At 73.3% G+C, this 57,422-nt stretch carries 48 protein-coding genes (1 of these 48 running past the window's edge); 29 read left to right on the top strand and 19 right to left on the bottom strand.

The window, feature by feature from the left end:
- Nucleotides 1-564 carry the start of an AAA family ATPase gene (locus AB0950_RS22485; RefSeq protein WP_360157612.1) on the bottom strand. Its footprint begins 1,302 nt before the window's first position, so 564 of the gene's 1,866 nt are visible here — the first part of the coding sequence; its start codon is at nt 562-564; its stop codon lies beyond the left edge, outside the window.
- A 428-nt stretch (nt 565-992) separates the two neighbouring features.
- Complete coding sequence (locus AB0950_RS22480) at nt 993-1,613, bottom strand: hypothetical protein (protein WP_366779350.1); 621 nt, start codon at nt 1,611-1,613, stop codon at nt 993-995.
- A 275-nt stretch (nt 1,614-1,888) separates the two neighbouring features.
- Between AB0950_RS22480 and AB0950_RS22475 the strand changes: the two genes are divergently transcribed.
- The 6 genes from AB0950_RS22475 to AB0950_RS22450 all read left to right on the top strand — a co-directional run bounded on the left by AB0950_RS22475 (nt 1,889) and on the right by AB0950_RS22450 (nt 8,399).
- A complete protein-coding gene (locus tag AB0950_RS22475; RefSeq protein WP_366779292.1) occupies nt 1,889-2,845 on the top strand; it encodes a hypothetical protein in 957 nt (318 codons plus the stop codon).
- A gap of 52 nt (nt 2,846-2,897) precedes the next feature.
- Nucleotides 2,898-4,439 carry an amino acid permease gene (locus tag AB0950_RS22470; protein ID WP_366779291.1) on the top strand — a complete coding sequence of 514 codons (1,542 nt, stop codon included), beginning with the start codon at nt 2,898-2,900 and terminating at the stop codon, nt 4,437-4,439.
- A 227-nt stretch (nt 4,440-4,666) separates the two neighbouring features.
- The gene (locus AB0950_RS22465; RefSeq protein ID WP_360157618.1) at nt 4,667-6,028 is read left to right on the top strand and encodes a peptidase C39 family protein; all 1,362 of its coding nucleotides are present in this window, start codon (nt 4,667-4,669) and stop codon (nt 6,026-6,028) included.
- Between the two features lie 54 nt (nt 6,029-6,082).
- Nucleotides 6,083-6,229, top strand: a complete 147-nt coding sequence (locus tag AB0950_RS22460) for an SCO1431 family membrane protein (protein WP_360573855.1) — start codon at nt 6,083-6,085, stop codon at nt 6,227-6,229.
- Between the two features lie 75 nt (nt 6,230-6,304).
- Nucleotides 6,305-6,964, top strand: coding sequence for a TetR/AcrR family transcriptional regulator (locus AB0950_RS22455; protein WP_366779290.1), 660 nt, complete (start codon nt 6,305-6,307; stop codon nt 6,962-6,964).
- Between the two features lie 262 nt (nt 6,965-7,226).
- Entirely contained in the window at nt 7,227-8,399 is a 1,173-nt protein-coding gene (locus AB0950_RS22450) for an acyl-CoA dehydrogenase family protein (RefSeq protein ID WP_366779289.1), read from the top strand.
- On the opposite strand, the gene AB0950_RS22445 is transcribed toward AB0950_RS22450, so the two are convergent.
- Complete coding sequence (locus AB0950_RS22445) at nt 8,362-8,604, bottom strand: hypothetical protein (protein ID WP_360157630.1); 243 nt, start codon at nt 8,602-8,604, stop codon at nt 8,362-8,364. The genes AB0950_RS22450 and AB0950_RS22445 overlap by 38 nt on opposite strands.
- A gap of 232 nt (nt 8,605-8,836) precedes the next feature.
- Complete coding sequence (locus AB0950_RS22440; protein WP_360157633.1) at nt 8,837-9,271, bottom strand: hypothetical protein; 435 nt, start codon at nt 9,269-9,271, stop codon at nt 8,837-8,839.
- Between the two features lie 245 nt (nt 9,272-9,516).
- On the opposite strand from AB0950_RS22440, the gene AB0950_RS22435 reads away from it, so the two are divergent.
- The 4 genes from AB0950_RS22435 to fxsA all read left to right on the top strand — a co-directional run bounded on the left by AB0950_RS22435 (nt 9,517) and on the right by fxsA (nt 13,587).
- Nucleotides 9,517-9,957: an Lrp/AsnC family transcriptional regulator gene (locus tag AB0950_RS22435; protein ID WP_018548954.1), complete on the top strand. Its 441-nt coding sequence runs from the start codon at nt 9,517-9,519 to the stop codon at nt 9,955-9,957.
- 69 nt (nt 9,958-10,026) lie between these two features.
- Nucleotides 10,027-11,631, top strand: a complete 1,605-nt coding sequence (locus AB0950_RS22430) for an amidohydrolase (protein WP_366779288.1) — start codon at nt 10,027-10,029, stop codon at nt 11,629-11,631.
- A gap of 537 nt (nt 11,632-12,168) precedes the next feature.
- Nucleotides 12,169-12,966 carry a polyprenol monophosphomannose synthase gene (locus AB0950_RS22425; RefSeq protein ID WP_361984773.1) on the top strand — a complete coding sequence of 266 codons (798 nt, stop codon included), beginning with the start codon at nt 12,169-12,171 and terminating at the stop codon, nt 12,964-12,966.
- 66 nt (nt 12,967-13,032) lie between these two features.
- Nucleotides 13,033-13,587, top strand: coding sequence for an FxsA family membrane protein (gene fxsA, locus AB0950_RS22420; protein WP_366779287.1), 555 nt, complete (start codon nt 13,033-13,035; stop codon nt 13,585-13,587).
- A 124-nt stretch (nt 13,588-13,711) separates the two neighbouring features.
- On the opposite strand, the gene AB0950_RS22415 is transcribed toward fxsA, so the two are convergent.
- The 4 genes from AB0950_RS22415 to AB0950_RS22400 form a co-directional block, all read right to left on the bottom strand.
- A complete protein-coding gene (locus AB0950_RS22415; RefSeq protein WP_003977404.1) occupies nt 13,712-14,086 on the bottom strand; it encodes an RNA polymerase-binding protein RbpA in 375 nt (124 codons plus the stop codon).
- A gap of 278 nt (nt 14,087-14,364) precedes the next feature.
- Nucleotides 14,365-15,711: an MFS transporter gene (locus AB0950_RS22410; protein WP_360157645.1), complete on the bottom strand. Its 1,347-nt coding sequence runs from the start codon at nt 15,709-15,711 to the stop codon at nt 14,365-14,367.
- Nucleotides 15,712-15,773: 62 nt separating this feature from the next.
- A complete protein-coding gene (locus AB0950_RS22405) occupies nt 15,774-16,550 on the bottom strand; it encodes a glycerophosphodiester phosphodiesterase (protein WP_360573849.1) in 777 nt (258 codons plus the stop codon).
- Nucleotides 16,547-17,200, bottom strand: coding sequence for a hypothetical protein (locus AB0950_RS22400; RefSeq protein ID WP_360573847.1), 654 nt, complete (start codon nt 17,198-17,200; stop codon nt 16,547-16,549). Before AB0950_RS22400 ends, AB0950_RS22405 begins: the two co-directional genes overlap by 4 nt.
- A 102-nt stretch (nt 17,201-17,302) precedes the next feature.
- On the opposite strand from AB0950_RS22400, the gene AB0950_RS22395 reads away from it, so the two are divergent.
- Nucleotides 17,303-18,811 (top strand): PLP-dependent aminotransferase family protein, encoded by a 1,509-nt coding sequence (locus AB0950_RS22395; RefSeq protein ID WP_360573845.1) that lies wholly within the window; start codon nt 17,303-17,305, stop codon nt 18,809-18,811.
- A gap of 551 nt (nt 18,812-19,362) precedes the next feature.
- Here the strand turns inward: AB0950_RS22395 and AB0950_RS22390 are convergent.
- Nucleotides 19,363-20,976, bottom strand: a complete 1,614-nt coding sequence (locus AB0950_RS22390; RefSeq protein WP_360157657.1) for a hypothetical protein — start codon at nt 20,974-20,976, stop codon at nt 19,363-19,365.
- 52 nt (nt 20,977-21,028) lie between these two features.
- Entirely contained in the window at nt 21,029-21,223 is a 195-nt protein-coding gene (locus tag AB0950_RS22385) for a hypothetical protein (protein WP_330341238.1), read from the bottom strand.
- A 306-nt stretch (nt 21,224-21,529) separates the two neighbouring features.
- On the opposite strand from AB0950_RS22385, the gene AB0950_RS22380 reads away from it, so the two are divergent.
- The 5 genes from AB0950_RS22380 to AB0950_RS22360 all read left to right on the top strand — a co-directional run bounded on the left by AB0950_RS22380 (nt 21,530) and on the right by AB0950_RS22360 (nt 27,019).
- Complete coding sequence (locus tag AB0950_RS22380) at nt 21,530-21,922, top strand: ankyrin repeat domain-containing protein (RefSeq protein WP_330341239.1); 393 nt, start codon at nt 21,530-21,532, stop codon at nt 21,920-21,922.
- A gap of 301 nt (nt 21,923-22,223) precedes the next feature.
- Nucleotides 22,224-23,642, top strand: coding sequence for a HEAT repeat domain-containing protein (locus tag AB0950_RS22375; RefSeq protein ID WP_360157661.1), 1,419 nt, complete (start codon nt 22,224-22,226; stop codon nt 23,640-23,642).
- Between the two features lie 181 nt (nt 23,643-23,823).
- Nucleotides 23,824-24,951, top strand: coding sequence for a glycosyltransferase family 1 protein (locus tag AB0950_RS22370; RefSeq protein WP_360157664.1), 1,128 nt, complete (start codon nt 23,824-23,826; stop codon nt 24,949-24,951).
- A complete protein-coding gene (locus AB0950_RS22365; RefSeq protein ID WP_360157667.1) occupies nt 24,948-26,123 on the top strand; it encodes a glycosyltransferase in 1,176 nt (391 codons plus the stop codon). The genes AB0950_RS22370 and AB0950_RS22365 overlap by 4 nt, the downstream gene beginning before the upstream one ends.
- On the top strand, nt 26,120-27,019 hold the full coding sequence (locus AB0950_RS22360) for an SGNH/GDSL hydrolase family protein (protein WP_366779286.1): 900 nt from the start codon (nt 26,120-26,122) through the stop codon (nt 27,017-27,019). The genes AB0950_RS22365 and AB0950_RS22360 overlap by 4 nt, the downstream gene beginning before the upstream one ends.
- 153 nt (nt 27,020-27,172) lie before the next feature.
- Here AB0950_RS22360 and AB0950_RS22355 read toward each other — a convergent pair whose 3' ends face one another.
- Entirely contained in the window at nt 27,173-28,012 is an 840-nt protein-coding gene (locus AB0950_RS22355; protein WP_360157673.1) for a putative hydro-lyase, read from the bottom strand.
- Between the two features lie 112 nt (nt 28,013-28,124).
- Here AB0950_RS22355 and AB0950_RS22350 point away from each other — a divergent pair, with 112 nt between their 5' ends.
- The 4 genes from AB0950_RS22350 (at nt 28,125) to AB0950_RS22335 (ending at nt 36,189) form a co-directional block, all read left to right on the top strand.
- The gene (locus AB0950_RS22350; protein ID WP_360573843.1) at nt 28,125-28,814 is read left to right on the top strand and encodes a GntR family transcriptional regulator; all 690 of its coding nucleotides are present in this window, start codon (nt 28,125-28,127) and stop codon (nt 28,812-28,814) included.
- Between the two features lie 139 nt (nt 28,815-28,953).
- On the top strand, nt 28,954-30,483 hold the full coding sequence (locus AB0950_RS22345) for a hypothetical protein (RefSeq protein ID WP_360157679.1): 1,530 nt from the start codon (nt 28,954-28,956) through the stop codon (nt 30,481-30,483).
- 31 nt (nt 30,484-30,514) lie between these two features.
- Nucleotides 30,515-31,393, top strand: a complete 879-nt coding sequence (locus AB0950_RS22340) for a hypothetical protein (protein ID WP_366779285.1) — start codon at nt 30,515-30,517, stop codon at nt 31,391-31,393.
- A 50-nt stretch (nt 31,394-31,443) separates the two neighbouring features.
- Nucleotides 31,444-36,189, top strand: coding sequence for a hypothetical protein (locus AB0950_RS22335; protein WP_366779284.1), 4,746 nt, complete (start codon nt 31,444-31,446; stop codon nt 36,187-36,189).
- An 18-nt stretch (nt 36,190-36,207) separates the two neighbouring features.
- Here AB0950_RS22335 and AB0950_RS22330 read toward each other — a convergent pair whose 3' ends face one another.
- A complete protein-coding gene (locus tag AB0950_RS22330) occupies nt 36,208-36,735 on the bottom strand; it encodes a hypothetical protein (protein WP_360573835.1) in 528 nt (175 codons plus the stop codon).
- A gap of 415 nt (nt 36,736-37,150) precedes the next feature.
- Between AB0950_RS22330 and AB0950_RS22325 the strand changes: the two genes are divergently transcribed.
- The 4 genes from AB0950_RS22325 (at nt 37,151) to AB0950_RS22310 (ending at nt 41,662) form a co-directional block, all read left to right on the top strand.
- On the top strand, nt 37,151-40,147 hold the full coding sequence (locus AB0950_RS22325; RefSeq protein ID WP_366779283.1) for a nitrate- and nitrite sensing domain-containing protein: 2,997 nt from the start codon (nt 37,151-37,153) through the stop codon (nt 40,145-40,147).
- Nucleotides 40,144-40,578: a roadblock/LC7 domain-containing protein gene (locus AB0950_RS22320; protein WP_330341251.1), complete on the top strand. Its 435-nt coding sequence runs from the start codon at nt 40,144-40,146 to the stop codon at nt 40,576-40,578. The genes AB0950_RS22325 and AB0950_RS22320 overlap by 4 nt, the downstream gene beginning before the upstream one ends.
- Nucleotides 40,579-40,587: 9 nt before the next feature.
- On the top strand, nt 40,588-40,983 hold the full coding sequence (locus tag AB0950_RS22315; RefSeq protein WP_361984828.1) for a DUF742 domain-containing protein: 396 nt from the start codon (nt 40,588-40,590) through the stop codon (nt 40,981-40,983).
- A gap of 73 nt (nt 40,984-41,056) precedes the next feature.
- Nucleotides 41,057-41,662, top strand: coding sequence for an ATP/GTP-binding protein (locus AB0950_RS22310; RefSeq protein WP_360157696.1), 606 nt, complete (start codon nt 41,057-41,059; stop codon nt 41,660-41,662).
- Between the two features lie 124 nt (nt 41,663-41,786).
- Here AB0950_RS22310 and glpK read toward each other — a convergent pair whose 3' ends face one another.
- The 3 genes from glpK to AB0950_RS22295 form a co-directional block, all read right to left on the bottom strand.
- The gene (gene glpK / locus AB0950_RS22305; protein WP_366779281.1) at nt 41,787-43,307 is read right to left on the bottom strand and encodes a glycerol kinase GlpK; all 1,521 of its coding nucleotides are present in this window, start codon (nt 43,305-43,307) and stop codon (nt 41,787-41,789) included.
- 103 nt (nt 43,308-43,410) lie between these two features.
- Nucleotides 43,411-44,160, bottom strand: coding sequence for an MIP/aquaporin family protein (locus AB0950_RS22300; protein ID WP_360573829.1), 750 nt, complete (start codon nt 44,158-44,160; stop codon nt 43,411-43,413).
- Nucleotides 44,161-44,553: 393 nt separating this feature from the next.
- Nucleotides 44,554-46,203: a GGDEF domain-containing protein gene (locus tag AB0950_RS22295; RefSeq protein ID WP_360573826.1), complete on the bottom strand. Its 1,650-nt coding sequence runs from the start codon at nt 46,201-46,203 to the stop codon at nt 44,554-44,556.
- 197 nt (nt 46,204-46,400) lie between these two features.
- Here AB0950_RS22295 and AB0950_RS22290 point away from each other — a divergent pair, with 197 nt between their 5' ends.
- Nucleotides 46,401-47,210 (top strand): M15 family metallopeptidase, encoded by an 810-nt coding sequence (locus AB0950_RS22290; protein WP_360157708.1) that lies wholly within the window; start codon nt 46,401-46,403, stop codon nt 47,208-47,210.
- A gap of 45 nt (nt 47,211-47,255) precedes the next feature.
- Nucleotides 47,256-47,792 (top strand): NUDIX domain-containing protein, encoded by a 537-nt coding sequence (locus AB0950_RS22285; RefSeq protein WP_360157711.1) that lies wholly within the window; start codon nt 47,256-47,258, stop codon nt 47,790-47,792.
- 10 nt (nt 47,793-47,802) lie between these two features.
- Here AB0950_RS22285 and AB0950_RS22280 read toward each other — a convergent pair whose 3' ends face one another.
- Nucleotides 47,803-50,163, bottom strand: a complete 2,361-nt coding sequence (locus tag AB0950_RS22280; protein ID WP_366779280.1) for a TIM-barrel domain-containing protein — start codon at nt 50,161-50,163, stop codon at nt 47,803-47,805.
- A 214-nt stretch (nt 50,164-50,377) separates the two neighbouring features.
- Between AB0950_RS22280 and AB0950_RS22275 the strand changes: the two genes are divergently transcribed.
- Entirely contained in the window at nt 50,378-52,345 is a 1,968-nt protein-coding gene (locus tag AB0950_RS22275; protein WP_366779279.1) for an acetoacetate--CoA ligase, read from the top strand.
- 11 nt (nt 52,346-52,356) lie between these two features.
- Here AB0950_RS22275 and AB0950_RS22270 read toward each other — a convergent pair whose 3' ends face one another.
- Nucleotides 52,357-53,157 carry an aminotransferase class I/II-fold pyridoxal phosphate-dependent enzyme gene (locus tag AB0950_RS22270; RefSeq protein WP_366779349.1) on the bottom strand — a complete coding sequence of 267 codons (801 nt, stop codon included), beginning with the start codon at nt 53,155-53,157 and terminating at the stop codon, nt 52,357-52,359.
- Between the two features lie 62 nt (nt 53,158-53,219).
- On the opposite strand from AB0950_RS22270, the gene AB0950_RS22265 reads away from it, so the two are divergent.
- Together AB0950_RS22265 and AB0950_RS22260 are read left to right on the top strand one after the other, a co-directional pair.
- Nucleotides 53,220-53,765 carry a hypothetical protein gene (locus AB0950_RS22265; protein ID WP_366779278.1) on the top strand — a complete coding sequence of 182 codons (546 nt, stop codon included), beginning with the start codon at nt 53,220-53,222 and terminating at the stop codon, nt 53,763-53,765.
- A gap of 24 nt (nt 53,766-53,789) precedes the next feature.
- A complete protein-coding gene (locus AB0950_RS22260) occupies nt 53,790-54,683 on the top strand; it encodes a hypothetical protein (protein WP_360573816.1) in 894 nt (297 codons plus the stop codon).
- A 126-nt stretch (nt 54,684-54,809) separates the two neighbouring features.
- On the opposite strand, the gene ptsP is transcribed toward AB0950_RS22260, so the two are convergent.
- Both ptsP and AB0950_RS22250 read right to left on the bottom strand, forming a co-directional pair.
- On the bottom strand, nt 54,810-56,480 hold the full coding sequence (gene ptsP / locus AB0950_RS22255; RefSeq protein ID WP_360157729.1) for a phosphoenolpyruvate--protein phosphotransferase: 1,671 nt from the start codon (nt 56,478-56,480) through the stop codon (nt 54,810-54,812).
- Between the two features lie 78 nt (nt 56,481-56,558).
- Complete coding sequence (locus AB0950_RS22250) at nt 56,559-57,008, bottom strand: PTS glucose transporter subunit IIA (protein WP_360157732.1); 450 nt, start codon at nt 57,006-57,008, stop codon at nt 56,559-56,561.
- Nucleotides 57,009-57,422 lie beyond the last annotated feature (414 nt).

Raw genomic sequence — 57,422 nt, 5'->3', positions numbered from 1 at the left:
GGCCTGGCCGTACATCTCCAGCCGGACCCGGGCCATGCCGCCGAACAGGCCCGCCTCGATGCCGAGCATGGGATCGTCCAGCAGCGGGTCGGTGTGCCGTACCAGCTGCTCCCAGTCCTTGACCAGGTAGGAGCGGCAGGCGTGCAGAAAGCGCACCTGCGGGTCGGTGTCGACCGGGGGCAGCCCGGCGAGGGCCCGGTCCAGTTCGGGCACGTGCCGGCCGTCCAGCCAGTGCGAGGCGTGCGCGAGCAGCAGATCGCGCGGGCTCTCCAGCACCGGCTGCACCCACCAGCCCAGCCAGTACCAGGAGTTGAGCGACCGGCGGTGCCGGGCGCGCTGTTCGCCGAAGCGGTCGCGGTGCCGGAACATCCTCAGCAGCGAGGTCGTCGTGTCGACCCGGAGCGCGTGCAGCCCGAGCCAGCCGTCGGCCATCCCGGGGTCCATCCGCACCGCGGCGCGGAACTCCTCCTCCGCCTGCGGATAGGCGCCCATCGTGTAGGCGTCCACCCCCCGCAGCCAGGCCAGGTCGGCCGGGGCCTCGGGGCCCTGCGTGCCGAAGTCCATCCCGTCCCCCCACAGACCGTGTCCCCGTGGATCACCACCGGGCAGTCGCCCGACGGCCGCCGCGGTCGAAGCGCTGTGCCGCGGACCGGAGTTACCAGTGCGCGAGGCAGCCTCGAAGGTCGCACCGAGGGCATCGTACCCGCGCGGAGACCGCGTGCCGAAGGGTGCCGCACAGGCCGTTCGACGAGGTGGGAGCAGACGGGGCGCACAGGGCTCGGTGACCGTCGGTGAGCGGATCGGAGCGCGCGGGGCCGGGGAAGGGGTGAAGCGGACAGAACGAAGCCCCCGATCACGGGGGAACAACCGGGGGCTTCGCGTCTGTGGCGGCTTCGCATCACCGCTCATTGAGAACGTAAGACCTGTACGGCCCCCGGGTCAAGCCGAGTTGGGACACTGGCGGAAGTTCCCCCGCAAGGGTCTTCACGGGTTCACCACAACGCGGACGGTCCATCACTGTGGGTCACATCTTGGTCCGGTCCAGTCGTTGACCCAGGCCCCGGAAGCACCTCATATCCCTTCTGTGTCTGCAGCACCAGAAGATCGGCATGGGGGCGTGAGGGGTCCCGGGCGAAGTGCGCGCGCTCCGCCGCGACCCAGCCCTTCCAGAACTCGCGCTGCTCCGGCCCGTCCCGCAGCCGGCCGCGCATCCAGGACTCCTCCCGGGGCACCTCCATCCACAGCAGCAGGGCCAGATACGGCCGCAGCGCCCGGCGGCCCGCGCCGACGCCCTCGACGAGGACCACGGGCGCGGCCGGCAGCGGGCGCGGCGCGCCGAAGCTGCGGGCCCGCCAGTCGTAGGGCGTGTAGGAGGCGCTCTCGCCGCGGGCGAGCGGCTCGATCACCTGGGTCATCAGCCGGCCGGTCCACTCGAAGAGCTGCTCGTGACTGGCGATGTCGTCGAGGTGCAGCACCGGAGCCCCGCCGAGCGCGGCGGCCACCTGCCCGGCGAAGGTGGACTTCCCCGAACCGGCGTGCCCGTCGACGCCGACCAGCCGGACCGGCCCGACGGAGGGAGGCAGCCCGCGCAGCCGGGCGGCGAGTTCGCGAATGACGGTTCCCCCGGTGCGGGTCGATGCGGGCGGTTGTCCGGAAACAGTGTAGTAGTGCCGTATAGAGGCCCGGTGTGACCCTTTGCCGCCGTACGGCCGCAACCGCGCGGAACCGAAAAAGTCACGTTTTGAATCATCGGCGGCCGGCCGGTCATTGGGCTCGGATAAACATTCACGAAACCCCTGACCGATATGTCGAATCACCCGTTCCGGGTGTGCCCGCCACTGAGTAAGGTGCCTCCAGCACGACCGACCACGGGGACTGGCAGGGGGAGATGGCCGCGGAGTTATTCGAAGGGCACTATGTGTGGCACCCGGCGGCCGACGACCGCGTCCTCGCGAGCGCGTGCGTCGATGTGCGCGCCGGGCGTTATCGCTGCGCCTACGAAGCGCTCGCCGAGACGCGTTCCGACTTCGCCCTGCGCGCCCACCGCTCGCTGGTCCTCGCCTCCGAGGCGGCCGGCACCGATCTCGTCGAGCGCTGGCTCGCCGAGGAGCCGACGCCCGAGTCCGCGCTGATGTGGGCCAGGGTCGCGGTGCAGCGCGCGCTGCGGGCCGCCGACGCGCACGACGAGCGCGCCGAGGCGCTGGAGCGGATCGCGCTGACCGCCTGCGACCGGGCCGCCGCCATGGCTCCCAAGGACCCCACACCCTGGGTCGCCAGGCTCGCCATGGCCCGGCTGCACCGGCCGCGCGATCCGGCCCCGCACGGCCTGCTCACCTCGCCGTCCGGCCCCTGGCGGCTGTTCGCGCACGTCCTGTCGCTGGACCCCTGGCACCGCGAGGGCCACCACCGCTTCCTGTCCTTCTTCTTCACGCGACACGGCGGCTCGGTCAACGCGGCCTGGGACGTGGCCGCCTTCCTCAGCCAGCGGGCGCCCGCCGACTCCGCCCTGCGGGTGCTGCCCCTGGTGGCCCTGGTGGAGAGCTACAACCCCACCCAGCTGCTCGCCGACCGCGTCTGGGAACAGCCGCAGTGGCGCTCCACCGCGCTGGCGATCTACCAGAACTGGCTGCCCGCGGTGGCCGGTTACCGCTTCACCCCGGTGCTCGACCTGGCCTACCTCGCACACGCCCTGGTCATGGCCCAGTGCGTGTTCGAGGCCCGGGCGGTGCTCACGGCGATGGGCCCGTACGCCTCCCGCATGCCCTGGAGCGCCTTCGGCGACCCCGCCGAGCAGCTCTCCCGGGCCCGGCGTGCCTGCGGCCTGCCCGTGCCGCGGCCCGACTGAGCCGCATCTGCTCCGCCCCTTCCCCCGGATTCACTCAGAGAAAGGCCTATCTGTGTCGGAACGGACATCGAAGCCGCGGGCGCAGGCTCGCGCGGGCGCGGACCCGGTCGTACTCGACGACGACGCGACCCTGCATGCGATGGGTTATCCGCGAAAACTCACCCGGCGTTTCCAGGCATTCGACAATTTCGCGATCTCCTTCACCATCATCAATATCCTCTCGGGTATTTTCTCGTCCTTCGGATTCGGTATGAACGCGGGCGGCCCCCGCATTCTCGTGTTCGGCTGGATCGGCGTCTGCGTCATGGTCCTGCTCATCGGCGCGTCCATGGCGGAAGTCGCCTCGGCCTATCCGACGAGCGGCGCCCTGTATTTCTCCGCCGGCAAACTCGCGAAGCGGCACAAGGGCGCCTGGTCCTGGTTCACCGGCTGGCTGAACTTCGTGGGCCAGATCGGCGGCACCGCCGCCACCGGCTATGCGGCCGCCACCTTCATCCAGGCGTTCCTGCACCTGCAGTGGCCCTCCTACCAGCCGACCGCGCACCAGACGGTGCTGATCACGGCCCTGATCATCGTCGTGCAGGGGCTCGCCAACACCTACACGGTGCAGCTCGTCGCCGTACTGAACCGTATTTCCGTGTGGTGGCTGCTGATCGGACTCGTGGTGATCGTGGGGGCACTGATAGTGATGCCCGATCATCATCAGCCGGTGTCCTTCGTGACGCATTTCGAGAACAACACCGGCTTCACGAGCGGCCTTTACGGCGGCATGCTCGGCCTGCTGGTCACCAGCTGGACGTTCACCGGGTTCGACGGCAGCTTCCACATGTCCGAGGAAACCGTGCACGCCACGGTGAACGCGCCGAAGGGGATCACCCGCGCCATCGGCTATTCCGCGATCACCGGCCTGATCCTGATGCTCGCACTGGTCTACAGCATTGGTGACTACGCCAAACAGTCGAGCGCCGACGCGCCTCCCGTCCAGATCCTCATCGACGGACTCGGGCTCGGCGCCGCCAAGGTCATGCTCCTCATCGTCATCGGCGCGATGCTCTTCTGCGGGCTCGCCAACCTCACCAGCAACACCCGGCAGATCTTCGCCTTCTCCCGCGACGGCGCCATGCCGGGCTCCCGCTGGTGGCACTCGGTCTCGCCGCGCACCCGCACCCCCGTGAAGGCGGTGTGGCTCGCGGTCGCCTGTTCGCTGGCGCTGGTCGTGCCCGGCTGGTGGTCCCACACCGCGTTCACCGCCATCGTCAGCGTCAACGTGGTCGGTCTCTTCCTCGCCTACGCGGTGCCGATCTTCCTGCGGCTGCGGCTCGGTGACGCGTTCCAGCCGGGGCCGTGGCACCTGGGGCGCTGGGGGCGGCCCGTCGGCTGGCTGGCGGTGGTCTGGATCGTGCTCAGCAGCGTCCTGTTCATGCTGCCGCAGGCGTCGCCGATCACCGTCGACTCCTTCAACTACGCGCCGATCGCGCTCGCCGTCGTCCTGCTCGTGGCGACGGTGTGGTGGTTCGCCACGGCCCGCCGCCGCTTCCAGGGGCCGATCAGCTACGGCCGCCCCGACGAGGTGGCGGCGATGGACCTCGTCTGACCGACCCGCTCGGGTCCGGGTGTGCGGGCGCGGGGGCTGACCGCCCGATCCGCCGCGCTCCACCCCGGCCCGCACCGGCACGGCTCGGCTGCGGAAGGCGCTTTCACCGGCCCAGACCAATATTGGTGGCGCGGCATGCGCCGAAGTGCTGGCAGGCCCCTGCCGCCTGCTCCATAGTTGGCGCACAACCGCACCGGATCACCGGACACCCGGGGGTAATCGCGCCCATGAGCAGAGCCCAACAGCCGTCCCGCAGAACCGTCCTCACCGCCGCCGTCGCCGCGGCGGTGGCCGGCGGCACGGCCCCCGCTGCCGCCGCAGCGCGGCGACCCGCCGCCGGTACGGGCGGCGCGCCGGCCCGCCCGATCGACTACCACGCCTGGACCACCTACCGCGAGTGGCGCCTCGGCGCCGCCCAGGGCGTCCGGGCCGTCGCCGGCGCCCGCCCCGGCGTCGTGATCGGGGCCCCCGCCGGCCGCACCGACTACACCGACCCGCACACCGGCACCACCGCCACCTGGGACTACGCCACCTGGACGTCTCCCGTGCACCGGCTCACCGCGCCCGCCACCGAGGTCGTCTCCTCCTGGAACGCGCAGACGCCCGACGGCACCTGGCTCCAGGTGGAGCTGCAGGGCACCTACTCCGACGGCGCCGAGACCCCCTGGTACGTGATGGGCCGCTGGGCGGCCGGCGACCAGGACATCAAGCGGACCTCGGTGGACGGCCAGAGCGACGGCAAGAGCAGCATCTGGACCGACACCTTCGCCATCGACGACGCGAGCACCGGTCTGCGCCTGACGTCGTACCGGCTGCGCCTGACCCTCTACCGCAGGCCCGGCACCCACCTGACCCCCACCGTGTGGCGGCTCGGGGCCATGGGCTCCGACATCCCCGACCGCTTCACCGTGCCCGCCTCCACCCCGGGCCTCGCCCAGGAACTGGCCGTCCCGCGCTACTCGCAGGAGATCCACAAGGGCCAGTACCCGCAGTACGACGGCGGCGGCGAGGCCTGGTGCAGCCCCACCTCCTCCTCGATGATCATCGAGTACTGGGGCGGCCGGCTCACTCCCGAGCAGCTGTCCTGGGTCGACCCGGCGTACGCCGACCCGCAGGTGGACAACGCCGCCCGCTTCACCTACGACTACCAGTACGAGGGCTGCGGCAACTGGCCGTTCAACGCCGCCTACGCGGCCACGTTCGAGGGCCTCCAGGGCGTGGTCACCCGGCTCGCCTCGCTCACCGACCTGGAGACGTTGATCGCCGCCGGCATCCCGGCCATAACGTCCCAGTCGTTCCTCAAGACCGAGCTGACCGGCGCGGGTTACGGCACCTCCGGCCATCTGATGACGGTGATCGGCTTCACCGCGGACGGCGACGTGATCGCCAACGACCCCGCCTCGCCGAGCGACGACGCGGTCCGACGGGTGTACCTGCGCCGGGAGTTCGAGAACATCTGGCTGCGCACCAAGCGGTACAACGCCTCCGGCAACGTCGCCTCGGGCACCGGGGGAGTCTGCTACCTCTACTTCCCGGCCCACCCGACCCCGCTCCAGCGCAAGGCGCTCGCCGCGGTGGGTGTGCGCTGACCGTGTGAGCAAGCTCATCGCCGCGAACGCCGTCGCGGGTGGCAAGGTGGCCACATGGACACGACCGCACTCCCGGCCACCGCCACCCGCGCCCGCACCGGCGGACCCCAGGACGACGGCCCGCAGATCCTCGAGCACGTCATGGGCTGGATCCTCGTGGCGGTCGTCGCGATGCTCGTGACCCGGCTCGGCCTGCTCTGACGCGACCCGCTCACGTGTGCGGCATGTTCTGACATACTGCTCAGGTCCCGCCGACCGCCTGGAGCAGGGCCGACCTTGAATACGCCGGATCAGCGTGCCCTCGTCCGTCCCCGGACGCGCGGCACCGAGCGCTCGGCAGCGCGCCGCGCCGAACTCATCGCCATCGGGCGGAAGTTGTTCGCCGACACGTCCTACGACGCGCTGTCCATGGACGACATCGCCCGCCAGGCCCAGGTCGCCAAGGGGCTGATCTACTACTACTTCCAGTCCAAGCGCGGCTACTACCTGGCCATCGTCCAGGACTCCGTCGCCGACCTGGTCGCCTTCGCCGCGAGCGGGCTGGAGCTGCCCGCCGTGGAGCGCGTCCACCGCACCGTTGACGGCTATCTGCGCTACGCCGAGCACCACAAGGCGGCCTACCGCACCATCGTCAGCGGCGGCGTCGGCTTCGACGCCGAGGTGCACGCCATCCGGGACGGGGTGCGCGAGGCGATCATCGCCACCATCGCCGAGGGCGCCTACGGCCGCGGCGACATCCCGCCGCTGGCCCGGATGAGCCTGCTGTCCTGGGTGTGCGGCGTGGAGGGCGCGACCCTGGACTGGATCGACCGCCCCGAGCTGTCCCGCGACACCATGCGCGCACTGCTGGTGAAGACGCTCGGCGGAGCCCTGCGCGCCGTCGAGGAACTGGCCCCCTCCCTCCGCGCGCCGGAGCCGGCCCGCCGCGACGCCTGAGGGCCGTGCGCGGGGAGACGTCCAGACCACTCCGCGGTCGGTTCCGGCCCTGTTCGGAGCCCTCGGCTGGATTCTTGAAGTAAGCGGTCGTTAACTGGTGACGTGAAGTCGCTGATCGGGCATACTCACTGCGCACGCCACTGGTCAGCCGCTTCCGTGACCCGGAAGAGGGCGCCTTCGGCGATCCGGAACGACCAGGCGGAGCCGCCCCCACCCCACGGGCCACACCGCCGGTGCCCGAAAGAGGGAGGAGACCGTCGCCATGTCCGACCGCGACCCGCAGCCGGTGGAACGTCAGCTGCCGACGGAGGAGGCGCGGGATCTGCTCGCCCTCGTCCGGGACATCGCCCAGCGCGAGATCAGGCCGAAGGCCGCCGAGGAGGAGGACGCGGGACGCTTCCCGCGCGAGGTCTTCACCCTGCTGTCCGAGTCGGGCCTGCTCGGCCTGCCGTACGACTCCGAGCACGGCGGCGGCGACCAGCCGTACGAGGTCTACCTCCAGGTCCTGGAGGAGCTGGCGATGGCCCGGCTCACCGTGGGTCTGGGCGTCAGCGTGCACACGCTCGCCTCCTACGCGCTCGCCACCTACGGCACCAAGCAGCAGCAGGTCGAGCACCTGCCCGCCATGCTCGGCGGCGGTCTGCTCGGCGCCTACTGCCTCTCCGAGCCGTCCTCCGGCTCCGACGCGGCCTCGCTCCGTACGAAGGCCGTGCGCGACGGCGACGACTGGGTGATCAACGGCACCAAGGCCTGGATCACGCACGGCGGCATCGCCGACTTCTACACCGTGATGGCCCGCACCGGCGAGGAGGGCCCGCGCGGGATCACCGCCTTCCTGGTCCCGGGGGACGCGCCCGGGGTGAGCGGTGCGGCGCCGGAGAAGAAGATGGGCCTGAAGGGCTCGCCCACCGCGCAGGTGCACTTCGACGGCGTCCGGATCGGCGACGACCGCCGGATCGGCGAGGAGGGCCAGGGGTTCTTCATCGCCCTGTCCGCCCTCGACTCCGGCCGGCTCGGCATCGCCGCCTGCGCGATCGGGCTCGCCCAGGCCGCACTGGACGAGGCGGTCGCCTACGCCACCCAGCGCCGGCAGTTCGGCCACCCCATCGCCGACTTCCAGGGCCTGCGCTTCATGCTCGCCGACATGGCCACCCAGATCGAGGCGGGCCGCGCCCTGTACCTCGCGGCGGCCCGGCTGCGCGACGCCGGCAAGCCGTTCGCCAAGCAGGCCGCCATGGCCAAGCTGCACTGCACCGACACGGCCATGAAGGTCACCACGGACGCCGTGCAGATACTCGGCGGCTACGGCTACACCGCGGACTTCCCGGCCGAGCGCTACATGCGCGAGGCCAAGGTGCTGCAGATCGTCGAGGGCACCAACCAGATCCAGCGGATGGTCATCGCCCGTCACGTGGCGGGACCCGAAGGTCGCTGAACTGTCCCTCGAGGACCGTCGGGGCCGCCAGCCTGGTCCACTCCGGGTCGTGGCGGCCCGGCAGCGTCCGGCCCCGGTCGGCCCACGTGCGCATGAGATCGCGGTAGATGGGCGGGTCCTGCGGCACGGGCGGCGGAACCGATTCTGCCGGGCGCGGAACGAAGATGCGGCGCTGACGCCCGGTGACCGAGTGCATGGGGGTCATGCCTGGGCAACGCCCGAGCCCCCGGGCAGGTCACCGTCCGGCGGAATCGCGCGTCAGTTCAGCGGCGCCCACTCCCGGTTCCGGCCTGGCCCACCGACGTGCCGTCCGCGGGCAGGCCCGGTTCCGTGGCCGGCGTACATCGGGAGGGGCGACTGTCCCGGCGGCCCGGACACGCCGATCCCGCACCACGGCGGCCTGCGCGCCATGGTGCGGGGCAGGTGCGCAAGGCGGCTCAGGCGGCCTGGCGGCGCATCGCCGGCACGCGCATCGGGCGCGAGCCCGGGCCGCCGACGTGCGAGAAGGGCTGCGTCCGCCAGTTCAGACCCTGGGGGAGCGTCAGCAGCAGGGCGGTGTCCTGCTCCTGCGGCTCGACGGACTCGTCCGCGGGGCGGGCGTCGGCCGCGGCCCGGCCCGTACCGGCGCAGACCGTGAGCCCGAACGGGTTCCACGGCGAGGCGCACAGCGCGTGCTCCGGCAGGACCTGCTCGTCCGCCAGCAGCGCGATCGGCTGGGCGCAGTCCGGGCAGATCACCCGGTACATCTCGAAGGTGTCGTAGGCGTCCAGTTCGTCGTCGTAGGCGTCGGGTTCGACGCCCTCCGGCTCGGGCTCGACGACCGGCTGCTGCCGCTTGGACGCGGATCGACCAGGGCGATGGACACTCTGCATGGGATTCTCCCCCTAAGGCTGGGCCGTTAACGGCGCTGCGGCCTCGACCACAGCAAGCACTTCCCGTCCGCCCTCGGCGGTAATCACGGGAACATCTCGGAGGCCGTCCGTGGCGTGTGGCGTTCGTCACATGCCGCGTGCAGGTGCGTACTGTGGGCGGTTCGCGCCGGTTTTTGTATCGAAGCGGCCATGACCTGCGCTCTCGGCTATCCCAGGAGATCAGGCGCACTGTAGGTTTTGGCGCCATGGAGGAGCTCGACCGACAGATCGTGCAGCTGCTCGTCAAGGACGGGCGGATGAGCTACACAGACCTGGGCAAGGCCACGGGCCTGTCCACGTCGGCCGTGCACCAGCGGGTGCGCCGGCTGGAACAGCGTGGCGTCATCCGCGGCTACGCCGCGGTGGTCGACCCCGAGGCCGTCGGGCTGCCGCTCACCGCGTTCATCTCGGTGAAACCGTTCGACCCCAGCGCCCCCGACGACATCGCGGACCGCCTCGCGGGCGTCCCCGAGATCGAGGCCTGCCACAGCGTCGCGGGCGACGAGAACTACATCCTCAAGGTGCGGGTGGCCACCCCGCACGAACTGGAGGAGCTGCTGGCGCGGCTGCGCAGCCTGGCGGGGGTGTCGACCCGCACGACGGTGGTCCTGTCGACGCCGTACGAGGCCCGGCCGCCCAGGATCTGAGCACCGCACGGCGTGCCGTGCGCGTGCCCCGGGTGCAGCGGGCGCCGGCCGGGGCGGGAAACTGTCGCCATGAGTGACAGCACCGCCGAGCCCCCCAAGACCGTCCTGCTGCGCCGCGGCGAGGTGCACAGCCCCGCGGACCCCTTCGCCACGGCGATGGTGGTGGAACGCGGCCATGTCGCCTGGGTCGGCTCCGAGGGCGCCGCCGACGCCTTCGCCGACGGCGTGGACGAGGTGATCGACCTCGACGGCGCCCTCGTCACGCCCGCCTTCACCGACGCCCATGTGCACATCACCGCCACCGGTCTCGCCCTGACCGGCCTGGACCTGTCCGGCGCCCCCTCCCTGGAGACGGCCCTCGCCCTGGTGCGCGACTTCGCCGCCGCCCGCCCGGACGACCGCGTCCTGCTGGGCCACGGCTGGGACGCCGCCCGCTGGCCCGGCGGCCGCCCGCCGACCCGCGCCGAACTCGACGAGGCCACGGGCGGCCGGCCGCTGTACCTCTCCCGCATCGACGTGCACTCGGCGGTCGTCACCACGGCACTGCTCGACCTGGTGCCCAACATCGCGCCGGCGGACGGCCCGTTGACCGCCGACGCCCACCACGCCGTGCGGGAGGCCGCGCTCGCCGCCGTCACCCCCGCCCAGCGCGCCGAGGCCCAGCGCGCCGCGCTCGCCCACGCGGCCTCGCTCGGCATCGGCTCGGTGCACGAGTGCGGCGGACCGCAGATCTCCTCCGAGGACGACTTCACCGGCCTGCTCAAGCTCGCCGCCGAGACACCCGCCCCCCGGGTCGTCGGCTACTGGGCCGAGCAGAACGCCGACAAGGCACGGGAACTGGGCGCGGCCGGCGCCGCCGGCGACCTCTTCGCCGACGGGGCCCTCGGCTCGCACACCGCCTGTCTGCACGAGCCGTACGCCGACGCCGCCCACACCGGCACCGCCTACCTGGACGCGGACGCCGTCGCGGACCACGTCGTCGCCTGCACCGAGGCGGGACTGCAGGCCGGGTTCCACGCCATCGGCGACGCGGCCGTGACCGCCGTCGTGGCGGGCGTGCGCGCCGCCGCCGAGAAGCTCGGCCTGGCCCGGATCCGGGCCGCCCGCCATCGCGTCGAGCACGCCGAGATGCTCACCCCCGAGACGATCGCCGGCTTCGCCGAGCTGGGCCTGATCGCCTCCGTGCAGCCCGCCTTCGACGCGCTGTGGGGCGGTGACGACGGCATGTACGCCCGCCGTCTCGGCGCCGAACGGGCCCGCACCCTCAACCCCTTCGCGGCCCTGCTGCGCGCCGGGGTGCCGCTCGCCTTCGGCTCCGACAGCCCGGTCACCCCGCTCGACCCGTGGGGCACCGTCCGCGCCGCCGCCTTCCACCGCACGCCCGAGCACCGGGTCTCCGTCCGCGCCGCGTTCACCGCCCACACGCGCGGCGGCTGGCGCGCCGTGGGCCGGGACGACGCGGGCGTGCTGGTGCCGGGCGCGCCCGCCGACTACGCGGTCTGGCGCACCGACGAGCTGGTCGTCCAGGCCCCCGACGACCGGGTGGCCCGCTGGTCGACCGACCCGCGCTCCGGCACGCCCGGCCTGCCCGATCTCACCCCGGGCCGCGCCCTGCCGGTCTGTCTGCGCACGGTGGTCGGCGGGCGGACGGTCTTCGTACGGCCGGGCGAGTGATCTACGGGGGTGGCGCGGCGGCGAGCGGCCGGCGCCGCCCCGCCGCCCCACCTGCGCATCCTCCCCGCCCAGCCCGGCCTCCCGCGCGTTCTGCCAGGTCAGACGGCTGTTGACAGTCGGCGGCCAGGGGCCGGTAGGTTCGTCCGAGTCCACCACCGGACGCCCGACCGGGGAGCGTTCGCGCAACTCGGCGCAGCGCCGCTGGGTCAGGGACGGTGTGCCGCACCGGGGCACCGCCACTGGGAGCCAGGCTCAGCGCCCGCGCCGCCGAGGGAACGCTTCGGCCGGTCGGCAAGGTGTGACCCGGGTGGGGCCCGTGCGCTCAGTAGACAACGGCTTTCGGTCGATCCGCAGCCAGCGGGTCCCAGGTCGGCCCGAAGGGCGCCGGGCCCCCATCCGCAGGGGCCGCGAGGGTACCGAAAAGCGCATTCTTACCCCACTCTTGTGGAATCGACACCCCCATACGAACGACGTGTGCCGTCTTCCCACACGGCGGCCACTATGGTGGACCCCTGCGTACGACCAGAAGGGGCAGCAGTGAACGACGGCGACGGGACCCTCGCGGCCAAGGCCCAGGGGAGGCAGTTCGGTCCGCTCGGCACGGCCTTGGTGATCATTCCGACCTACAACGAGGCGGAGAACATCAAGACCATCGTCGGCCGGGTGCGCAAGGCCGTCCCAGAGGCGCACGTGCTGATCGCGGACGACAACAGCCCCGACGGCACCGGCAAGCTCGCCGACGAACTGGCCGCCGACGACGCCCACGTCCAGGTGATGCACCGCAAGGGCAAGGAGGGCCTCGGCGCCGCCTACCTCGCGGGCTTCCGCTGGGGCATGGAGCGCGACTACGGCGTACTGGTCGAGATGGACGCCGACGGCTCCCACCAGCCCGAGGAGCTGCCCCGGCTGCTCACCGCCCTGAAGAACGCCGACCTGGTGCTCGGCTCGCGCTGGGTGCCCGGCGGCCGCGTGGTGAACTGGCCCAAGTCCCGCGAGTTCATCTCCCGGGGCGGCAGCCTCTACTCCCGGCTCGCCCTCGATCTCCCGCTGCGCGACATCACCGGCGGCTACCGCGCCTTCCGCCGCGAGACCCTCGAGGGCCTCGGCCTGGACCAGGTCGCCTCGCAGGGCTACTGCTTCCAGGTCGACCTGGCGCGCCGCGCGGTCAAGGCCGGCTACCACGTGGTCGAGGTCCCGATCACCTTCGTCGAGCGCGAGCTGGGCGACTCCAAGATGAGCAAGGACATCCTCGTCGAGGCGCTGTGGCGGGTCACCGCCTGGGGCGCGGGCGACCGGTTCGCCCGGCTGACCGGCAAGAACAAGAGCGCCCAGTAGCGTCGCGCCTGCCTGGCCGCTCACCCCTTATCCCGCGCTGAGCCGCCGCCAGGCACACTGGGGAGCATGACGACTGGCGCTCCCACCTCTCCGTACACCGCCCGGCCCCGGCGTTCCCGGTTGCGCAGGTATCTGCCGCTGGGGGTCGCCGCCTGGCTGGTGCTGGAGATCTGGCTGCTGACCCTCATCGCGGGCGTGGCCGGCGGGCTCGCCGTGTTCCTGCTGCTCGTCGCGGGCCTGGTGGCGGGCTCCGCGGTCATCAGGCGGGCGGGCCGGCGCGCCTTCCAGAGCCTGAACGAGGCGCTGCGGCGCGGCGGTTCACCGGAGCGCGGCGGCGGCAACGGCCTGATGATGCTCGGCGGCCTGCTGCTGATGATCCCCGGTGTCCTGTCGGACGCTGCGGGTCTGCTCCTGCTGCTGCCGCCGGTGCAGCGGGCCGTGAGCCGGTACACCGAGAGCGCCCTGGACAAGCGACTGCGCACGGCGGCCCCGGGCAGCCTCGGCGACGCCTTCCAGCAGGTCCGCATCCACCGCCCCGACGGCAAGGTGGTGCCGGGCGAGGTCATCCGCGAGGACCGGCCGGGGCCGGGCGAGCAGCAGTGGCCGCCGCTGTCCCGATGAGCAGGTCCCGGAGGTCCCGCTGAGCAGGTCCCCGGACAGACGAAGACCGCGGGCGCCGTACGCGATTCACGTACGGCGCCCGCGGTCTTCGTATGCGCTGTATCCCGGCCCAGCCCCGCAGGGACTACGCCGACTTCCGGCTGTCCCGGGGGTGAACCGCGATGTTCATCGCTCCCGAGCGCAGAACCGCCAGGCGCTCCTCGAGGACCTCTTCGAGCTCCTCACGGGTGCGCCGCTCCATCAGCATGTCCCAGTGGGTACGCGCGGGCTTGGCCTTCTTCTCCTCAGGGCCGTCGCCGTCGACGAGGAGTGCCTGGGCTCCGCAGACCTTGCACTCCCACTCCGGCGGGATCTCCGCCTCGACCGAGAAGGGCATCTCGAAACGGTGCCCCTTCTCGCATGCGTACTCCACGGCCTGGCGCGGAGCCAGGTCGATACCGCGGTCCGTCTCGTAGCTGGTCACTACGAGGCGCGTACCGCGAAGAGCTCGCTCACTCATGAATCGTGCCTCCCGGGCTTGTCGCCCACAGGACAGGTGTCGCTGTCGTCGTCATCCGGTCAACGTCCGGTCGGCGGTAAAGATTCCCGTTCCGTGTCCCGTTCCGGGTCATGCGTCGCCGTCGTAGCCGCCCCTTGTTGTACCCACCGGCGCCCGGTTTGTCACATCTGCTAGCAGATGTCACCCAGCGTTTCGGCACCTTTGACGCGCAGTAACGGTACGCCTGGCAGGCCAAAGGCGTACACTACCGCCCTTTCGTGTTGAACGCTAAATCGGCGCTAGATCTTCTCCGGAACCGGATTGCCCGCGGCGCCGATCGCCCGCCGCACCGGGACCCGCGCCAGCAGCGCGAAACCGATGACGAAGAACGCCACCAGCGAGATGATCGCGGACCGATAGCTTCCGGTCAGCTGGTAGGTCATGCCGAACAGCAGCGGTCCCAGCCAGCTCATCCCGCGGTCGCTCAGCTCGTACGCCGAGAAGTACTCCGCCTCCTTGCCGGGCGGCACGAGATGGGAGAACAGCGACCGGGACAGCGCCTGGCTGCCGCCGAGGACCAGCCCGATCCCTGCGGCCAGGACGAAGAAGAACACCGGGGCCTTCGCGGGCAGGAAGTAGCCGGCGGCCAGGGTGGCCGTCCACGCCACCAGCGAGCCGAGGATCGTCCGCTGCGCGCCGTACGTCCTCGCCAGCCGTCCCATCGCCAGCGCTCCGGCCACCGCCAGCACCTGCACCAGCAGCACGGCCGTGATCAACGTCGACTGGCCGAGCCCCAGTTCCTGCGAGCCGTAGACGGAGGCCTGGGTGATCACCGTCTGGATGCCGTCGTTGTAGACGAGGTACGCCAGCAGGAAGGACAGCGTCAGCGGATACCGGCGCATCTCCCGGACCGTCGCCGCCAGCTGCCGGAATCCGGGCGCCGCCGAGCGCTCCACGCGCGCGTGCCGGTCGCGCAGCCTGCGCAGCGGTACGAGCGTGAAGGCGCCCCACCACAGGCCCGCCGAGGCCAGGCAGATCCGGACCGCGGCCGTCTCGGTCAGGCCGAAGGAGTCGTGCGCCGAGTACAGGACCAGGTTGGCGACCAGGACCGTGGAGCCCGCGGCGTAGCCGAAGGCCCAGCCCCGTGAGGAGACCGCGTCGCGCTCCTCGGGCGGGGCGATCTGCGGCAGATAGGAGTTGTAGAGCATCATCCCGACGGACTGCGCCGCGTTCGCCACCACCAGGAGCAGCCCGCCGAGCAGATACCGGTCGCCGTCGAGGAAGAACATGCCCGTGGTCGCGGCCGCGCCGGTGTACGCCGCCGCCGCGAGCAGCGGTTTCTTGCGGCCCGTACGGTCGGCCAGGCTGCCCACGAGCGGCATCACCACGACCGCGAGGATCACCGACAGCGACACCGAGTAGGCGAAGAAGGAGCCCGCCCGCACCGGGACGCCCAGGGGATGCACATAGCCGTCGGCGTCCGCGGCCCGCTCGGCGACCGCCGTCAGGTACGGCCCGAGGAACACCGTCACCACGCTCGTCGAATAGACCGAGCAGGCCCAGTCGTAGAAGTACCAGCCGCGCTGCTCGCGCCGGAGGCCGGCGGTGTCGGCCGCCGCCTCCGCACGCACGGTGTCCGTGCCCACCCCTGCCCTCGCTTCCCCGCTCACCTGCTCAGGCGCGAAGGCTCGGGCCGGGCGCCGGCCGGTCAGACCCAGACGCCCCGGTCCTCCATGACCTTGCGCAACGTGTCGATGTGATCGGTCATGATGCCATCGACTCCCAGGTCCAGGAGCCGGTGCATGCGCTGAGGTTCGTTGACCGTCCACACGTGTACCTGCAGCCCGCGCGCGTGGGCGGCGCGGACGAAGCGGTGGTCGACCACCGGGACGCCCGACTGGGTCTCGGGCACCTGCGCGGCGACGGCGGACCGGCGCACGGCGGCCGGCAGCCCCCAGGAGCACAGCCGCAGGTTCAGCACCCCGCGCGTGCCGAACGAGGTGGCCAGCCGCGGCCCGGCCAGCCGCTGGGCCCGCAGCACGCGCGCCTCCGAGAACGAGCCGACGCAGATCCGGTCCCAGGCGCCCATGCGCTCGACGAGGTCGAGGGTGGGGCGCAGGGCGGGCTCCGCCTTGACGTCGACGTTCCAGCGCACCTCGGGGAAGGTCTCCAGCAACTCCTCGAACAGCGGCACCGGTTCACGGCCGGCCACGCGCGCGTGCCGCACCTCCTCCCACGGCAGGTCCGCGATCCGGCCCGCGCCGTCGGTGACGCGGTCCAGCGTCGCGTCGTGGAAGGCGACGAGCCGGCCGTCGGCCGTGACGTGCACGTCGGTCTCCATGTAGCGGTAGCCCATCTCGGCCGCCCGCCGGAACTGCGCCACGGTGTTCTCCAGCCCGTCGGCCGCCCCGCCCCGGTGGGCGAAGGCGATCGGTCCGGGATGGTCGAGGTAGGGGTGGCGCAGGTGCGGGCTGGTGAGGGTCACGAACGCAGTATCGCCCCTTGCGGTGTCGTACCGGCAACGACCGTGCTGCGACCCGGTGCCGGGTGGACGGCGAACCTCCGCAGGAACAGCTGCGCCAGCGGGCCGATGGACACCGCGTACAACACGGTGCCGACGCCGACGGTCCCGCCCAGCAGGAACCCGGTGAGCACCACCGCCACCTCGATACCCGTCCGCAGCAGGCGGATCGAGCGGCCGGTACGCCGGTGCAGCCCCGTCATCAGGCCGTCGCGCGGGCCAGGACCGAAGCTCGCCGCGATGTACAGGCCGGTCGCCGCGCCGTTCAGCACGATCCCCGCGAGCAGCAGCGGGACGCGCACGGTCAGCGTGTGCGGGTCCGGGACGAGCGCGAGCGTGCCGTCCATGGCGAGCCCGACGACGAAGACGTTCGAGACCGTGCCGAGCCCAGGGCGCTGGCGCAGCGGGATCCACAGCAGCAGCACCGCCGCCCCCACGACGATCGACACCACGCCGATGGTCAGCCCGGTCAGCTCGGCGAGGCCCTGATGCAGCACGTTCCAGGGTTCGAGGCCGAGGCCCGCCTCGACGAGCAGGGCGGAACTCGCGCCGTAGAGCGCGAGCCCGGCGTACAGCTGGATCAACCGTCGTCCGAGACGGCGCGGAGTGGACACGACGTACCCCCCTGAGTGGTGGCGTTGGCCTGGTGCATGTCACTCTGTGGCTTGGAAGTAATCGCCATCCATGGCCAATCCGGGGAAGGTGGACTGATCGTCATGGCGCAGTGGACCTCTGCGATGGGCGCCGCACAGCTCGCCCGGCTGCTCAAGTCCCAGCAGGACCGCCCGGCCGGCCCCGGCACCCGCCGTCCACCCGCCTACCGGGCCCTCGCCGACGGCATCCGGCTGCTGGTGCTCGAAGGGCGCGTCCCGGTGGCCGCCCGGCTGCCCGCCGAACGGGAACTGGCCGTCGCCCTGTCCGTGAGCCGCACCACCGTCGCCGCCGCGTACGAGGCACTGCGCACCGAGGGCTTCCTGGAGTCCCGGCGCGGAGCCGGCAGCTGGACCGCCGTGCCGGCCGGCAATCCGCTGCCCGCCCGGGGGCTCGAACCCCTGCCGCCCGAGGCCCTCGGCTCGATGATCGACCTCGGCTGCGCCTCGCTCCCGGCCCCGGAGCCCTGGCTCACCCGCGCCGTGCAGGGCGCCCTGGAGGAACTGCCGCCGTACGCCCACACGCACGGCGACTACCCGGCCGGGCTGCCCGCGCTGCGCGCGATGATCGCCGAGCGGTACACGGCGTGCGGGATCCCCACCATGCCCGAGCAGATCATGGTGACGACCGGTGCGATGGGCGCCATCGACGCGATCTGCCATCTCTTCGCGGGCCGTGGCGAGCGGATCGCCGTGGAGTCCCCCTCCTACGCCAACATCCTGCAGCTGATGCGGGAGGCGGGCGCCCGCCTGGTGCCCGTCGCGATGGCCGAGGGCCTGTCCGGCTGGGACCTGGACCGCTGGCGCCAGGTCCTGCGCGAGGCCGCGCCCCGGCTCGCGTACGTCGTCGCCGACTTCCACAACCCGACCGGCGCGCTCGCCGACGAGGACCAGCGGCGGCGCCTGGTGGACGCGGCGCGCTCGGCCGGCACGGTGCTCGTCGCCGACGAGACGATGACCGAGCTGTGGCTGGACGAGGAGTTCGCGGACGGTGGAATGCCGCGCCGGGTCTGCGCCTTCGACCCGGCCGGCTCGACCGTCATCACGGTCGGCTCGGCCAGCAAGGCGTTCTGGGCGGGCATGCGGATCGGCTGGGTGCGGGCGGCTCCGGACGTCATCCGCAGCCTGGTCGCCGCGCGGGCGTATGCCGATCTCGGTACGCCGGTGCTGGAACAGCTCGCCGTCAACTGGCTGTTCAGCACGGGCGGTTGGGAGCAGGCGGTGGAACTGCGCCGGGCCCAGGCCCGGGAGAACCGGGACGCGCTGGTGGCGGCGATCCGGCGGGAGCTGCCGGCGTGGGAGTTCACCGTGCCGCAGGGCGGTCTGACCCTGTGGGTCCGCGCCGGCGGCCTGTCCGGCTCCCGGCTCGCCGAGGCGGGCGAGCGGACCGGCGTCCGCGTCCCGTCCGGCCCCCGGTTCGGCGTGGACGGCGCCTTCGAGGGCTATCTCCGGCTGCCGTTCACCGTCGGGGGAGCGGTGGCGGAGGAGGCAGCGGTCCGACTGGCGGCAGCGGCCCGCCTGGTGGAGACGGGCGGCACGGGGGGTACGGAGGCACCGCGCACGTTCGTGGCGTGAGGGCCGGGGGCGCTTGATGGCTCGGGGGGCGGGACGGGAGCGTCTGATGGCTCGGGCGGGCGCGGGACGGGAGCGTCTGATGGCCCGGGGCGCGGTGTGCCGGGGTGGCGGCCTCGGGTCGGCCATGGTCGCTCGTGCGGTTCCCCGCGCCCGGCGGTGGCGGAGGAGGCAGCGGTCCGACTGGCGGCAGCGGCCCGCCTGGTGGAGACGGGCGGCACGGGGGGTACGGAGGCACCGCGCACGTTCGTGGCGTGAGGGCCGGGGGCGCTTGATGGCTCGGGGGGCGGGACGGGAGCGTCTGATGGCTCGGGCGGGCGCGGGACGGGAGCGTCTGATGGCCCGGGGCGCGGTGTGCCGGGGTGGCGGCCTCGGGTCGGGCGGGGTCGCTCATGGCGTTCCCCGCGCCCACCGGCATGGTCGCTCATGCCGTTCTCCGCGCCCGCCCCTTACGGGTACGGCTCCCCTCGTAGCCAACGTGCCGCTCGGGGCGGCCCGGATGAGCGCAGGCAGCGCGTCGGCGAGCGGTCCCCGCCCCGACAGCGCGGGGAAATCTACGAGGGCTCCGCCGCCATGACCTCCGTGCTCACCGGTGCCACGTCAACCTCCGGCTTCGTGAGATCCGCCGGCTGAGCCGCCACCGCGGTGGTCCTCGGCGGCAGCAGCTCGAGCACCGCCTGCCGGTCGGCATCGCTGGTCGCGTCGTCGTACGGATCCGGCGTACGCGGCACCTGAAGCCGGTGGACCGGACCGGACCCGAGCCGTGCGTATCCCCGCCCCGGCGGCACGTGCCCGAGCGGCGTGGTGGGCGGCGGGGCGCCCAGCGCCTCCTCCACCTGCCCGGCCGCCACGGGCCCGAGCACGACACGCGCGCGTGTGTGCTGCCGTACCGGCTCGCTCAGGGCGTCCTCGCCGTCGAACTGCTCGGCCACCACCACCGTCACGTTCGCCGCCCGGCCGTGCCGCAGCGGCACCCGCAGCAGCGACTGCGGGTCCTTGCGGCCGTCCGCCATGGCGAGGTGGGCGAAGACGGAGGGGCGGTCCAGCAGGATCCACAGGGGGCGGCGGGCGTCGGCGGGCGGCGGGTCGCCGGCCTGCCGGGCCAGGTTGATGGCGATGAGCCGGCGCTCTGTCTCCTGCGCCGCCCACTCCAGGCTGGCCAGCGCCCCGGGCAGCGCGCACTCCACGGCCAGCACTCCGTCCCGGCCGGTCAGGCACGCGTACTCGCCGGTGCCGCCGCCGTCGACGATCAGGACGTCGCCGAACCGCAGGATCTGCAGGGCGATCGAGCGCAGCAGGGTCGAGGCGCCGCTGCCGGGGTGTCCCAGGGCCAGCAGGTGCGGCTCGGTGGAGCGGATGCCGGTGCGCCAGACGACCGGCGGCACGTCGATCCGTTCCTCTCCGTAGGAGAGGGGGAGCGTGCGGTGGACCTCGCTCGCGTCGGTGAAGCCGAGCACGATCTCGCCGGGCGCGGTCACGAAGTGCTGGGCCGGGATGTCGGCGGGCAGCGGGGGCAGGGCGGTGACGGTGAGCTGGTTGCCCTCCTCGTCCCACGCGAAGCGGTACTCGCGTCCCCGGCCGGCCTTCGCGGTGAGCAGGTGCTCGATCCGCGCCCGCGCCTCGGGCTCGCCGTCCGGGAAGTAAGCGGGGTAGCGGATCACGAGATGGCCGACGCGCCCGGCGTCGTCGAACTCGTGCGAGGCGAACGCCTTCTCCCACGCGCCGCCGTGCGCGTACAGCGGCGCCGGGTCGGCGGGGCTGGAGAAGTAGGGCACCAGAGCGTCGTAGAGCGACTGGAGCCGCTCGGTCCGGGACTCGTCGGGCTCCTCGGAGGCCGACGGGGTGCGCTCGCGACCATGCCAGGCCGCTGCCGCCATCACGGTGACGACGGCGAGCAGCGGCCCGTACGGCACCAGGGACACGGCCAGGACCACGCAGGCCACCAGGAACAGCAGCGGCCCTCGCTTGTCCTTGGGCGTGTCGGCCCATCTGCGCCGCCCGGCCGAGGCCAGCCGGCGCAGCCCGCGCGTCACCGTGATCAGCGGATGGAGCACGTCGGTGGCGCCGTCGGCCGCCGTCCGGGCCAGCTCCCGGCTCCTGGCGAGCTGCGTCCGGGCGATCTGGGCGCTGTCCTTGCTCAGAATGCGGGGGAGAGGGCGCCGGGCCACTGCTGTCTCCTGTCGCTGCGTGAGTGCGTGCGGGTGGGCGGGATGGGCGGACTCAGAACTTGATTCCGCCGAGGAGGCTCGCGAGGCTGTCCCCGCCTGCCTTGATGCTCGGGGCGATGCCCGTGCTCGACAGGTAGAAGCCGAACAGGGCCGAGACGCACGCATGCGAGCCCTTGAGGCCGTCCTTGCGGAAGAACAGGAACACGATGGTGCCGAGCAGGACGACGCCTGACATGGAGAGGATCATTTGTGGCCTCCTGGTGGGGAGAGGGGACAGTCACCCTGAGTTCTTCCAGGATCACAGTATGTATCTATACGATTAAAGGTGCAAACGGGTGAAATTCGGGTAATTTCGCCCAGGTGGCGGAGGCTTCCTGCTTGGCAGGGCAGGCCGGTCGTCTCGGCGGGGGCCATCGGTGATCTTTACCTCGGGCGCATCGGGTCATGTGCCGCACGAGCCAGTACCCTGGCGATTCACCCGTACGGCCGTGCTCCGCTCGCTTGCCGTACGCTCCGTCGAAGTCCCGAAGTCTGCACGAGAGGCGGTCCGCCGATGAGTGAAGCCCCCGACCCCGAGGTCGTGGAGCTGGCGACCAAGATCTTCGACCTGGCCCGGCGGGGCCAGACCGAGGCGCTCGTGGCGTACGTCGACGCCGGCGTTCCGGCCGACCTCACCAACGACCGCGGCGACTCCCTGGTGATGCTCGCCGCCTACCACGGGCACGCCGACGCGGTGCGCGCCCTGCTCGCCCGGGGCGCGGCGGCCGACCAGGTCAACGACCGGGGCCAGACCCCGCTCGCGGGCGCCGTCTTCAAGGGTGAGACGGACGTGATCAAGGCCCTCCTGGAGGGCGGCGCCGACCCTGCCGCGGGCACGCCGTCGGCCGTGGACACCGCCCGCATGTTCGGCAAGACGGAACTCCTGGAGTTGTTCGGCGCGCACTGACGCGCCCGTCCTGACCAGGTACGACACGGAAAACGGGGGAGGCGGTACGGGGCCGCCGGAAATACGGTCGCGGCAGCGCAAAGCGCCGGGTCATCATGACGACGTGATTCACGGACGCGATGGCCGGGCAGGTGTTGCCGCACCGCGCGGGCCGTGATGCGGTCCGCATGGGCCACCGACGAGAGGCAGAGAGAGATGGTCTTCAGCAAGCAAGAGACGGCGGGCGCTCCGACGTTGTGTCACGCGGCCAGGTAACGCGTGTTCCCCGGTTGCGTCGACGCTTGATGTGAGGCTGTTTCCCATGTTCGATCCGGTCATAGCGCCCAGCGGTACGCTGCTCGGCCTGCTCCAGCGGGGCCGCGGCGACGGCACACTGCACGCGCTCACCGCCCCCCGCGCCGAAGCGCTGGCGGCCCTGAACCACTGCGTGCTGCGCGATCCCCGCCACGACTGGCAGGTGGAGAACCGCTCCCTGTACTACGCCCGCCTCTACCTCGACCTGAACGGCGAGCTGGACGCGATCGAGGCCCACCTCTTCGACCCCGAGGACGTCCTCGACACCGACGAGTCCCGCACCGGCCTCGCCTTGGCCGTGCTCGGCCACCTCGCCTCCTACGGCAGGCGGGACGCGCTCGCACTGCTGCGCAGGTACGCCGCCCACGGCGCCAACTGGGCCTGGGCCCTGGACGAGCTGGCCCTGCGCGACGACGACGCCGGCCTGCGGGCCCTCGCCGCGCCCGTCCTGGCCCGCTTCCCGGCCGATCCCGAGGGCGAGGCCGAGCTGGCGGCCGCCGTACGCGACGCCTTCGAGCCGCGGCCCTGGCGGCTGTGGGCCGAGGATCCCCGCCCGTCGATCGCCGCACGCGTGCGTGCCGCGCAGGAGACCGGCTGTTTCGACCGCTGGCAGCGCCAGATGCGGCCCACCGGTCCGCGCCCGGACTGGAGCGTGCGCGCCGTCTTCGAATGGGCCCAGCAAGGACTGGACCGCGGTGCCGCCCTCCATGTGCCCGCCGCCCGCTGCCTGGTCGCCGTGGCCGGCCCCGAGGACCGGCCGGAGATCGTCCAGGCCGCCCGCACCGGCATCGACGGGGCCCGCTGCACGGCGTTGCGCTATCTCGCCGACGGCAACGACCCCGACGCCCTCGACCTGATCGAGGCCGCCGTCGCCGACGGCACGAGCGTCGTCGTCGAGGCCGCCGTCGACGCCTTCGAACGGATGCGCAGTGTCGCCGCCGTCGACCGCGCCCGCCGCTGGGCCCAGCGCCCCGATCCGCTCGGCGCCGCCGCCGGACGCATGCTCGCCTGCCGCGGCGGCGTCCGGGACCGCGACCTCGTCCTCGGCGCCCTGCGCGAGGCCGTACGCGGCGAGGGCCCCGACGCGCCCACGCTGTGGACCCTCGTGGACGGCGCCGGACGCCTCGGCATCGCCTGCGCGGCCCCCGTGCTGCGCCACATCTACCGCGAGACGGCCTCCTCGCACCTGCGCGGCCGCGCCGCCCGCGCCCTGGCCGCCACCGACCCCTCCTTCGCCGCGGGCTTCGCCGTCGAATGCCTGTGGGACTGCGAGGAGACCACTCGCGAACTCGCCGCCCGGCACGCCGAGACCGGTGACGCCCGGGTCGTGGAGCGCCTGCGCCGCCTGGCCGCCGATCCCGCCGAGGAGGCGGAGGTCCAGACGGCGGTGCGCAGCCGCTTCGGACCCGACGCCGCCCTCGGCTGACCCGCGCGCCAACGACCGGGGCGGACGACCGCCCGCCGGATGAACACCGGATGTCGCGCAGGTCAGGCGGTCATGACGGCCGTCTGACCTGCCCGGGTGCACGCTCAACGCTCATGGGACGTTCCCCGCGCGGAAAGATCGACGTTGACGCGGCCACGTCCGGCACGGCGACAACACCCGTATGCGTGTCGTCATCGTGACCGAATCCTTTCCCCCCGATGTGAACGGCGTGGCCCACTGCGCGCTCCAGACCGCCCGGCACCTCGTAGATCGCGGTCACCATCCGCTCGTCGTCGCCCCCGCCCCCGCTCCGGGCAGCGGACCGGACACGGACGCCCCGTGCCCGGTCGTCCGGGTCCCCTCCCTCCCGCTCCCCGGCTACCCCCAGGTCCGCGTCGCCCTGCCCAGCAGGCGGCTCGCCGCCGCGCTCGTCCAGCACCGCGCCGACCTGGTCCATCTCGCCAGCCCCTTCGTCCTCGGCGTGCGCGGCATGGCCGCCGCCGCCCGGCTCGGCATCCCCGCCGTCGCCGTCTACCAGACCGACCTCGCCGGATACGCCCGCACCTACATGGGCGCCGGCGAGGCCGCCGCATGGCGGCGCATCCGCTCCGTGCACGCCGCCGCCGACCGCACACTCGCCCCCTCCAGCGCCTCCCTCGGCGACCTCGAGGCGCACGGCGTGCCCCGGGTGCGGCTCTGGCCCCGCGGCGTGGACACCGAACGTTTCCGGCCAGATCTGCGGGACGAGGCGCTGCGCCGCGAACTCGCTCCGAACGGCGAGTTGATCGTCGGCTACGTCGGCCGGCTCGCCCCCGAGAAACACGTCGAACTCCTCGCCGGCGCCTGCGCCTTGGAGGGCGTCAAGGTGGTGGTCGTCGGCGACGGCCCCAGCCACGCCCACCTCGCCGAGGCGCTGCCCGGCGCCGTCTTCCTCGGCCGCCGCACCGGCGGCGACCTCGCGCGGATCTTCGCCTCGCTGGACGTGTTCGCGCACACCGGCCCCTTCGAGACGTTCTGCCAGACCGTCCAGGAAGCCATGGCCAGCGGGGTGCCGGTCGTCGCACCCGCCGCCGGCGGCCCCCTCGACCTGGTCGCCCACGCCCGCACCGGATACCTGGTCCCGCCGCGCGACGCCGACGCCGTACGGGAAGCCGTCCGCGAACTGGCCGCACACCCGGCGCGGCGCACCGCGTTCGGCGCCGCCGCGCGCACCATGGTCGAGGGCCGCACCTGGGCCGCCGTGGGCGACCAGCTGATCGCCCACTACGACGACGTGCTCGCGGCACGCAGGACGGCGGTGGCGGCATGAGCGGGCAGTCCCTGCGCATCGTCCGGATCGCCAACTTCGTCGCCCCGGCCTCCGGCGGCCTGCGCACCGCCCTGCGCGAACTCGGCAAGGGCTTCAAGGCGGCCGGCCACGAACCCGTCCTGATCGTGCCCGGCGAACGGCACACCGACCGCGACACCGAGCAGGGCCGGGTCATCACTCTGCCCGGTCCGCTGCTGCCCGGCACCGGCGGCTACCGCGTCCTCACCGACAAGCGGCGCGTGGCCGCCCTGCTGGAGGAGCTGGCCCCGGACCGCCTGGAGGTCTCCGACCGGACCACCCTGCGCTGGACCGGCCGCTGGGCACGCCGCGCGCGCGTGCCCGCCGTGATGGTCTCCCACGAGACCGCCGACGGCGTGCTGCGCACCTGGGGCCTGCCCGAGAACCTCGCGCGCCGGGCCGCGGACGCCCTCAACACCCGCACCGCGCACGTCTACTCACGGGTGGTGTGCACCACCGAGTTCGCCGAGCGCGAGTTCGTGCGCATCGGCGCCCGCAACGTCGTACGCGCCCCCCTGGGCGTCGACCTGATGGAACGCCACCCCGCCCTGCGCGACCCGGGCCTGCGCACGCTGCACGCGCGCGGGGACGAGGCGCTGCTCGTGATGTGCTCCCGGCTGTCCGTCGAGAAACGCCCCGGCACTGCCCTGGACGCCCTTCAGGCGCTGATACGGCGCGGGCGGCGGGCGGTGCTCGTGGTGGCCGGGGACGGGCCGCTCAGGGCCCGGCTGGAGCAGCGCGCGCGGGAGCACGGGCTGCCGGTGACGTTCCTCGGGCACGTCTCCGACCGGGCCGCCCTCGGCGCCCTCCAGGCGACCGCGGACATCGCCCTGCAGCCCGGCCCCGCCGAGACCTTCGGGCTCGCCGCGCTGGAGGCCATGGCCTGCGGCACGCCCGTCGTGGCCAGCCGGTCGTCGGCGCTGCCCGAGGTCATCGGCTCGGCCGGGGCCACCGCCGCCGACCGTGGTGAGGCGTTCGCGGACGCCGTGGAACTGCTCCTGGACCGTGCCGAGCCCGCACGCCGGGACGCGGCACGCGCGCGTGCGGAGTGCTTCGGCTGGGGTACGGCCGTAGAGGCGTTCCTCGCGGCCCACGACGCGGAGGTGCTCCGCCCGGCCGGTGTCCGCCGCACCGTTCCGGAGGGCGTGGCATGAGAGCCGTCCGCTTCGTCGCCCTCGGGGACTCCCTGACCGAGGGCGTGGGCGACCCGGTCGGGGAGGACTGGCGGGGCTGGGCGGCGCTCCTGGCCCCCTCGCTCGCCGAGAACCCCGACGCCGCGCGGTTCACCAACCTCGCGGTCAGCGGCGCCCAGACCCGCGACGTGCTGACGCGGCAGACGCCGGCCGCCCTGGAACTCCGTCCCGACCTGGTGTCGGTGGTGATCGGCGTCAACGACACACTGCGCGGCACCTTCGACATCCGGGCGGTGGCCGCCCACCTCGACGGGGTGTACGCGGCCGTCACCCGCCAGGGAGCCACCCTGCTCACCGCCTGCCTGCCCGACCCCGGCGCCATGCTCGGCCTGCCGGGCGCCCTGGCCCGCCCGCTGGCCCGCCGGCAACGGGCCGTCAACACGGTCGTCCACGCGCTGTCCGAGCGCTACGGTGCCGTCCACCTGCACGCCGCGGACGGCGCCTGGATCAGCGACCGGGCCCTGTGGAGCGCCGACCGGCTGCATCCGGGCGAGCGCGGGCACCGCCAACTCGCCGTCCGCTTCCACGCCCTGCTCGCCGAGGCGGGCCACGCGACGGGACAACCGCCGTCCCCCGAACCGGAGTTCCCCGCGCCGACCCGGGCGGCGAGCCTGCTGTGGCTGGCCACGGCCGGCACCGCCTGGTTGGTCCGGCGCTCCCAGGACCTGCTGCCGCACCTGCTGCGCCTGGCCGCCGACGAGGTCCACCACCGGGCCCGCGGCACCAGCGCCCACCTCGACCTGCACGCCACGGCCGCGGTCTCCGCGGCCCTGGCGGCCCTGGCGGAGGGCACGGCCGTGGACGCCGAGGCTCAGCGGCGCGGGCCGTTGGTGGGGGTGGGGTCACCCAAACTCTGACGGTTTCGGTGCTTGCCGGGCTGGTGCGGCCTAGCGCTCAGCGGCCGTATGGGCTCGGCAAGTCCGGGGTGTACGGCAGCGCGCACCCCGCACGCGTGCGTGGGCCGCGAAACTCGCGGCCGTGTCTCCGCCGCACCGGGGCCGGACCCGGTTTCAGTCGACGCCGACCAGCCGGTACTGCTCGTCGCGGGCGTCGGTCAGGAACATCTGCCCCGGGGCGTGGGTGATGGCGAAGGGCGGCCGGGAGGCCGTCACCGCCGCCTGGGGAGTCACTCCGCAGGCCCAGAACACCGGGATGTCACCGGGTTCGAAGGTCACCGGATCGCCGAAGTCGGGCCGGGCGAGGTCCGCGATGCCGAGCCCCGCCGGGTCCCCGCAGTGCACCGGACCGCCGTGCACTGCGGGCAGCAGGGTGCTCTCCCGGATCGCGGCGCGGAGGTGCTCCGGCGGCACCGGCCGCATCGACACCACCATCGGCCCGCGCAGCCGTCCCGCCGGCCGGCACGCGCGCGTGGTCACGTACATCGGCACGTTGCGGCCCTGCTCGACATGCCGGATCGGCACGCCCGCCCGGGCCAGCGCCCACTCGAAGGTGAAGCTGCACCCGAGCAGGAACGACACCAGGTCGTCCCGCCAGTACGCCCGCACGTCGGTGGGCTCCTCGACCAGATCGCCGTTCCGCCAGACCCGGTAGCGCGGCAGATCCGTACGCAGGTCGGCGCCTTCGGCGAGGACGGTCGACGTGGCGCCGGCGTCCGTGACGTCCAGCACCGGGCACGGCCTGGGGTTGCGCTGGCAGAACACCAGCATGTCGTAGGCCCAGTCGGCCGGCACGGAGATCAGATTGGCCTGCGTGTGGCCCGCCGCGACCCCGGCCGTGGGCCCCGACAGGCCCTCCCGGAAGCGGGCCCGGGCGGTTTTCGGGCTCCACGCGTGCGCGTGCTCGTCGACTGCGATCACGGGGAGGTCCTGGATACGCGGGGTCTGCGTCATGCCGGCTCCTCAAGGAGGTGAGCGGTGCCGTTCCCAGCACGGTAGAGGATTGTTCAACGATCCCTCAATACCCATGTTGTTTCGTTCCGGTACGTGCGATTGAATTCCCGGCATGGCAGAGCAGCTGACGGCACTGGCCGACGACCGTGCGCTCCTGGGGCGTACCAGCACGGCGGAGCGCGTCTCGGACATCCTCCGGACCCGTATCGCCGACGGGTACTTCCCGCCCGGCACCCGGCTGTCCGAGGACGGCATCGGCGGGGCGCTCGGGGTCTCCCGCAACACCCTGCGCGAGGCGTTCCGGCTGCTCACACACGAGCGCCTGCTGGTCCACGAGCTCAACCGCGGCGTCTTCGTGCGCGTCCTGACCGTCGAGGACGTCGAGGACATCTACCGCACGCGCTCGCTGGTCGAGTGCGCCGTCGTACGCGGGCTCGGCCGGCCGCCGTACCCGCTGGACGGGGTGGCCGCGGCGGTCGCCGAGGGGGAGGCGGCGACCGCGGAGCGGGACTGGAAGGCGCTGGGCACCGCGAACATCCACTTCCACCGGGAACTCGTCGCCCTCGCGGGCAGCGAACGCACCGACGAACTGATGCGCAGTGTCTTCGCCGAACTGCGGCTCGCCTTCCACGTCGTCGACGACCCGCGCCGGCTGCACGAGCCCTACCTCGTCCGCAACCGCGAGATCCTGCGGGCGCTTGAGGCAGGGGACAACCGCGAGGCCGAGCGCCTGCTGGAGACCTACCTGGCGGACTCGCTGGAGCGGGTGGTGGAGGTGTACCGCCGCCGGGTCGCCCCGTAAGGGTTGACCTGCGGCTCCGTGGCGGGGCGCGGCCGGCCGCTCCCGGCAGGCCCCCACGAGGCGACCCGCGGCGCCCCGGCCAATCCGGCGGAGCCGCTCGTTTGGGTCGATGTCAGACCCAGGACCTAGTCTGTGCACCGTGACTTCGCCTGCATCGACGGACAGCGTTCCGCCCCAGCTCAGCGCGGGGCCGCGCCCGGCTTTGGGCCCGGCCGCCGACGAGGGGCTGGCGCGGCGGCTGCGCGCGCTCGCCTGCACCGCGCCGCTGCACGACCTCGACGCGCGCAAGGCCAACCTCGCCGGTGAGTACTCGGTGTACGGCATGGCCGAGGTGGCCCTCGCCGCGATCGACCTGGTCACGCTCAACATGGACTTCGACACCGGCGCCGACCACGAGCAGATCGTGGCCCGGCTCGTCCCGCGCATCGCCGCCCAGGCCCCGCACCGGCCGGCCGCCGAGCACGAGCGCGTGGCCCGCTGGGTCCTGGAGAACCTGATCAACGTCGGCAGCGTGGACCGCGGCTTCCGCGCCGTCTACGGCACCTTCGCCCCGGACGGCACCTACGTCCGGCGGGACTACGACTTCAAGCTGATCGAGGAGGTCCCGGGCCCCGGCGGCACGGTCTATCTGCGCACGACGGACGAGGCGGTCAACGTCCTGGTCGGCGCCCTCGACACCGACGTCACCAGCGCCCAGATCGCCGCCGAGGTCAAGCTCGAGGTGCTGATCAGCCGCGGCCGGCTGGCCGACGCCCAGCTCGCCGCCGAGCAGGCCCGCTACCGCACCGTGCAGTACTCGGAGACCCTGCGCCGCGCCCTGGAGGCCACCCGGCGCAACGTCCGCGCGGTGGACTGGCTCAACGCCGTGCCCGACATGATCGCCGAGGCCCTGGACCACGTCGCCGACCGCTACCGCCACGAGAACGCGATCCTCACCAACATCCGCAAGGCCCGCGACGAGACCGAGGACCCCGAGCACAAGCGGCGCGCCGCCGAACTGGTCGACATCGTCAAGGACTGCATCCGGCGCCACACCCAGCTGCAGTCCCGCCTGCTGGAGGCGGGCCCCCTGTTCCGCGCCGAGCAGGACCGGCAGGCCTTCGCCACGCCCGCCACCACGTCCGGGACGGACCTGTACGGCCATCTCCTCGCCCCCCTCCTGCCGTTGCCCCTGCAGCAGGCCATCCGGGTCACGGACGCGTTCTTCGCACACGGCACGGGGTTGCGCACGCCGGTGTCCGTCCGGGTGACGGACCTCGTCGACATACTGCTGACCCCGCCCGTCGAGCGGGAGCACCTGGGCGCGGAGATGCCCGAGCCCGACCTGATCGCCACACCGGACGACAGCCGGTTCAGCGAGGAACAACTGGCCGCCGCCATGGAGCTGCTGGACCTCCCGGCCGACGCTCCGCGCAGACTGTCGGGACTCCTGGCCGAGGCCCGGCGCACCGGCGACCCGGACCTGGCCTACCTGGTGGCCCTGCTGGCCGTCCACGCGGCCAGCCCGGCGGTCGGCACGGCCTACCGGCAGGGCGAGGAGAAGCTGCTGTTCGCCGTGGACGACGGGACCGAGCTGGACGATCCCGAGTTCGGCGGGGCCGATCTGATCGTGGGGACCGCGCTGCTGGACGCGGCGGGGATGGCCGCGGACCGGACCGAAGCAGCATGAGTGAGCACCAACGCGACAAGGAGTCACAGCCGTGAGCGAGCACGTCGAGTGGAGTGAGGCGGAGCCGTCCGCCCCGTCGGCGCCCGCCGCCGTCACCCCGGCCGACGCCGCCGACGCGGCCCGGCTCGTCGCCTTCGGGCTCCAGCCCAAGCTGCAGCCCGCCCGGGACCAGGAGTACACGGAGCTGCTGCGGCGCTACCGCGAGGACCCGGCGTTCGCGCGGCTCGCCGACGCCGTCGCCGCCGGGCTGGGGCTCGTCGTCCTCGAGGTGTCCCCGCGCGCGGGGATGGCCGTGACCGCCGCCGAGGACTCGGTCTTCGCCGTCCGCATGGGCGACTACGCGCGTCGCACCGCCGCCGACTCCGGCGACCGCTTCCTGCACGGGCTCGCCCATCTCGCGGTGGCCGCGCTGGCGTTCCCGCGCCCGGAGGACCTCGCCGACGACACCTACATCGGCCGCGTCACCGTCAACGGCGTCGACGCCTTCGTACGGCAGGCCTGCCGGCGCCTGGAGGAGCGGGCCGACGAACGCGGCGAGAACACCGACCCGGCGACCGACGCGCCCGGCCTCGAGGCCGCCTGGCGGATCTGGGCCAGACGCAGCTCCACCGGAGCCACCAAGGACGCCCGCCGCCCGGCCGCCTCCACCACCGGCATCGTCGCCAAGGCCCTCGCCTTCCTCACCGACTCGGGCTTCCTGCAGCGCACCGGCGACGACAACGGCGGCACGTACCGCACCACGGCCCGCTACCAGCTCCAGGTCCGCGACATGGCCGGCAGCGCCGCCCTGGCCGAACTGCTGGAGCTGGGCGTCGTCCCGGTGACCGACGGCACGGCCAGCCTGCTGCCCGCCGAGGACACCGACGCCCTGGAGCTGGTGGCCGACGCCGGGCTGCCGTTCCACTCCTGAAGTCCCGCACCCCCCGCACGTTTTCCGAAGACTTACGACGAGAGTCCGCCATGTACGAGCTGTCCCGGGTCCGCCTCTACTCCATCGGTCCCGCCGGTGCGCGCTACGCCGACACCGTGCTTGACCTGCGGGGCGTCGGCGAGCCCGTGCCCGACCCGGCGCCCACGCAGGCGGAGTTCTTCGAGGAGGAGCCCTCCGGCCCGCCGCGCCGGCCCGCGCCCGCGGGCGTGCTCTTCCTGGAGAACGGCGGCGGCAAGTCCGTGCTGCTCAAGCTGATCTTCTCGGTGATGCTGCCGGGCCACCGCAACACCCTCGGCGGCGCCAGCTCCGGTGTGCTGCGCAAGTTCCTGCTCGCCGACGACTGCGGCCACGTGGCGCTGGAGTGGCAGCACGTGCAGACCGGCGAGTGCGTGGTCGTCGGCAAGGTCAGCGAGTGGCGCGGACGGCAGGTGTCCAGCGACCCGCGCAAGTTCGCCGAGGCCTGGTACTCCTTCCGGCCCGGACCGGGGCTGAGCCTGGACAACCTGCCGGTCGCCGAGTCCACCGCCGTACGCCCGCCCGCCGAGGGCACCTCGGGCGCGCAGGGCCGCCGCCGCACCATGAAGGGCTTCCGCGACGCCCTGACGGAGGCCGGCAAGGCCTACCCGCACCTGGAGGTGCACTGGGAGGAGATCCACGACCGCTGGATCGAGCACCTCGGCGACCTCGGCCTCGACCCCGAACTCTTCCGCTACCAGCGGGAGATGAACGCCGACGAGGGCGAGGCGGCCGGCCTCTTCGCGGTCAAGAAGGACTCCGACTTCACCGACCTGCTGCTGCGCGCCGTCACCGACACCCGCGACACCGACGGCCTCGCCGACCTCGTCAGCGGCTTCGGCAACAAGCTCGGCCGGCGCGCCGAGCTGATCGCCGAGCGGGACTTCACCGCCGGCTCCGTCGACCTGCTCGGGCGGATCGTCGAGGCCGCCGAGGCACGCGCACGCGCGCGTGACGTCCACGCCGGCGCCGAGCGCCGTACCCGCACCCTCGCCCGGCGGCTGTCCGCGCGCGCGGTGCAGGAGCGGGTGCGCGCCGCCGACCTCGCCCAGCGGGTCACCGCCGCCGCCTACGCCGTCACCCACTCCGAGGGCGCCCGCGAGCGCAGCGCCCTGATCGCCGCCGAACTCGCCTACCGGCACGCCTCCCTGGCGCTCGCGGCCGCCGAGAAGTCCGCCGCCGCGCAGAAGCGCGAGCTGGCCGACGCCCGCACCCTGCACTCCGCCTGGCAGGCCGCCGAGGCCGTGCTGCGGCACCGTGCCGCCGCCGACCGCGTCGCGCGCGTGTCCGCCGCCATCCAGGAGGCCGAGCGCGACGCCGCGCCCGCGCTCGCCGCCCGCGCCAAGGCCGCCGTGGACCTCGTACGGGCCCTGCACGCGGCCGCCGGGCGCGCCGAGGCCCTCGCCAACGAGGAGGAGGAGCGCTCCACCGCCCTCCAGGAGGCCTCCGACTCCGCCTACCGCGACTCCACCACCGCCGCGACCGAGGCACAGCGCGCGCGCAGCGAGGCCGGGCATCTGCGCCAGCGGCTCGCCGAGGTCGAGCAGGAGACCGCCGAGGCCGTCCGCGCGGGCTGGCTCGACGACAGCGCCCCCGACGCCGACCCGGCGCGCGCCGCCCTCGCCGCGAGCGACGCCGAGAAGAGCGCTGTCGCCGCCTGGGACGCGGCCCGCGAGGCCGCCCGCAGGGCCACCGAGCACGCGCGCGAGGCCGCCGCCGCCGAGTCCCGCGCCGAACTGACCGCGGCCCGCGCAGCGGACGCCGCCACGGCCGCCCAGCGCGCCTACGACGCCGAGCGGCGCCTCGCCGAGTCCCTGGCCGCCGAAGAGCGGCTCGCGGAACTGCTCAGCCTGCCGGGTGCGCCCGCCGCCGGCCGGCCCGGAGTGCCCGGGCCCCGGTCCGGGGCCGACGACGCGATGGACACCCGGGGCGGCGCGCGGGCCGGGCAGGGCGCTGACGCAGAAGCGCGTGAGAGCGCGCGTGACGGCGCCGCACAGCCGACGGGACCGGACGCGCACGGCACCGCCCGCCCGCTCGCCGAAGGCCCCCTCACCCCCGAGGAACTGGACCGCTTCGCCGACGAGTTGCGCGAACTCCTCGACGACGCCGTCTCGACCGCCGAACGCCACCTGTTCGAACTGCGCACGGCCGCCGCCGACGACTCCCGGATCCTCGGCGCGCTCGGTGACGGCGGACTGCTGCCGCCCGGCCCCGACGTCCTGGCCACGGTGGAGTTCCTCGGCGAACATGGCATCCCGGCACTGCCCGGCTGGCGCTACCTCGCCCAGGCCGTCGACCCCGCCGACCACGCGCGCGTCCTCGCCGCCCGCCCGGAGCTGGTCGACGGCGTGATCATCACCGACCCGGACACGCACGCGCGTGCCCGCGAGGCCCTCGAAGACGCCGCCCTGCTGCCCCGCTCCGCCGTCGCCGTCGGTACGGCCGCCGCCCTGCTCGCCCCGGCCCCCGCCGCCGACGCCGCCCCGGGCGACGTCTTCCTCGTGCCGCCGAACCCGGCCATGCACGACGAGCACGCCGCCGACGAGGAACGCCAGGCGCTGCGCGCCCGGGCCACCGAGCGCGACGAGGAGATCCGCGCCCTCGCCGCCCGGCTCGGCAAGGACCGGGAACTGGCCGCCCGACTCGCCTCCTGGCGCACCGGCTGCCCCGCCGGACGCCTCACCGAACTGGCCCGGGCGGCCGAGGAGACCCGCGCGTTCGCCGAGGAGGCCGAGGCCGAGCTGGCCGAGGCCCGTACGCTCCGCGCGGAGTCCGACGAGGCCGCCGCCGAGGCCGTGCAGGTCCGCGACGAGCGGCAGGAGGCCGCGCAGAAGGCCCGCCGCGCCGCCGACGCCCTCGCCGGACTCGCCCACCGGCTCCGCGAGCGCGCCGGCTGGCAGGCACGGCTGCGCGAACTCGCCGACGAGGCCGCCGAGTCCGAGGCCCGCGCCCAGGCCTGCCTGGAGCGCGCCCGCACCGCCGACGAGGACCGCCGCGCCGCCCAGCGCGCCGCCGACGACGCCCGCCGCACCGCGCGTGCCCTGCGCGCCGAGCGCTCCGAGATCGCCGGCGCCCCCGACGACGTACCGGCCGAGGACACCGACGCCCCCCAGGCCTCCCTGCCCGCCCTGCGCGAGGCCTACCGGGCCGCCTCCCAGGTGTACGAGAAGGTCGGCGTCGGCGCCGACCTGCGCGCCGAGCAGGCCCGCGCGGAGAGCGACGAGAGCGCCGCCCGCGCCGAACTCGACCGGCTCAGCAACAAGGTCCGCACCCGCGCCGAGCAGCTGCTGCAGTCGCCCGACGGCTCCGACGGGCCCTCCCGGCAGGCCGCCGCCGCCCGCGCGGAGGAGCTGGTGCAGTTGCTCGAGACCCGCATGTCCAGCGCGAGCGAACAGCTCGGCCGGCTGCGCGGCGAGGCCGAACGGCACGCCCCGGAGGACGGCGAGGCGCACACCGAGCTGCCCGAGGAGCTCGTCCCGCGCGACGCCGAGCACGCCCAGGCCCTGCTGCGCACCGCGACGGCCGAACTCGCCGCCCGGACCGAGGCGCTGGCCGAGGCCCGCGAGGCCCACGCCGAGCTGCTGGAGGCCCACCGGGCCGCCGAGGACGCGGCCGGCGGTTTCGACGAGATCGCCGCGATGCTCCGCGACCTGCTGCGCGAGCACACCCCGGACGAGGAGCACGAGGAGCCGGAGCCGTACCCCGGCAGCCTGGAGGAGGCCCGGCACTCCGCCGCCGAGGCCCGCCGCTCGCTGCGCGGCTGCGCCGCCGACCTGTCCGCCGCCGAGGCGGCCGTGCGCGAGGCGAGCGACGTCCTCGTCCGGCACGCCAACGCCACGCGCTACGAACAGGTCCGCACCCCCGCCCGGCAGCAGATCCGCGAACTGCCCGCATCCGCGCTGCCCGAGCACGCGCAGAAGTGGGCCGACGCCTTCGCGCCCCGGCTGCGCGTCCTGACCGACGAGCTGGCCCAGCTCGAACGCAACCGCGACTCCATCGTGGACCGCCTCCGGGGCCTGGTGGAGTCCGCCCTCGCCACCCTGAGGTCCGCGCAGCGGCTCTCCCGGCTGCCCGAGGGCCTCGGCGAGTGGTCCGGCCAGGAGTTCCTGCGCATCCGCTTCGAGGAACCCGACCAGGCCACGCTCACCGAACGCCTCGGCGAGGTCATCGACGACGCCACCCGCGCGGCCGTGAAGAAGAACTCCGACCTGCGCCGGGACGGCATGTCGCTGCTGCTGCGCGGCGTCGCGGCGGCGCTCCAGCCCAAGGGCGTGGCCGTCGAGATCCTCAAGCCCGACGCCGTACTGCGCGCCGAGCGCGTCCCCGTCGGGCAGATGGGCGACGTCTTCTCCGGCGGCCAGCTGCTCACCGCGGCGATCGCCCTGTACTGCACGATGGCCGCGCTGCGCAGCAACGACCGGGGCCGGGACAAGCACCGCCACGCCGGCACGCTGTTCCTGGACAACCCGATCGGCCGCGCCAACGCCACCTACCTGCTGGAGCTGCAGCGCGCCGTGGCGGACGCGCTCGGGGTGCAGCTGCTCTACACCACCGGCCTGTTCGACACGACCGCCCTGGCCGAGTTCCCGCTCGTCATCCGCCTCCGCAACGACGCCGACCTCAGGGCCGGCCTGAAGTACATCAGCGTGGAGGAACACCTCAGGCCCGGACTGCCCCGGCAGCCCCAGGCCGGGGAAGCGGTGCACAGCGAGATCACGGCGACCCGGATGTTCAAGAAGCCGGCGCCGGCCACGCCGTAGCGTCGCGGCCCGGGCGACTCAGGGGTGGGACAGCTGCCCGGCGCCGCCCCGGCGGCGTATCCGGTCCTGCTCGCGCAGGGCCGCGCGCTCCTCGCGTCGCCGGGCGCGCCGCTCGCGGCGCAGCGCCCGGGCCGTGCTGCTCGGCTCGGAGACCACGCCGTACCGCTGGCTCCACACCTGGCGGGTCACCCACACGTCGACCGCGGCCCAGGTGGCCACCACCGTGCTCACCACGCTGCTGATCACCATGGGGAACGCCAGCCAGGATCCGGCCATCGTGGACAGGAACGCCACCATCGCCTGGATCAGCGTCACCGCGGTGATCAGCAGCGCCCGCACCGCCGCCGTACGCACCGGATCCGGCAGCGGATGCCGTTTGGCCGGCTCCTCCACCCACAAGGGCCGGTAGTACCGCTGCTCGGCGGTGGCCTCCCCGGCGCGCCTGGGCGCCGGAATGTCGCGATCCCGCGCCTCCAGGCCCCGTCCCGCCGCCGAGCGCCCCGCCACGCTCTCCTCGGGCGCTTCGCGCCGCTCCGCAGTGTCCATCACCGTGTCACTCCCCACCGCCAGACCGCTCGCCCCGGCGTCACAAGACTCCGACTCCCCAGTGGCTGCCCGGCTTGCGCTGTTTTACGCCGCCGGGGTGCGGGATGCGGCTCCTGTGGCCCATTCCGCCCCCATTTCCCGTAAGGAGGACGAACGAGATCACCCGATGATTCCCGGTCGGCGAAAAATTCCAGCCAACCACCCGGTAACGGCGCGTCGGTCCGTCCATGCTGGGGCGCCGGATCGCGGTGGCAATCTCCCGCAATGCCCGGACAACTCGCCATGTCTCACCGCCGCAGCGGAAGTTCGCCCTCCGGACATGTCTTCGAGTTAACTGTGAGGCGGTAGTAGGCTCGCGCCGTTTGTTGACGGACATGTGCACCCCCGGCCGACGGGGGTCGAGCTGGGGGAGGCCATGCGCTTTCGCGGGAAGTCCATCCGCCGGAAGATCGTGGCGCTGCTTCTCGTGCCGCTGGTGTCCCTGACCGCCATCTGGGGCTTCGCCACGGTACTCACAGGGCGCGAAGCGGCCCGGCTGTTCCAGGTGACGGACGTCCAGCAGGACATCGGCTACCCCGCCGAGGACGCCATCCGCGTCCTGCAGCAGGAGCGCCGTCAGACCCTCGTCTACCTCGCCGACCCCAGAGCCGCCGACGCCCTCGCCGCGCTGCGGCGCACCCGCGCGGCGACCGACCGCGCCATCGCCAAGATCCGCGGGAACGCCGGCGGCCGGCACATTTTCGACGGCCTGGACGTGGCCGACAACGAGCGCCTGACCGCCGTCCTGGACGCCTTCGACGGCCTCGACTCCCTGCGCCACGGCGTCGAGCAGGGCACGGTCACCCGGTCCCAGGCCTACGATCTGTACAACCGCCTCGTCGACCCCTGTTTCACGCTCCTCGCCTCCCTCGAAGGCATCGACGACGTCGCCCTGGACGTGCAGGCACGCGCGATGGTCAACATCGCCCGTGCCCGCGAACTGCTCTCCCGCGAGGACGCCCTGCTCGGCTCCTCGCTCGTCGTCGGCCGGCTGACCGGCGCCGAGCGGCGCGACATCGCCGACCTCGCCGCCCAGCGCACCGTCCTGTACGACGTCAGCCTGCCGCTGCTGCCCGCCGCCGAGCGCGACCGCTACGAAGGCTTCTGGAAGAACGCCGCCACCGCCCCGCTGCGCACGGCCGAACGGACCGTCATCGACGCGGAGTCCGGCACCCCGCGCGGCGTCACCGCGCAGAGCTGGGACTCCGCCGCCGCGAGCGCCCTGGACGACCTCGGCACCCTCGACGACCAGGTCGGCGACCGCTTCCAGGACCGCACGCGCCCGGTGGCCGTCGGCGTCATCCTGCAGGCCGCCGTCGCCGGGCTGCTCGGCCTGGTCGCGCTCGTGGCCTCCCTCGTCGTGTCGGTCCGGATCGGCCGCCGCCTCGTCCGCGACCTGCGCCGGCTGCGCATGGAAGCCCACGAGGCGTCCGGCGTCCGGCTGCCCAGCGTGATGCGCCGGCTGTCCGCGGGCGAACAGGTCGACGTCGAGACCGAGGTGCCGCGCCTGGAGTACGACAAGAACGAGATCGGCGAGGTCGGGCAGGCCCTCAACACGCTCCAGCGCGCCGCCGTCGAGGCCGCCGTCAAACAGGCCGAACTGCGCGCCGGCGTCTCCGAGGTCTTCGTCAACCTCGCGCGCCGCAGCCAGGTGCTGCTGCACAAGCAGCTCACCCTCCTCGACACCATGGAGCGCCGCACCGAGGACACCGACGAACTCGCCGACCTCTTCCGCCTGGACCACCTCACCACCCGCATGCGCCGGCACGCCGAGGGCCTGGTCATCCTCTCCGGCGCCGCGCCCTCCCGGCAGTGGCGCCGCCCGGTGCAGCTGATGGACGTCGTACGGGCCGCGGTCGCCGAGGTCGAGGACTACGAACGCGTCGAGGTACGGCGCCTGCCCCGGGTCGCCGTCACCGGTCCTGCCGTCGCCGACCTCACCCATCTCGTGGCCGAACTCCTCGAGAACGCCACGGTCTTCTCGCCCCCGCACACCGCCGTGCAGGTGCTCGGCGAGCGGGTCGCCAACGGCTTCACGCTGGAGATCCACGACCGCGGGCTCGGCATGACGGCCGAGGCGCTCCTCGAGGCCAACCTGCGCCTCGCCGAGACACCCGAGTTCGAACTGTCCGACACCGACCGGCTCGGCCTGTTCGTGGTCAGCCGGCTCGCCCAGCGGCAGAACGTCCGGGTCTCCCTCCAGCCGTCGCCGTACGGCGGCACCACCGCCGTCGTCTTCATCCCGGACGCGCTGCTGTCCGACGACGTACCGGACACCAACGGCCTCGGCTTCCGTCTCGACCGGGACCGACCGGCGAAGGGCAGCGCGCAGGCGGGCCTGGCGGGCGTACGGTCCATGGCGCCGGCGCAGCTTCCCGGCCTGCCCACCTCGCTGCTGGACGGCCCGGTCGAGCTGGAGGCGCCGGTGGATCTCGACGCCATCGACGACTTCCCCGGCGTCCTGGCCGACGAGGACAGCGCGCGCGGCGGACTGTTCCGTCCGCGCCGCTCCGGCGCGGACGACGCGGCGCCCGCCCCGTCCGCCGAGGCCGGTGACACCGGGCCCATACCGCTGCCGCGCCGGCAGACCCCGAAACTGGTCAGCTCGCACGGCAGGCCCGTCACCGGCCGGCGCTCCCGCCGTGAGGAACCGGACCAGCAGCCCTCCGCCGGGCCCCGCAGCCCCGGCACCGAAGGACCGGCCCCTCTCCCGACCCGCCGACGCACCACCACCCCGGGACACCCCGCCGAGCCCACGGACCAGGCGGGGGAGCGCGACGCGACCGCCCCGGAGAGCACCGACGTGCCCGCGCTGCCGCGCCGCACCCGCACCACGCCCTCCGCGGAACCGCCCGGCCGGACCGCCGGGGACCGCGAGGCGCCCGCCGCGCAGGTCACCGACCCGCCTGCCGCGCAGGACACCGACGCGGTGTCCGACGCCCCCGGCCTGCCCCGGCGTACCAGGCCCACGACTCCTGCCGACGGCCCCGAGGGGGTGTCGGATGCCGCTGCCCTGCCCCGGCGTACCAGGCCCACGACCTCGGCCGACGGCGCCGCTGGGCACGGTGGTCACACGGCCGGCGGCCCGGGCGCTGCCGAACCGGCCAAGTCCGGCGCCCCGGGCGCTGCCGAACCGGCCACCGGCGCCCTGCCCCGGCGCATCCGCCAGGCCAGTCTGGCCCCCCAGCTCAAGCAGGACACCGCGCCGCGTGCCGAGCGCGCGGCGCAGCCCGCCGACCGCGACGCCGAGGAGGTCCGCAGCCGGATGGCCTCGCTCCAGCGCGGCTGGCAGCGCGGCCGGCGGGAGAACGCCGCGGGCGACGACGCCCACGACGGCACAGCACAAGGAACGACAAAGGGGGACGGTCGATGACCGCACCGAAGGCGACCGGCCACACGGCGACCGACAAGGGAGGGCTCAACTGGCTCCTGGACGACCTGGTCGACCGGGTGGCCAGCATCCGCAAGGCCGTCATCCTGTCCGGCGACGGGCTCCCGACGGGTGTGTCCAAGGACCTGACCCGCGAGGACAGCGAGCATCTGGCCGCCGTCGCATCCGGCTTCCACAGCCTGGCCAAGGGCGTGGGCCGGCACTTCGACGCGGGCGGCGTCCGGCAGACGGTGGTCGAGCTGGACGACGCCTTCCTGTTCGTCACGGCCGCCGGGGACGGCAGCTGCCTCGCCGTGCTGTCCGACGCCGACTCCGACGTCGGACAGGTCGCCTACGAGATGACCCTGCTGGTCAAGCGGGTCGGCGCACATCTGGGCAGCGCACCGCGCACCGATCTGCCCGCGGGCGGGTAGTGAGATGTCATGAGCACAGACGGTCAGGGAAGCAACCACTGGTTCGACGACGAGGCCGGACCGGTCGTCCGTCCCTACGCCATGACGCGCGGCCGGACCACGAGTCCCGGCCAGCACCGGCTCGACCTGATCGCGGTGGTCGTCACGGAACCCGGCGTGGACGACCCGGAAACGGACCCGACGCTGGCGCCGGAGCACGTGGAGATCGTCGGGCTCTGCCGCCGCGAACCGCAGTCGGTCGCCGAACTCGCCGCCGAACTCGACCTGCCGGTCGGCGTGGTGCGTGTCCTCGTCGGCGACCTCGTGCACGCGGAACTCGTCCATGTCACGCGTCCGGTGCCACCGGCAGAGCTGCCGGACGAGCGGATCCTGCGCGACGTGATCAACGGCCTCCGGGCCCTGTGACACCGGGCAGGAGCCCTCGACCGGGAGCCCTCGACCAGGACTATCAAGACCCCTCAAGCAGGAGAAGAGACCGATGATCTTCGGGCGTTCTGAGCGCGGCACGTCCCCGGTCGAGCCCGTCACGCTCAAGATCCTGGTGGCCGGCGGCTTCGGCGTGGGCAAGACGACCCTCGTCGGCGCCGTCAGCGAGATCAGGCCGCTGCGCACCGAGGAACTGCTCACCGAGGCGGGCCGCCCGGTCGACGACACCAGCGGGGTGGAGGGCAAGCACACCACCACCGTGGCCATGGACTTCGGCCGGATCACCCTGCGCGAGGATCTGGTGCTGTACCTGTTCGGCACGCCCGGACAGGAACGGTTCTGGTTCATGTGGGACGAGCTGTCCGAGGGCGCGCTCGGCGCCGTAGTCCTCGCCGACACCCGCCGTCTTGAGGACTGCTTCGCCGCCGTCGACTACTTCGAGCGGCGCGGCATCCCCTTCCTCGTCGGTGTCAACTGCTTCGAGGGAGCGGCCCGTTACCCGGCCGAGGCGATCCGGCAGGCCCTCGACCTGGACGACGGCGTGCCGGTGCTGCTGTGCGACGCGCGGGAGCGGGAATCGGTCAAGGAGGTGCTCGTCGGAGTCGTCCAGCACGCGATGGACCACGCCGCGGACCGCCGCCAGGCCGCCCTCCGCTGACCGGCCTCAGGGGCACGGCCCGTACCCCCGCCGACTGGGGTACGAGCCGTGGTCCGGTGAGGAGCCCTCACGCCGGTGCCGGGACTCTCCGCAAGGAACCCTCACGCGCGCGTGCGCGATCCCGCTACGCGTCGCCCTCCTCCAGCCAGCCGAAGCTCTTCTCCACCGCCTTGCGCCAGTTGCGGTACTCGCGGTCGCGTGCCGACGGCTCCATCGCCGGTGTCCACTCCGCGTCCCGCTGCCAGTGCGACTTCAGCTCGTCCAGGTCGTTCCACACGCCCGTCGCCAGACCGGCCGCGTACGCGGCGCCCAGACAGGTCGTCTCCGACACCCGGGGCCGGATGACCGGTACGCCGAGGACGTCCGCCTGGTGCTGCATGAGCAGGTTGTTCTTGGTCATGCCGCCGTCGACCTTCAGGGTGTTGATCCGCACCCCGGAGTCCTGGTACATGGCGTCCACGACCTCCCGGGTCTGCCAGCTCGTCGCCTCCAGCACCGCACGCGCCAGGTGCGCCTTCGTGACGTACCGGGTGAGGCCGGTGACGACACCGCGCGCGTCGGAGCGCCAGTAGGGCGCGAACAGACCCGAGAACGCGGGCACGATGTAGGCGCCGCCGTTGTCCTCGACGCTCGCCGCGAGCGTCTCGATCTCGTCGGCGGTGCGGATGATCCCGAGCTGGTCGCGGAACCACTGGACGAGCGCGCCCGTTATCGCGATGGAGCCCTCCAGGCAGTAGACCGGCGCCTCCCCGCCGATCTTGTAGCCCATCGTCGTCAGCAGCCCGCTCTTGGACGGCACGGGCCGGTCGCCGGTGTTCAGCAGCAGGAAACTGCCGGTGCCGTAGGTGTTCTTCGCGGTGCCCACGTCGTAGCAGGCCTGCCCGAAGACGGCGGCCTGCTGGTCGCCCAGCGCAGAGGCCACGGGCACCCCGGAGAGCTGTCCGACGGCGGTGCCGTACACCTCGGCGGAGGACCGGATCTCCGGCAGTACCGCCTCGGGGATGTCCATGGCGGACAGGATGGCCGGATCCCACTGGAGGGTCTGGAGGTTCATCAGCATGGTGCGGCCGGCGTTCGTGACGTCGGTGACGTGCCGGCCGCCCTCGGTGCCGCCGGTGAGGTTCCAGATCAGCCAGGAGTCGATGGTCCCGAAGGCGATCTCGCCGCGCTCGGCGCGTTCCCTCAGGCCGGGCACGTTGTCCAGCAGCCAGGCCGCCTTGGGCCCGGAGAAGTAGCTGGCGAGCGGCAGTCCGGTCTGCTCGCGGAAGCGGTCCTGCCCGTCCGCGCCGCCCAGTTCGCCGCACAGGGCCGCGGTGCGGGTGTCCTGCCAGACGATCGCGTTGTGCACGGGTTTGCCCGTGGCGCGGTCCCACAGGACGGTGGTCTCCCGCTGGTTGGTGATGCCGAGCGCGCTCAGCTGTTCGGCGCGCAGCCCGGCCTTGGCCAGTGCTCCGGCCACCACGGCCTGCACCTTGGACCAGATCTCGGTCGCGTCGTGCTCCACCCAGCCCGGCTTGGGGAAGATCTGGCGGTGTTCGCGCTGGTCGACGGCGACGATGGCGCCGCTGTGGTCGAAGACGATGCAACGGCTGGACGTGGTGCCCTGGTCGATGGCGGCGACGTAGGTGTCGGCGGTGTCCGTCATGGCGGTCCCCTGGGTCGCTGGGTCGGGTCGCTGGTCTGCGGGGCTCGTTGCGGGGAGAGGGAGGAAGTCGGCGTTCGGGGCCGAGGAGGCGGGATACGGCGGCTCAGAAGGCCGCGTTGTAGAGGCCGCCGGCGATGGCCCCGCCGATCAGGGGACCGACGACCGGTATCCAGGCGTAACCCCAGTCGGAGCTGCCCTTGTTGGGGATCGGCAGGAAGGTGTGCACGATGCGCGGGCCGAGGTCGCGGGCGGGGTTGATGGCGTAACCGGTGGGGCCGCCCAGGGAGAGCCCGATGCCCACGACGAGCAGGGAGACGATCAGCACGGTGGTACCGGACTCGCCGAGCCCCTTCGTCAGTCCGAAGGCGAGGATCGGCAGCACCAGCGCGACGGTCGCGATGATCTCGGTGATCAGGTTGGCGAGCGGGTTCCGGATCTCGGGGATGGTCGAGAAGACGCCCAGCGTCGGCACCGGTTCGTCGGCCGTGCCCTGCGTGGTGCCCTCCTTGCGGACGTTGGCCTGGAACTGGGCGAGGTACACCAGATAGGCCAGCACGGCCCCGAGCATCGCGCCGACGAGCTGGCCCAGCAGATACACCCACACCTTGCCCCACTTGCCGGTGTCGATGGCGATGCCGAGGGTGACCGCGGGGTTGAGCTGGCCGCCGGAGAGCGGAGCGGCGGTGTACGCGCCCGCGAGGACGCCGAAGCCCCAGCCGAACGCGATGACGACCCAGCCGGAGGCCCGCGCCTTGGAGTATCTGAGGGTGACGGCGGCGCAGACACCGGCACCGAAGAGGATCAGGATCGCGGTGCCGATGACTTCGCCGACGAATATGTCTCCATTGCTCATGGCGGCTCCCTTGGCGCCTTTCGGGGCGGGCGGCCCCGGACTTCCGTGCGGGAAAGCTCCGTTGGCGTCTGCAGCCGGAGGCAGGGAGTCCTAAGTCCCGCCCGGCGTCCGTGACGAGCGTGCCGTCGCAGCCGCATCGCCGGGGAAGGACGGGTCGTGGAGCAGGACAGACCCGTGGCGCAGCGCCTGATAACGCCGAGAATGTACGGCGATGTCGGCTGACACCGGGAAGTGTTCACCGGCGCCCGGGGGGCGTCAAGGTTGCCGACGGCGACGGTGACATCGACGCGTCCCCGCCCGGGGTCACCGGCGCCGGGCCGCGACGGACATGTGGCCCGGCCGGCGCATCGCACACCCGGGATGTGCCTCAACGGGCGGGTGCGGCAAGGATCTTCACCGCCCCGGCTCCACGACCGCGCACCCGGCCGGCGCCGGCGCCGCCCCCGAGCCGCGCCGGACCTCGTGACCGGGCAGCCCGGCCCGCCCCAGCACCCAGCTCCCGCCGCGCAGCGCCTTGGCCGCCTGCTTCAGCGGCGCCAGCTGGGCGGCGGCCTGCCGGTGGTCGCCCACGCTGCCCGGTGCGCACACCACGGTCGCCAGCGACAGCGTGACCGGCCGGCCCCCGGCCGACCAGGGCGCGTCGAGCACGGCGGCGACCAGCGGACCGAGCGCCTCCTCCTCGGCCAGCACCAGGAAGTCGTCGCCGCCGATGTGCCCCACGCGCGCGTGCCCCGGAACCGCCTGTTGCAGCGCCCGCCCGACCGACCGGATCAGCTCGTCGCCCGCGGCGAACCCGGCGCCGTCGTTGACCTGCTTGAAGTGGTCGATGTCCAGCCAGCTGAGCGCGAAGGCGCGGCCGTCCGCGATCCGCCGGTCCACCTCGCTGGTGATCGCGTCCGAACCGGGCAGCCGGGTCAGCGGGTTGAGCCCGGCCGCCTCCTCGACCCGGCTCTCGGCCAGCGCCCGCACCAGGTCCGCGAGCCGTACGACGCCCACGCACCGGCCGTGCCGGTCGACCACCGCGACATCGTCGGAGGTGCGGTCCCGGCCGCCGACCGCGACGACGTCCAGCACCTCCCAGGCGGTGGCGTCGACGCCGACCGTCCGGGGCGCGTCCCCGAGCTTGAAGGCCGGCCGGTCGGCGTACAGGGCGTGCCCGTAGCGGCCGGACATCGACAGCAGGAACCGGGACCGGTGCACCGAGCGCACGGGCCGGCCCGCCTGGTCCACCAGCAGCACCCCGGACACATCGGGTGAACCGGTCAGCAGCGCCCGCACCTGTCCCGCCGGGGCGGTCACCGGCAGTACGGCGGCCGGGCGCACGAACTCCCGCACCGACGGCCCCGACCGGGGCACACCGACGGTGCCGGGGGAGCGGGGCGGAACGTATACGTCCGCGGCGGGGATCCGGGCCGGCGGCGCGAACAGCTCGCCCTGGCCCAGCTGCGCCCCGGCCGACAGCGCCGCCGCGTACTGCAGTTCCGTCTCCACGCCCTCCACCGCGACCAGGGCGCCCAGGTCCTCGCACAGCGTGCGCATCGCCCGCACCGCGGCCGGCCGCGCCAGCAGGCAGGCGTCCAGCTTGACCAGGTCGGGGGAGAGGTCGGTGAGCAGCCGAAGCGGTACGTCACCGTCCCCGACACCGTCGGCGCTGATCCGGAACCCCTGTTCGCGCAGTGCGGCCACCGCCTCCAACAGGGCCCGCTGCGGCACGTGTGTGTACGGCGGGACCACGTCCAGCGTGACCTCCCAGGGCAGCCGCCCGGCCGCGCGCACGGCGTCGTGCAGGGGGGTGAGGCCGCCGAGGTCGGCGAGCGTGGCCGCGAACACGTTCAGGTGCAGCGGCAGCAGGATCTCCTTGCGTGCCGCGGCACGCAGCGCCGACACCGCGAGTCTCCCGTCGAGTTCGGGATCCCGGCGGGCCTCGGCCAGGATGTCACCCGTCTCCGGGCGGGCGAGTGTCTCCAGTGCGGCGACCGCGCCCGTCCTCAGGTTGACCACCGGCTGGAAGGCGAAGCGGAGAGTATCCGTCCAGGAGTGCACGGGAGCATGATGGCGCTGCCCGCGTACGCCCAGGCGCAGTTCATGAGACGTTCACGCAGGATTCCGGGGTGGTCACTCAGCGTGGAACCACAGGGGCCACAAACGCCTCCGCCCACCTCACCGCGATCAGCGCCGCCCGTCCGGAAAGGGGCACAGAGCTTCCCGGGCGGAACGCTCACCTGATAGATGCAGGAGACATGACACGACTCACCAGTGCAGTCCGCGGTCTCGTCACCGCCCTCGCCGCCCTGCTGGCCGTGACCACCGCCCCCGCGGCCGCCGGGGCCACGACGGAGCCCAGGGCGCCCAAGGACTTCGTGGCCCTGAGCAGCGTGGATCCCACGATCATCCAGGAGATCCGCTACTTCACCCCGCACAACTTCGTGGGCGAGCGCATCGACGGCTACGAGCAGCCGATCTGCATCCTCACCCGCCCCGCCGCCGAGGCCCTCCACAAGGCCCAGCGCATTCTGCTCCGCAAGGGCTACACCCTCAAGGTGTACGACTGCTACCGGCCGCAGCGCGCCGTGAACCACTTCGTCCGCTGGGCCGAGGACCTCGACGACCAGGCGATGAAGGCCGAGTTCTATCCGAACGTCGACAAGACCCGGCTCTTCGCGGACGGTTACATCGCCGAGAAGTCCGGCCACAGCCGCGGCTCGACCATGGACCTCACGATCGTGAAGCTCCCCGCGCGGCCGACCCGCCCCTACCACCCCGGACAGCCGCTCGTGCCCTGCTACGCGCCCAAGGACGAGCGCTTCCCCGACAACTCCGTCGACATGGGCACCGGATTCGACTGCTTCGACACCCTCGCGCACACCCTCGACCCGCGCATCCAGGGCGTACAGCGCGCCAACCGCCTGCTGCTCAAGAACACCATGGAGAGCCTCGGATTCGTGAACCTCGCCGAGGAGTGGTGGCACTACACGTACCAGCCCGAGCCGTACCCGGACACCTACTTCGACTTCCCCGTGTCCCGGAAGTCCCTCGCCAGCGGACACTGACCGCCTGCCCAAGACGACCCACTTCCGATCGGATACAGTCCGCGCGTGTCCGAAACTCAAGCCTCAACTGCCAATTCCGCACCGGACTCGCACTGTTCGAGGTGCGGAGCGCCCTATGGAGAGGGCGTTTCCGGCTGGCCGCGCACCTGCCCCGCGTGCGGAACCGTCGCCTACCGCAATCCGCTGCCGGTCGCGATCGCGCTCCAGCCCGTGTACGACACCAAGGGCACGGCCCTCGTCGTCATCACCCGGACCGTCGCCCCCGCGCGCGGGGGCACGGCCCTGCCCGGCGGTTACATCGACGACCGGGAGGACTGGAAGCAGGCCGTCGTGCGGGAACTCAAGGAGGAGACCGGCATCGACGCGGCCGCGCGCGACGTGCGGCTCGTGGACGCCATGAGCTCGCCCGACGGGCACCTGCTGCTGTTCGGACTCCTCCCGGAGCGCCCGGTGGAAGGCCTTCCGCCCGCCGGCCCCACGGACGAGACCGAGGGCTGGGAGCTGCTGCGCCGGCCCGAGGAACTCGCCTTCCCGCTGCACACCCTGGCCGTCAGGGCCTGGTTCGAGGGCCGGTACGTCTGACCGGCGCGGCTCAGCCGAGCCCCCGCACCCGCACCGGGTACGGCGGCTCGGCGGAACCCCCCTCCCCCTCCCGCGTGACCACCACCCGGGCACCCTGGCGGCGGGCGACGTACCGTTCGACCTCCGGTTCCTCCCACCCGTCGCCCGCGTCCGGCACCACCAGACCGCCGCCCGTACGGCCACGCGCGGGCGCCCACACCTCCAGCTCGAGACCGCCATCGGCGCCGCGCACCGGGACGACCGCGCCCGCGCGCGCGAACACCGGTATCCGCGCCAGCGGCGCGTCGACGACAACCCGCGCCGGCCCGTCGTACGCCTCCTGCGTCACGGTGTCGTACCACCGGCCCCGCGGCAGCCGTACCGCGCGCCGTTCGGCGCCCGGACCCAGCACCGGAGCCACCAGCAGAGCCTCCCCGAGCAAAAACGCGTCCTCGCAGTCGCGCAGCGTCCGGTCCTCCGGCGCCGACCACCACAGCGGCCGCACATAGGGAGCGCCGGTGCGCCGGGCCAGATGCGCCAGCGTCATGAAGTACGGCAGCAGCCGCCGCCGTTCGAGCAGCGCCACGCGCGCGTGCTCCAGCACCTCGGGACCGAACTCCCAGGGCTCCCGGCGCCCCGCCCGCACACTCGCGTGGGTGCGGAACAGCGGCAGATACGCCCCCAGCTGGAACCACCTGAGATACAGCTCCGGCGAGGGATCGCCGTCGAAACCGCCCACGTCCGGGCCCGAGTACGGCACTCCGCACAGCCCGAGCCCCAGCACCAGCGACAGCGACGCCCGCAGCCCCGGCCAGCCCGTCGCCACGTCCCCGGACCAGCTGCCCCCGTAGCGCTGCAGCCCCGCCCAGCCCGACCGCGAGAACAGGAACGGCCGCTTGCCGGGCGACAGCTCGCGCAGCGCCTCGTAGCCCGCCCGGGCCATGCAGAGCGCGTACACGTTGTGCGCCTCCCGGTGATCGCCGCCGCACCCCTCCAGCGTGTGCCGGGCCGAACGCGGCAGGGTCGGCTCACCGAAGGCGTTGAAGGACGTCGGCTCGTTCATGTCGTGCCAGAAGCCGGCGAAGCCCTGCCCCAGCCGCTCCTCGTAGAGCCCGCCCCACCACTTGCGCACGCGCGCGTGCGTGAAATCCGGGAAGACCGACTCCCCGGCCCACACCACACCGCGCACCGTGCGCCCGGAGGCGTCCCGCACGAACGCGTCCACGGCCGAGCCGCTGTCGTACACGGCGTTGCCCGGCGCCGCCTTCACCGCCGGGTCGACGACCGACACCAGCCGGATCCCGTCCCGGCGCAGCTCCTCGGCGAGCTGCGGCAGCTTCGGGAACCGCTCCTGATCGACCGTGAACACCTGGTGGTCGTCGTAGTGGTCGATGTCCAGGTGCACGGCGTCCAGCGGCAGCCCGCGCTCCTGGTATCCCGCGACGATCCGGCGGACCTCCTGCTCGCTGCCGAAGCCCCACCGCGCGTGCTGGTGACCGAGCGCCCACGCGGGCGGCACCGCGGGCGCCCCGGTGAGCGAGGCCCACGTGTGCAGCACGCGCGCGGGGGCGCCCACGATCACCCAGCAGCGCAGCGGGCCGCCGTCCATCCGCAGCTCGCAGCGCCCCGCCCGGTCGTGCCCCGACCCGGCCCCCTCCTCGCCCTCGCGCAGCACCACCGTGCCGTCCCACGTCGTGTCGTGGAACACCAGATGCGTGCCGGCGTCCGCCACCACCAGCTGCACCGGCATGGTCAGGTACAGCGGATCGTCACCGGGGCCGAACGCCCGGCCGGGGTCGGTGTTCCACAGCCGGTACGCCCCGTCCCGCAGCCGGGGCCCGGCCGCCCGGCCGCCCAGACCGAAGAAGCGCGCGTCCGCCGGCACCTCCGACCGCTGCATCCAGCGCGCCGGGCCCCCGCCGACCGGCTCCCACCAGCGCGGCGGCAGGTCCCGGCGCAGGGTCACGCCACCGGGCGTGCGCACCTCCACCGCGCCGTGCCGTGAGACGGCGACCGTCACCCGCTCGGCGACCACCCGCCAGCCACCGTCCTTGTCCGGCTCCAGCACGGCGCGCGGATCCGGCTCCGGACAGCTCCCGGCGAGCGCGTACGAGGGCTGCGGGCCCGTCCCGTCCCAGCCCCAGAACACGGCCCCGTTCACCGCGACGGTGATCCGCAGCTCGGACCGCCCGAACCGGATCAGCCCGCCGCCCGGCCCCGGCTCCGCGCTCTCCAGCCGGCCCGGGACCCGCGCCCGCTCGGCTCCCCGCCGCGGCAGCGCGGCGGCGTCGATCCGCCGCCTGCGCCACGCCGCCCGGACGGTACGCAAACCCCGAGCCGCCCTCCCCGCCCCGACTCCACTCACCGAACGCACCAGGTCACGACCGTCCATGCTGCTCACCCTGCCACTGCGCGCCCCACGCGCGCGTGTCGTTCAACTGCCGTTCACCCGTGGCGAGACCACATCTTCACGACACGGACTGTGTGGGGCGCACCCTGGTGTAGAAGTCGATCACATGGCATCGTCCCTGTCAGCCGCGTCACGCGCACACCCCAGCCGTGCGCGGACCGACGCACACGACGCGCACAGCCCGGGAGCCGCCACCATGTCGACCGCGAACCCCCAGCCGCTCTGGCAGCCCGATCCAGAGCGGATCGCCCAGGCACGCATCACCCGGTTCCAGGCCTGGGCCGCCGAGCACCACGGCGCCCCCGCCGACGGCGGCTATCCCGCCCTGCACCAGTGGTCCGTCGACCACCTGGAGACGTTCTGGGAAGCCGTCACCGAGTGGTTCGACGTCCGCTTCTCCACGCCGTACGCGCGTGTGCTCGGCGACCGCGCCATGCCCGGCGCCCAGTGGTTCCCCGGAGCCACCCTCAACTACGCCGAGCACGCCCTGCGCGCCGCCGCCGACCGCGCGGACGAACCCGCCCTGCTGTATGTCGACGAGACCCACGAACCGCGCCCGGTGACCTGGCTGGAGCTGCGCCGCCAGGTCGGCTCCCTCGCCGCCGAACTGCGCGCGCTCGGGGTCCGCCCCGGCGACCGGGTCAGCGGCTACCTGCCCAACGTTCCGCAGGCCGTCGTCGCCCTGCTCGCCACGGCCGCCGTCGGCGCCGTGTGGACCTCCTGCGCCCCCGACTTCGGCGCCCGCAGCGTCCTGGACCGCTTCCAGCAGGTCGAGCCCGTCGTGTTGTTCACCGTCGACGGCTACCGCTACGGCGGCAAGGAGCACGACCGCCGAGAGATCGTCGTCGAGCTGCGCCGCGAGCTGCCCACCCTGCGCGCCGTCGTCCACATCCCGCTGCTGGGCACACCGGCGCCCGAGGGCGCCCTGGAGTGGTCGGCGCTGACCGCGGGCGACGCCGAGCCGGTCTTCGAGCAGGTCCCGTTCGACCACCCGCTGTGGGTGCTGTACTCCTCCGGCACCACGGGCCTGCCCAAGGCCATCGTCCAGTCCCAGGGCGGCATCCTGGTCGAGCACCTCAAGCAGCTCGGCCTGCACTGCGACCTCGGCCCCGAGGACCGCTTCTTCTGGTACACCTCGACCGGCTGGATGATGTGGAACTTCCTCGTCTCCGGCCTGCTCACCGGCACGACGATCGTCCTGTACGACGGCAGCCCCGGCTACCCGGACACGGGCGCCCAGTGGCGGGTCGCCGAACGCACCGGCGCCACCCTCTACGGCACCTCCGCCGCTTATGTCATGGCCTGCCGCAAGGCCGGCGTCCACCCTGTCCGCGACTACGACCTGTCCGCCGTGCAGTGCGTCGCCACGACCGGCTCCCCGCTGCCGCCCGACGGCTTCCGCTGGCTGCACGACGAGGTCCGCGACGACCTGTGGATCGCCTCCGTCAGCGGCGGCACCGACGTCTGCTCCTGCTTCGCCGGCGGCGTACCGACCCTCCCGGTGTACACCGGCGAACTCCAGGCGCCCGGCCTCGGCACCGATCTGCAGGCCTGGGACCCGAGCGGCAAGCCGGTCGTCGACGAGGTCGGCGAACTCGTCGTCACCAACCCGATGCCCTCCATGCCGATCCGCTTCTGGAACGACCCGGACGGCAGCCGCTACCACGACAGCTACTTCGCCACCTACCCCGGCGTCTGGCGGCACGGCGACTGGATCACCGTCACCTCGCGCGGCACCGTGATCATCCACGGCCGTTCCGACTCCACCCTCAACCGGCAGGGCGTGCGCATGGGCTCGGCCGACATCTACGAGGTCGTCGAACGGCTGCCGGAGATCAAGGAGTCCCTGGTCATCGGCATCGAGCAGCCCGACGGCGGCTACTGGATGCCGCTGTTCGTGCACCTCGCGCCCGGCGCCGTCCTCGACGAGGCCCTGCTGAACCGGATCAGGCAGACGATCCGCGAGCAGCTCTCGCCGCGCCACGTGCCCGACGAGATCATCGAGGTGCCCGGCGTCCCGCACACCCTCACCGGCAAGCGCATCGAGGTCCCCGTCAAGCGCCTCCTGCAGGGCACCCCGCTGGAGAAGGCGGTCAACCCCGGCTCCATCGACGACCTCGCCCTGCTCGGCTTCTACGAGGAACTCGCCCGCAAGCGCGGCTGACACCGCGGGCCTCACCCTCCATAGGTGGCCTCGGACTCGCCCAGTACGGCGGCGAAGTCCGAGGCCAGCCGCGCGGCCTCGGCAGGCGTCAGCCCCGCGGCGGTGATCCGGACGCCGGGCCCGGAAGCCAGCCGGAACCTCGCCCCGGCCGCGACCCACCAGCCGTACGACCGCAGCCCGTTCACCACCGCCGACTCGTCACGCACCGGCACCCACAGGTTCATCCCGCTCACGGCGTGCGAGGCGATGTTCCGTGCGCTCAGCTCGCCGGCCAGCGCGGTGCGGCGCAGCACGTACGTCTCACGCGCGCGTGCCACCAACGCGCGCATGCCCTCGTCGGTCATCAGCCCGTGCACGGTCTCCTGCAGCAGATGGCTGACCCAGCCCGAGGTGAGCAGCAGCCGGCCGTCGTGCCGCGCGAGCGTCACCGGGTCGCAGGCCGCCGCCGCCCAGCGCAGATCCGTCCCCAGGAACTTGCTGACGGTCCGCACATGCACCCAGCGCCCCGGTCCCGCGCTCGTCACCGTGTGCAGAGGGGCGCCCGACACCTCCGAGGCGTGGTCGTTCTCCACCACCAGCACCTCGGGCGCGGCACGCAACACCTCGGCCAGCGCGTCACGGCGGTCGGCCGAGAAGCACCCGCCGTACGGGTTCTGCGCGCGCGGGCTGAACACCACCGCCCGCGCCCCGGCCCTGAGCGCCTCGCGCAGGTCCTCCGGGCGGATCCCCGCGTCGTCCACGGCGACCGGGACCGTGCGCAGTCCCAGCGCCGCGACCAGATCCAGCAGGTGGTGATATCCCGGGTCCTCCATCGCCACGGCGTCCCCCGGACGCAATTCGGCCGACAGCACCCGGCCGATCAGGTCCAGCGCCCGTGCGCGAACGTCACGTGCTCCGCGGGGACGCCGTCCGCTGCCAGCCGCGCGACCGCACCTACCTCGCCTACGTCAACAACGTGATGGTCGTCGCCTTCCAGGTGCCGCTCGCCCGGTACGGCACCACCACCGCGGCAGCCCGGAAACTGCTCCTCCCGCTGTCCGCCGCCTCCGCCGCCGGTGGCGTCACCCTCGCCGTGTCCGCCACCGGCGGCACCGAGCAGGCAATCTGCCTGCTCACCGCGTCCGCCGTCCTCTTCACCCTGGCCGAGATGCTGCACGCCGTCGTGTCCTGGGAACTCTCCCTGGCTCTCGCCCCCGGCACCGCACAGGGCGCCTACCTCGGCGTGCACGGACTCGCCCAGTCCGCCCAGCGCAGCCTCGGCCCCCTCGCCGTCACCGCGGCCATCGCCACCGGCCCCCTCGGCTGGACCGGCTTCGGCGCCATCATCGCCGCGACCTGCGCACTTCAGCACCGCCTGGTCCGCGACCGCCTCCACGGCAGCCCGTTGTCAGTGCCGCCGGTTACGGTGAGTGAGCATTGATCGACTGCGCACTCAGGGGGAAACATGGCGCACACCGACCACCAGACCATGCGACGCGTCCTGCGCCGCGAGATCGCCGGCACCATCGGCCTGCTCACCGACGAACACGACTTCCGCGCCATGCGGCGCTACCGCAGCTTCACCTTCGACGACCACCAGACCTATCTCCGGCAGGTGGAAGCCGTCCTCAGGGCCCGCGCCGCCCAGGGCACCCACACCACACTCGCCCTCTTCGACCCCGAGGACTACGCCGCCTACTGCGCGCAAGCCGGCCTCGACCCCGAAGCCCCGGCCAGCCGGAGCCGCTTCACCGCGGAACTCGCCGCGACGGGCCCCACCATCCCCTACGACGGCCGGCCCCTCGCCACCCTCGTCCCCGCCCTCGTGGACGAAGCCGTACGCCAGGCGACATGGGAGTACGCCACCACCCTGCTCTCCCGCCTCGGCCCCTGCCCCACCTGCGGCGAGGACATCGGCAAAGCTGCCTTCACCCGCGCCTCCGAACTCCTCATCCGCATCCTCGACACCGCACCGCCCGGCGACCGCCACCTCGTGTGCAGCGTCTCCGGACCACCCGACACCCTGGTCGCCGTCCTCCACGGCGACCAAGACGCCGACGACGGCATCCGCCTAGACGAGGCGGAGGTCCTCGAATTCACCAGCGTCCTCGCGCTCGGCCTCGCGACCCGAAGCCCCGGCGGACTCGTCCTGCGCGCCAGCGCCCCCGACACGGCCGACCGGGTCTACGGCTGGCGACTGCGCTGCGGCGGCCTCGAACCACTCACCGCCGCCGAAGTCTTCGACGCCTACTGCACCGACGTCGAATCCGGCGACCTCATCTCCCCGGAATCCGGCGTCGACTACTGCCAGCCGCCCGACCTCGGAGCCGAGAGCGGCACACCGGACCACCGGCACTGAGCGCACCGAGACGCCACACAGGCGGACCGCGCCCACGGCGACAGCGCGCCGAACGCGCCAGGGGCGCCCCACCCGAAGGCGGGACGCCCCTGAACCCGGCACACGCGCGAAAAGCGCCGTCACGGCCTACTCGCCGGACAGCACCACCTGAGCCGCGGCCCGCGCCTCCTCGGCGCTGTCCGCGGCACGCGCCGCCGCCGCGGCCCGCTCGCACTGCGCCAGCGTGTACTTCGCCAGCGTCGCCCGGACATAAGGAATCGACGCCGCACCCATCGACAGGGAGGTGACGCCCAGACCGGTCAGCACACAGGCCAGCAGCGGGTCGGACGCGGCCTCGCCGCACACACCGCAGCTCTTGCCCTCGGCCTTCGCCGCCTCCGCGGACAACGCCACCAGGTCCAGCAGCGCCGGCTGCCACGGGTCCTGAAGCCGGGACACCGCGCCCACCTGCCGGTCGGCCGCGAACGTGTACTGCGCGAGGTCATTGGTCCCCAGCGAAAGGAACTCGACCTCCTGCAGGATCGAACGCGCCCGCAGCGCGGCCGACGGGATCTCCACCATCGCGCCGAACTTCGCCCGCAGCCCCGCCGCACGGCAGGCGTCCGCGAACGCCTTCGCGTCGGCACGGTCCGCGACCATCGGCGCCATGACCTCGAGGTAGACCGGCAGCCCCTCGGCGGCCTTCGCCAGCGCGGTCAGCTGCGTGCGCAGGATCTCCGGGTGGTCCAGCAGCGTGCGCAGGCCCCGCACGCCCAGCGCCGGGTTCGGCTCGTCGGAAGGAGTCAGGAAGTCCAGCGGCTTGTCCGCGCCCGCGTCCAGCACCCGCACGACCACACGGCCCTCGGGGAACGCCTCCAGCACCTGCCGGTAGGCCTCCACCTGCTTCGCCTCGGAAGGAGCGTTCTTGCTGTCGTCCAGGAACAGGAACTCGGTACGGAACAGACCGACACCCTCGGCTCCGGCCTCCACCGCGGCCGGCACGTCCGCCGGACCGCCCACGTTGGCCAGCAGCGGCACCTTGTGACCGTCCGCCGTCGCCCCCGGCCCGGTCGACGCGGCCAGCGCGGCCTTGCGCTCGGCGGCAGCGGCCTCCAGCTGCGCCTTCTTCTCCTCGCTCGGGTTCACGAAGATGTCGCCGGTGCTGCCGTCGACGGCGATCACCGTGCCCTCGGCCAGCTCACCGGCACCCGGCAGTGCCACGACCGCCGGCACGCCCAGCGCCCGCGCCAGGATCGCGCTGTGGCTGGTCGGCCCGCCCTCCTCGGTCACGAAGCCCAGCACCAGCGCGGGATCCAGCAGCGCGGTGTCCGCGGGGGCCAGGTCCCGGGCCACGAGTACATAGGGCTGGTCGCTGTCCGGGACACCCGGCATCGGCACGCCCAGCAGCCGGGCGACGATACGGTTCCGCACATCATCGAGATCGGCCACCCGGCCGGCGAGGTACTCACCGGCACCGGCCAGCAGCTCCCGGTAGGCCGCGAACGCGTCGTACACCGCGCGCTCGGCCGTGCTGCCGACGGCGATCCGCCGGTCCACATCGGCCATCAGCTCGGGGTCCTGGGCCATCATGGCCTGCGCCTCGAGTACGGCCTGGGCCTCGCCGCCGGCCAGATTGCCGCGCGCCATGAGATCGGCGGCCACGGCGTCCACGGCCTGGCGGGCACGCCCCTGCTCCCGCTCGGCCTCCTCCGCCGGTATCTGCTTGGCCGGCGGCTCCAGCACCGCCGTGCCCATGTGCCGGACCTCGCCGATGGCCACGCCATGACTCACGCCGACGCCTCGCAGCGTTGTCTCCATGTCACCCGTCTCCGATAGTGCGGCGGGCCGCGCCGCCGCGGTGGTTGTGCTGATCGCCGTCCGCTGACGGCACTGCCGTCAGTTCCAGGCGAAGAGGCTGTCGCCGGCCTTCACGTCTCCGCTGTCACGCAGGGCGGAAAGGGACTCGGCCGTGGCCTCGAGTGCGACGACGGGGCAGACCGGCGACTTGCCGGCGGCCTCGACCGCGGCCGGATTCCACCGGACGACGGCCTGGCCGCGCTTCACAGTGTCGCCCTTGCTCACGAGCAGCTCGAAACCCTCGCCGTTCAGCTGCACGGTGTCGATGCCGAGGTGGGTGAGCACGCCGCGCCCGCTCTCGTCCACCACGACGAAGGCGTGCGGGTGCAGGGAGACGATGACGCCGTCCACGGGCGCAACGGCCTCGGAAGGCTCACGCACGGGGTCGATCGCGGTGCCCGGGCCGACCATGGCCCCGGAGAAGACCGGATCCGGCACTTCGGCCAGTCCGATGGCACGTCCGGCCAGAGGGGACGTCACGGTGGTCATGGGAAGCCTCCCAAGGAGTGGAGCTGCTTACGGGCCGTCACTGGCTGTCCCGGACGGCGCACTGGCAGCAGGGTATGTCATATGAACTGGCGGTTCCGGATAGAAGCTACCAGCTAGTGGTCTAGACCACCAACCCCATGGATTTGCACCGTCTCCGAGGCTCCGTGTACAGTCGTACTCCTGCCTGGGGCGGAGGGCTGCGCAAGCGCCCCCGTCAGGCGGAACCCAAACTCATCAGATCCTATCTCTGGATCCGCTTCTGCATGCTCGCAGGGTGGTGGTCGGAGAGACGGAAAAAGCCTGATAGAGTGGGAAACATCGAAGGGAAGCGCCCGGAGGAAAGCCCGAGAGGGTGAGTACGAAGGAAGCGACCGTTCCTTGAGAACTCAACAGCGTGCCAAAAGTCAACGCCAG

This window comes from Streptomyces sp. NPDC007189 (assembly GCF_040703635.1).
GTDB lineage: Bacteria > Actinomycetota > Actinomycetes > Streptomycetales > Streptomycetaceae > Streptomyces.
Note: the sequence above shows the minus strand (reverse complement) of the source record. Positions and strands in the feature narration are given on the sequence as shown.

Bases quoted from the DNA above. Each gene is read 5' to 3' on its own strand.
- AB0950_RS22355 (WP_360157673.1), bottom strand. From the start codon at position 28,012: ATGACGCAGACCCCGCGTATCCAGGACCTCCCCGTGATCGCAGTCGAC.
- AB0950_RS22365 (WP_360157667.1), top strand. From the start codon at position 24,948: ATGAGCGGGCAGTCCCTGCGCATCGTCCGGATCGCCAACTTCGTCGCC.
- AB0950_RS22325 (WP_366779283.1), top strand. From the start codon at position 37,151: ATGCGCTTTCGCGGGAAGTCCATCCGCCGGAAGATCGTGGCGCTGCTT.
- AB0950_RS22450 (WP_366779289.1), top strand. From the start codon at position 7,227: ATGTCCGACCGCGACCCGCAGCCGGTGGAACGTCAGCTGCCGACGGAG.
- AB0950_RS22350 (WP_360573843.1), top strand. From the start codon at position 28,125: ATGGCAGAGCAGCTGACGGCACTGGCCGACGACCGTGCGCTCCTGGGG.
- AB0950_RS22280 (WP_366779280.1), bottom strand. From the start codon at position 50,163: ATGGACGGTCGTGACCTGGTGCGTTCGGTGAGTGGAGTCGGGGCGGGG.
- AB0950_RS22275 (WP_366779279.1), top strand. From the start codon at position 50,378: ATGTCGACCGCGAACCCCCAGCCGCTCTGGCAGCCCGATCCAGAGCGG.
- AB0950_RS22460 (WP_360573855.1), top strand. From the start codon at position 6,083: ATGGACACGACCGCACTCCCGGCCACCGCCACCCGCGCCCGCACCGGC.
- AB0950_RS22375 (WP_360157661.1), top strand. From the start codon at position 22,224: ATGTTCGATCCGGTCATAGCGCCCAGCGGTACGCTGCTCGGCCTGCTC.
- AB0950_RS22370 (WP_360157664.1), top strand. From the start codon at position 23,824: ATGCGTGTCGTCATCGTGACCGAATCCTTTCCCCCCGATGTGAACGGC.
- AB0950_RS22380 (WP_330341239.1), top strand. From the start codon at position 21,530: ATGAGTGAAGCCCCCGACCCCGAGGTCGTGGAGCTGGCGACCAAGATC.
- AB0950_RS22300 (WP_360573829.1), bottom strand. From the start codon at position 44,160: ATGAGCAATGGAGACATATTCGTCGGCGAAGTCATCGGCACCGCGATC.
- AB0950_RS22330 (WP_360573835.1), bottom strand. From the start codon at position 36,735: ATGGACACTGCGGAGCGGCGCGAAGCGCCCGAGGAGAGCGTGGCGGGG.
- ptsP (WP_360157729.1), bottom strand. From the start codon at position 56,480: ATGGAGACAACGCTGCGAGGCGTCGGCGTGAGTCATGGCGTGGCCATC.
- AB0950_RS22445 (WP_360157630.1), bottom strand. From the start codon at position 8,604: ATGACCCCCATGCACTCGGTCACCGGGCGTCAGCGCCGCATCTTCGTT.
- AB0950_RS22440 (WP_360157633.1), bottom strand. From the start codon at position 9,271: ATGCAGAGTGTCCATCGCCCTGGTCGATCCGCGTCCAAGCGGCAGCAG.
- AB0950_RS22270 (WP_366779349.1), bottom strand. From the start codon at position 53,157: ATGGAGGACCCGGGATATCACCACCTGCTGGATCTGGTCGCGGCGCTG.
- glpK (WP_366779281.1), bottom strand. From the start codon at position 43,307: ATGACGGACACCGCCGACACCTACGTCGCCGCCATCGACCAGGGCACC.
- fxsA (WP_366779287.1), top strand. From the start codon at position 13,033: ATGACGACTGGCGCTCCCACCTCTCCGTACACCGCCCGGCCCCGGCGT.
- AB0950_RS22250 (WP_360157732.1), bottom strand. From the start codon at position 57,008: ATGACCACCGTGACGTCCCCTCTGGCCGGACGTGCCATCGGACTGGCC.
- AB0950_RS22360 (WP_366779286.1), top strand. From the start codon at position 26,120: ATGAGAGCCGTCCGCTTCGTCGCCCTCGGGGACTCCCTGACCGAGGGC.
- AB0950_RS22310 (WP_360157696.1), top strand. From the start codon at position 41,057: ATGATCTTCGGGCGTTCTGAGCGCGGCACGTCCCCGGTCGAGCCCGTC.
- AB0950_RS22465 (WP_360157618.1), top strand. From the start codon at position 4,667: ATGAGCAGAGCCCAACAGCCGTCCCGCAGAACCGTCCTCACCGCCGCC.
- AB0950_RS22395 (WP_360573845.1), top strand. From the start codon at position 17,303: ATGGCGCAGTGGACCTCTGCGATGGGCGCCGCACAGCTCGCCCGGCTG.
- AB0950_RS22260 (WP_360573816.1), top strand. From the start codon at position 53,790: ATGGCGCACACCGACCACCAGACCATGCGACGCGTCCTGCGCCGCGAG.
- AB0950_RS22475 (WP_366779292.1), top strand. From the start codon at position 1,889: ATGGCCGCGGAGTTATTCGAAGGGCACTATGTGTGGCACCCGGCGGCC.
- AB0950_RS22385 (WP_330341238.1), bottom strand. From the start codon at position 21,223: ATGATCCTCTCCATGTCAGGCGTCGTCCTGCTCGGCACCATCGTGTTC.
- AB0950_RS22290 (WP_360157708.1), top strand. From the start codon at position 46,401: ATGACACGACTCACCAGTGCAGTCCGCGGTCTCGTCACCGCCCTCGCC.
- AB0950_RS22315 (WP_361984828.1), top strand. From the start codon at position 40,588: ATGAGCACAGACGGTCAGGGAAGCAACCACTGGTTCGACGACGAGGCC.
- AB0950_RS22320 (WP_330341251.1), top strand. From the start codon at position 40,144: ATGACCGCACCGAAGGCGACCGGCCACACGGCGACCGACAAGGGAGGG.
- AB0950_RS22435 (WP_018548954.1), top strand. From the start codon at position 9,517: ATGGAGGAGCTCGACCGACAGATCGTGCAGCTGCTCGTCAAGGACGGG.
- AB0950_RS22415 (WP_003977404.1), bottom strand. From the start codon at position 14,086: ATGAGTGAGCGAGCTCTTCGCGGTACGCGCCTCGTAGTGACCAGCTAC.
- AB0950_RS22335 (WP_366779284.1), top strand. From the start codon at position 31,444: ATGTACGAGCTGTCCCGGGTCCGCCTCTACTCCATCGGTCCCGCCGGT.
- AB0950_RS22430 (WP_366779288.1), top strand. From the start codon at position 10,027: ATGAGTGACAGCACCGCCGAGCCCCCCAAGACCGTCCTGCTGCGCCGC.